Source organism: Acinetobacter sp. LCT-H3 (genome assembly GCF_001866125.1).
Classification (GTDB): Bacteria; Pseudomonadota; Gammaproteobacteria; order Pseudomonadales; family Moraxellaceae; genus Acinetobacter; species Acinetobacter schindleri.
On sequence record NZ_MODX01000012.1, the window covers coordinates 1 to 57,671 of the forward strand.

Below are 57,671 nucleotides of genomic sequence, written 5' to 3' on the forward strand. Positions count from 1 at the left end.
TGCTAATTCAGCACATATCAGTAGATGATGAAAGAGTACATAAGAAATTTAATCAACTATGTTATGCATTAAAACTGTTACTGCAGAACCAATTTAAAGACCGTGGGGAAAAAAAAATACCATGTGACAAAATTACCAATGAAATTAAAAAAATCGATGAATTTAACACCAGCAATTTTAAAGAATTTTTAACTGGTAAAGAGATGCAAAAGCACTCCATCTCATTAGATTTAGACCGTTACATTGAGCAATTTTGTATTGTCTGTAATGAGCTTAACAACAGGGAATTAAATTCATCGAAGAAACTTAGTATCAAGGATTTGATAAAAAGAATAAAAAAGGAGATTGATGTAACAAACCACTCAGGGCCATCTCCTATTCATATAGAAAATGATGACACAGAAGTCGAGATAGATGAAAAATCAGCAACTATTCTTGATCCTACACATGATGATATCAGTAAGCGTGCAAGTTCTATGATATCCGATGAAAAGCTCAAAAAAATTATTCAGAGACGTGAAGTCCCATTTGTAAGTAATCCACTTTATCTAGCACCCAGTTTATTACATCAGGTATACAACGTATTGCACGATTGTTATCAGGATAAAATGCTCAAAGAAAATAGTACAATCTTTTATGATCAATCTTCTTTGGCATTATGTGGCATGATGTCACTGCTGACTGGTCTGAGTCCTACTATCTTTAAAGATATTAATAATTTGATTGAAAAAGGAAAAATATTAGAAAAAACAAAAGTAAAAAGAATAAAAAAAACAAAAGTAGCAGAAGAAACAGAAGTAATCGAAGTAATCGAAGTAATCGAAGTAATCGAAGTAATCGAAGTAATCGAAGTAATCGAAGTAATCGAAGTATCTTATTATTGGGTGATTGATCCAAAGTTGAATGTAAATCATTCGGGCATTATGAGTGATAAATTACAGCGCTATAACAGAGCATCCACTTATAAATGGCATATTCCTAGTGCTTGGATTATTCAATTAAAAAAAAATGTTATTCAAGAACTATCTGTTCCTGAATACAATCGTTTTTTAAGGCAGCTTTTCAAACCGTATAATTTGGACAAGATTTCATGTGGAATTTTAGAAAAGCAAATATATTTCCATCTGAATATGCAGACAGGTGATGATCTCGTAGCACACTTAATGGCAAATCACGATACGAATCATGTGGTTAATTGGTCCTATGAAGGGCGTAATATTGAAGAGATAAATAGACATTTTAAAAGATACATTGATTGTTTAATAAACCGAAAAAAAGGTGATCTATGGAAAAAAGAGCAGCATCCGGGTTATATCTTTGACCGAGAACAACGTATAGGTAGTCAGCGTTGCTGGACTATCAAAGCAGCAACTCAATTTTTTAAAAATCTTTATGCTTATGTACAGACTACTTTAACGAATGATGAAGCCAATCGGATTGAGAAATTAAATGCTTATAGCATTTGGATGTGGCATCTGTCTTTAATTTGCCTCACTGTACGACCCACGATGGGTATGCCAGGTTTGATCAAAAATTATGATTCAAAATCAAAATTTATCTATATTCATGACAAAAAAATTGGTTCACGACAAGAAGGTCGTTTAGTGCCTGTAGTAGGTTATTGGCAAAAGCATTTTGATGCATACAGAGAGTATATAGATAAGACAATCACTGCATTAGGCATGAAATATCTGCAGGAGCAGTGGAAAAAAAATGAATTCATGCTGTGTATTCTTATCCATCCTCAACTGACTTCCAAAAAGCATAGCGTTGACTTTATAGAAATAGCAGACAATCTTACTTTGGCACCAATGTCAGCAGCTTTTGTGACGCATTACTTGAAAGAAACAGTTCAGATTTATAAAAACTGGCCAAGGCATTTTAGCAAAAACCATCTTGAACTCAGCAGTGATATTCATAATACCCTTTATGCACATGATGGTATTGCCATGGGGTTTGGCCATACTTCATCCTTAAGTCCTTTTCATTACAAAACAGAAATTCAACAACAGGTTGAAGCGTTACTGAAAAAATTAGAAATTTTGGAGCTAGACTTGTTTACCCAGGAAAAATCGCGTGATTAACAAAGAACTAAATCAAGAGATTCTAGAGCAATTACAAAATGCGATTGAAACAGAAACAAAAGCAATTTTTAATCAAATTTCTGAGCTGATTGATCATAAATATACTCAGAAAAAGGTGAATGGTGTCGAGATTGATTTTAAACTTCTTGATCAACGAATTGCTGATAAATTTACAAACTATCAGCAAGTTTTAATAAAAGTTTGTGAGCATTCCCAGCTCAAAAAATATTTCCGCTCTTACCTCAAGGAGTGTTTTAAACACTTTAAAATTATTTGTGAACAAGAGTATCAGGAGTGGCAAAAAAAAAATCCAGATCATGCAAAAATTTACGATATTAAATTACCAGATTGGAAAATAGCAACATTACCGCGCCGCGATAATACTTTAACAGAGGACAAGTTGTGTAATGGAGCTATTCTTGCTGATTTTAAAGAAAAATTTTATGAAAAGTGGAGCTATTCTCTTAATAAAAAGACTCAAAATATAAGTTTACAATCTACAGTTGAAGCTCAGCAAAACTTAGTAAACATATTATTTGAATGTCTATGTATATCATTAATTTTCGATCAAGGATGTATTCATCCTGAACGGCTTATTGCAATTCATGATGCAATTTTTGAAATGAATCTAGACAGTGGACTACTGCCAATTTACTCTGGTTCAAAGAATCATGCCTACGTTTTCTCATACACTCTATCATCTCAAAAATATGGCAATTTCTACCGTTATGATAGCCAAGGAGATGTGGAATTATGGCAAACACAGCAAATATATTTTAACGCAATCTCAATGCTTTGTTATTTGCGTATCCGAGAGCATCTTCATGGTAACCAAGGTTATGCATTACAGTTTACATCGCCTCTTAGTATTTGGCAGCAAACACACGATGATCAAGATCAAAAAGTTAAGCGGGAAGATTTACTTTATAAGCGGCTAAAAGCACATTTTAAAGATGTTGTTCCTGATCATCAATTTATCAAAGAGTTTGGGCGACGTCGTTTTTCTGCTTTCAAGCATATTGATTATGTTCTTTGGCAGGAGATTCCAAATTTAGATCTATTGAGTACAAGTGTACTTAATAACAAAATTATCACTACGCCTTTGATATATGAACAGCATATAGCTATTTATCATCAGCTTGATACCTGGAAAACGATTCAAGAAAGAATTGAAAATACTCATCACACTGTGGAGCTTTCTGTTTCTACTAGTGGTCAGAACGTTAAAGTTTATAATGATAAACGGATGGGTAAACGTAATGATATAAAATCATTGCTTTTATCATTTAGTGAAGATGGTAAAGAGTTGACACTAGCCAAGTTTAATGAAGCTTTGAACGCAAGTATTAATAAATCAGAGGGCGATATACGTTCCTATGAAGCTGGAGAGGGGGAATATATTGATTATGTGGTGGCAATCGCACATTTACGGATATGCCAATGGTTAAAGTATGAGCTAGGTTACAATTCTGGCTCTGGTAAAGCATCACTTCAGGTGGCATCGATAAAACGTTATTATCACAGCTTCGTTTCTGACTTTTTAATTTACATTTTAGAATACCAAATAAATTTGAATAATGCCATCGAAGAACAATTTGAAGAAATGTATGAGTACCTTATTTTAGAAAAATCAATGAAAGATCAGGAAAAGCAGGAAACAATCGCTGAGAAAAATGATAATAAAAAGCACGACACCTCTGGCTATTCTTTCGCGAGGTTAAAAACATTTCATCAGTATTTGGTCAACAAGCATGATGCACCAGTAGTAGCGTACTTGTATGAACATCAGAGAGACAGCGGGAAATTTTTAAAAACACGGACCATTAGTCCGCAGATGTTTGAATTAATGATGAAAATTGTGAAAAATTATCCACACATTTTAGGCATTTCAGGGAATGACATAGTTGCATTGCAATGGGTCTATCGACTCGCATTTAGACTAGGTTTGCGTATTGATGAAGTGACAGGCATCCGTCTCAATGATTTTGACTCTGCACAGCTTCGAAGTCATCTTAAAAATAATCGTTTATATTACGAAGCAAAGTCAGATCCTAAAGATACGACTTCAAATGAATCATCCAATTCAGATATTGAAAATCTGGTTTTAAAAATTCATTCCAACTCTCACCGTAATGTTAAAAACGAAAATGCAAATCGTCAGTTTGATTTATCCTATTTTTTAAATCCAAATGAATTTAAAGAGTTCTGTGATTTTTATAAAAAATATTTAGCTGCTTCTTTGAGCGAAGCGGAATTACAAGTACAGAATACATTACTCTTCACCTTTGAAAATCAACAATTATCAAAAATCACTAGGAGCTTGTTTAATCTGGTATTAGGGACAAGTGATCATTCATATACATTTCACGCATTTAGGCATAGTGCTGCATCACACTTAGCAATTTTATTGAAAGGCAGCCACCAGCTTATCTGTAGTTTTACTGACTATGACTCTAGGTTTGTAGGTAGGCTTAAAAAGCATATATTGCAAAATATCGATCATGCATCATTACATAGCGCAGATGTATGGCAACGTTTAGCACATCTAATGGGGCATGAAGACTTTAACGTGACCGCAAGTAGCTATATACATCATCTTAATATTTTAATTGCAGACATGTTTTATACAGCAAAACGTGAATATCAGCCTGAATTGATTGGTGCATTACTAAAAAATAGCAAAATTATTAATGCTCAATTTAAATCCTTAAAGATATCTGAGGATGAATCAGCTTTTAACATTCTTCAAAAATCTAAGTTTTTTTTAAAGGTTTTTGAAAAACATAATGATCCAAAGCAATTCTTAAAAAAAGATGAAATTGAAAAAAAACAAATGAGTTTTTTATATCCAAAAAGATTTCTAGAATCATATCAGGAATGGAAAGCAAATGACCGGATCATAAATCCTGAAGACCAGCTTGTTAACTTAATAAAGTCAATTAGTAGACAATTTTATATTTATAAAGATAAAGAAATAGCTAGAAGTGAGGAGCGTGATCTGCAAGAAATGGATTTAAATTGGGAGCGAATGATTAATTGGTCGTATTTATATGGAATATGCCATCCATTCATAATTGACAAAGAAATTACCCAAAAAGAAATTAAAAATTTTTATTATATTTTGGAAAATAAAATTTCATTGAAAAATGATCGATCAGTTTTAGTTTTTGAAGCAGTCTGTCAAAAAGATTTAAAATTGTACGATTCATTTGTAGAGTTTATTACCAAAATATATTCGGACGTAGAATCCTACTTAGATATAGAAAAATCAAGTTCAAGTGATTTTGATAAAAAAATAGGGACTGAAGTTAAAATAAAATATTATAAAATTAGTAATAAAAAAGCAGATTCAAAGCATCATCTGATACAAAAAATTGTACTACAAAGTATCTTTTTTAAGATGAAATGCCTTGGAGTACCTTCCCTGGGTCAAAAGAAAATGGTCTAAAATGTTTTACCGGAGAAGTAGGGGGCTACAGTTTTTTTATATTAAAAAAATATATAAAAAACATCGGTATATAACTTTAGGTAATTCATGTTTGATTATTTTTTCATTATTTATGTAAGGTTCCTCTTTTTTTTTGGTCAAAAAAAGGGACACTAAGCGCGAGGTGTGCACTCTGTGAGGTTGATTTTTGATAATTTTTTTCTTGAGAATAGCCTGGATAGGCTAGATGAGAGATTATCAAAAAAAATACTCAATAAACAAAAAGATTTTGTATGACTCGCAGGAGAAAATAAGATTAAATTTAATTGTATTTTTTTATTATTATTGTAAATTTATTCGGATATTATTTTTTAAATTTAATCTATAAAATATAAAATTATATATAAGGTAAATTTTATAGACTAGGGAGTTAGTATAAATTATTTACCCTATAAATTCATTTGTTTTATTATGTAAAATAGGGAAATTAGTTTTTATTTTTATAAATAAAAAAATTAATTTTGCTAGATTTATAATATTAAATACAGCATAGAAAAATGGGTTGTGTTTTTGGTTTGATTTTATAAGCTAATTTTAAATAGCCTAAGCAAATATATTTCAGAAAAATAGCCCAAGCCTTTGCTTTTTAAAACTGCTGTTTTACAAAGCAAAGGCTTGGGAGTCCACCAATATGATTATTTTTAGATTTTAATGAGATACCAAAAAATGGAGAAGATAAATTAATTAGCTTAGGTAAACCTTCTATAAGTATGCAGCATAGATTTTGAGCTAAACACGCATCCTTGTATGTAGGTAAAATACAGGGATTTTTCGGCTAAAATTTTGAAAAAATTAAGCCAGCATTCAATTTTAAAATATCACTAAAAAATGAATAAAAAATTCTAATTTGGTTTGACCAAAGAAAAAGATACCCATATGATAATTACGTTACAGCAAAATCTGTAATCGGGCGTGGAAACCTGAAAATTACTACAGAAGCATTAAAACCGCTTTAGCGGTTTTTTGTGCTTATTATGCTTAGTTTGCCATTATGGTAGGCCAGGCAGGGCAGTCTATGACTGGCCGTCTTCTGTAGTGCGGTATTTCCACCCCTGTTTGGTCTACCTCCATCTCGTGGAAAAGATGGTTGTAGATAGTTAACTCTAAACTACAGGTACTAAACATGAAGATTTTATTATCTAATCCCCCCATTTCTCTTAGGTCTCTTTTGTTAGCGCTGACTGAATATTGACGGTCATTTAATTCATCGCTTTAACCAAATCGAACTATTTACACTTTCAAATTTCGTACTTGAGTGAAAGTAGGAAAGTGTTGCCTGGAGAAATAAGAAATGGGTTCTACACGACTATTGACCAATATTATTCAGCGTAAAGTCATGTTGCCAGAAGAAATGTCACCTTCAATGCAGCGTGACAATTTTGAAGTTGCACTGACTGATTTTGAAAAGCATCCAATCATCAAATGTTTATTTAAGGCGGATAACCAGCGTTCTACGGAATGTTGGAGCGTGCAAGAAATTGCAAACTTTATTGAGGATTGCACAGAAGATCAAAACATCAATTTATGCATTTTGTATTGGAAAGATATACACGGCAATATTTACATTATTGATGGAGCACATCGTCTTTCCTGTATCTATGCGTGGATTAATAGATATTTTGCGGATGAGCAAGTCAATCAAGCACCTAATTTCAATGATCCACAAAAACAAGATATTCGTTACCTCCGCAATTATTTAGGAGATCTCGCTGATTTTCAAAGAATTTGCACTGATGCTGAATTTGCAGAAAAAAAGTCGAAGTTAGAAGATATTAAAATCAGTTTCAGGCAGGTACTGGGGACTCCGGAAGATGCGCGACGGGTATTTCAATCGATTAACTCAGATACTAAACGTTTAGATAAATATGAGGAATATCACCTAAGAAATCGCGGTAGTGACGCGTATTATGCGATCTATGCCTGTTGTTATATCAATGACAATAAATCTAACCTAGAAGAGCTCCAATATACACGTTTAAATGAGTTGATTGAGTTAGGGGAGAGGATCCACCAGCTACTTTTTTCGACCATTTTATTAGACAATGAAATGAGTCATGGCAAAAAAATTGGCTTGGTCAATGAGCTGATGAATATCATTGCGGGTGATCAGATTCATAATATTATGAGTCTGAATCAGGGGGAGCGCGTTGAAAACCTAATGTCGCATCTGTTGACCATTCTTTGCAGAATAGCGACGCCTGTAAAAAATGCTGGGGTTCCGAGTTTGGGCTTACATCCATACTTATATTTTTATAAGGATCAGCGTTTTCAGATTACTTCTTTTCTTGCATGGTTTTCAATTGTGTATGAAATTCATGAAAGCCGCATGCAGATTCATCATCGAACGATTAGTTTCAAGGACTTCACCCGGGTACGCCGTAGTATTGAGTTCTTGATCGCCAATTTCCCCGTGGCGACCACCGAAACGGTCGGCAAGTTCGGCAGTGGTATCAAGGGCTATGATCGGCTACAAATTGTCTATAAAGCCTTTATTTGCTTAAGCTTGGAAATGGATGTTGATTTTGATGATGAGAAATGCCTGAATACCTTTATTCTGTCCATGTCTAAGGCCTTCAAGTACATAAACTTTAACGAGTTCTATATCGAAAGGTTTTTGGGTGGTTATGATGATGCAGTAGTCAAGAATGTGGTGGGATATGTGGAGTCGATTAGTCCAATTTCTCGGTCAAAGCCAAAGGCCTTTTCGGCATTAACCAAGAGTCTGCTTAAGCACAATTTTGTGGTGGGTAATCATAACTTTTGCCTCATTTGTGATGGATTGATCTATCTTGATTCTACTGAATCGGATCATAGGATTGCCAAAGCCGTAGGTGGGCAAGGCGTTCTAGAGAATGGTCTGCTGGTTCATCCCATCTGTAATAGAATGAAATCAGATCTGAGTCTGGAAGAGATTAGAGCGGATTTGTTTGGTGAATTACTGTATTGAGCAGCAGAGGGGGTAAATTAATTTTCTAAAATTTATCAATGATTTAACTTTTGATATATTCAGCCAATGTGGTTGTTTTTAATTCACTTTAGAATCACAACCAGAAACTAGCTGTAGTTTCTGAATGACCGTCAAGGTCCTTAGTTTTGCCTATAGATTCCCCCTATGGGCATTTTTTTTGATCAAAAACATGTATAGGTGACTTTAAAATAAACCTTTTAGCAATTCATACGCAATAAGGCTGATACCATTAGCACAATAAAAATGAGTTCCACTCTAGTTAACATCTTAGTTCCATTTACTTTTCACTTAATTTATATAGCAGTTAACTCGTAGCATCAATGAAATAACATAACATGGAAAATAATCAAAAAGACAGAATTTGGATTTTGATCAGATCTGCTGTTTACATGCTTCTACAGTAGCTTTGAATGTTTCACTTAACCTTTAAACTTTTTCTAAAATTAAATATATTTACATATGTGTTCTAAAATTTGATAGAATTTATTAAAACTTTAGATTCTAAGTGTAAATAATGAGAAGCGCTAATATTCGACGTGATGGCTACTTAAAATTTCTGAATACATGGCAAGACCGTGATGTCATTAAAGTACTTTCAGGTGTGCGTCGCTCTGGAAAATCCACCTTATTGGCGATGTTTCAACAAGACCTAAAAGCACAGGGTGTACAAGCCGAAAACATCATTGCTATCAATTTCGAATTTATGGAATTTGAAGAACTCACCGATTACCGTAAACTACATGATTATGTACTGTCTAAAGTTGATAAAAGCAAAAAAAACTATGTTTTTTTAGATGAAATACAACATGTTACAAATTTTGAGAAAGTAGTCGATTCTTTATATGTTCGGGATTATATCGATTTATATATTACAGGCTCAAATGCATTCTTTCTAAGTGGAGAACTTGCGACTTTACTTACAGGACGCTATATCGAGCAACACGTTCTACCTCTGTCATTCCAAGAATTTAAACAGTGGCATATTGAAAATAATCCGATCATCCAACAATTATCCAATCGTGATTTGTATGCCATGTATACGCGCAGTAGTTTCCCTTATACGCTTGCCATGACTAGCCAGCAGGAAACTTATGATTACTTGCAAGCGGTCTATGCCAGTGTAATGTTTAAAGATGTTATTCCCCGTTTGAATACTGCCGATATTAATTCTCTCGAGCGTGTCGCAAGATATTTGGCAAGCGTGACAGGCTCACCTATTTCCATCAATAAAATTAAAAATACCTTTGTTTCAAGTGGGGTTAAGATTTCATTTGAAACAGTGAAACGCTATATTCAGGGCTTACAGGACAGTTTGTTATTTTATAGTGCCGCACAATTTAAAGTACGCGGGCGTGAGTTATTACAATCCTCTGAAAAATACTATTTAGTTGATGTCGGATTGCGCCGGATTATGTTGCCTGATGCTAATGCTGATCAAGGTCATATCTTAGAAAATGTGATTTATCTTGAGCTTGTCAGACGAGGTTATACGGTCTATGTAGGGCGGGTTGATGAATATGAAATTGATTTTGTTGCTGTCGATACTTTACAGAATTTAACTTATTATCAGGTGGCATTAGAAACGCTCAATGAGGAGACACTCAGCCGAGAGTTACGTCCATTACAGAAAATTTCTGATTCATATCCCAAGTATTTACTTACCTTAGACACCATAGGGACTGAAGCGAATTATAATGGTATTGTAAAAATGAACGCTCTTGATTGGTTGCTGTCTGAAAATAAATAAAGTGGAGTGTAGGCATCGACAATCTAATTTCTCGATCAAAGCCCAAGGCCTTTTCAGCATTAACCAAAAATTTGCTTAAGCATAATTTTCTAGTGGGTAATCATAACTTTTGCCCCATTTGTGATGGATTAATCTATCTCGATTCTACTGAATCGGATCATAGGATTACCAAAGCCGCAGGTGGGCAAGGTGTGCTAGAAAATGGTCTGCTGGTTCATCTGCTCTGTAATAGAAGAAAATCAGATATCAGCTTAGAGGAGACTAGAGCGGATTTGTTTGACGAGCTTTTGTACTAATTTGTCAGCAAGATATGGCTTTGGTCTGGCTGATTTACCCTAACCAGCCTTGCAAGTCATGGTTAGTCAATACTCTTGTTCTTAACCTGAACATAACGCCTAAACGATCCGATTCTATAAAGTTGGATCGTTGATTAAGCCGTTTTTAAGGACTGATTTCTATATATACAGGGGGCAGTCCTTTTAATATCACTTTGATTCATCGTATTGAAATATTGATGTTACAAAATAGTACTATTCATGTGATTGATTTAAATCAAATAGGGGATTGCAAAATGAAAAGTTTACTAACAACATTACAAGGCTTATTAGTACGTGAGCCGTCAGATTTAACCTCACAAACAATTGCTAAAATGGATTTAACCATTCATCGCCAATACCAAGATCAACAGGTGATACTATTACGTACTGACTATTTAGAATAGTCTGAATAATTAAAAAAACACACAAAATAATGAAGCTATAAAAAAGCTCCTTTAAAAAACCGCAATTCATTAAAACTACAACAAAACTTACTTTTAAGCTGTGCGATCATCAATATACTGTGAGCCACAGTCGCTGATTTAAATATAGAGTAGTAGCGAGAATTGCGCTGGAGTTTCTGAAGGATATTAATTCCTTAGTTTGCCCATTCATCCATCTGGGCATTTTTTTTGATTAAAATACAATGCTGTTCTTGCTAAAAAATGACGGCACCCACCATAAAACACAATATTCCAAAAATAATCCAAGGCCAGATCTTTGTCTTCGGTTGTTCTAAATTCTGAGGATTATATTCCGTGTGTTCTAGCGATGTCGGTTGTGGAACACGGGTCTTTTTAGAGTAAGGCTGGTGTTTAGAGTAAGATAGTCCCGTACCTGGAATACCGACACTGGTTCGCGTACCTTTTTTCCCAATATTTAGAGAAGCACCAGGTTTGCCAATGCTGGCACTGCTGATGCCTTTATGGGTCAGATTAATTTTAAAACCCGGGAATAATTTAATACTTTTACGAAATCTAAAACCCATATTGCTCTCATTCTAAAACTTAGCTCAATTCACGCGCTATACTAGGATCCATGATCTGCTAGAGATCGTACTTTGACGGCTATCATCAGGATACTAGTATATTTTTTATCTGGTGATTGCAATACTACCTTTAAATACCGTCAAAAATGTTTACTGTATATTTGCTGTAGGGTAATCTTAAAGCTGCTATTTATTGACTGATTGGTATATGACGACAGATAAGCATGAAGTCCTGCTACGAATGCGAGCGATCGAGCTGCTTGCTTACTGGGAAGGTCGTTTGGTTACCAATCGTTTAATGAGCTGGTTTGGGCTCAGTCGACAGCAGGCTTCTGCGGATATCAAGCGTTACAATACGCTGTATAACCCAGATGCCTTGGTCCATGATCCCTCCGTAAAAGGCTATGTGCCTAAAGCCACGTTTCAACCGGTGCTGACTACCGTACATATCAATGAATATCTCAATATGCTGTCAGGTTTGGTTAGTGAATCGCATACCCTGATTGCGACACCAGAACCGAATCTTGCAGCAGTTCAATTACCTGATCGCAGTGTACGTCCTGAAGTGATTCGGGAAGTTTTGCGTGCCTGCCGCAACCAAAGTACTTTAAAAATGATTTATGCCTCGATGCAGAATCCGCAGTGGCATGAACGCATCATTTCCCCACACACCCTGGTGTATACCGGTTTTCGCTGGCATGTCCGTGCCTATTGCCATCAGAGCAAGCAGTTTAAGGACTTTTTACTCTCCAGAATTGATCGCACACCTGTTGTGGTGGCGATTGAGTCAGTAGACCCTGCTCAGGATCAGCAATGGCATGAAGAAATTGTACTGACGCTGATCCCTAATCCAAAATTGAACTCATCACAACAAGCGCTGGTCGAAAAAGACTTCGGCATGCCTGATGGCAGATTACAGATTCCGGTGAAAAAAGCCCTGGCTCACTATACCTTGCAGCGATATCAGGCCGCGATCACGCTGGCTGAGGCGGATGATGCCTTGAAATATCCCTTGGTACTACAACGCTCAGATATCGAAAAGCTGTCGTCTTACCTGTTTGATCAGGCCTCATAGGAGATTGGCCATGTTAGAACAATTTCATTATGACAGTGACCTGATTGGTGGCTCCCTGATGGTGCGTGAAAGCCGGCTGATCGCGGATCTGTTATTACGAGAAGCGATTCCAGAACAATGGCATCAGGCAATTCAGATTGACAATATTCTGCAAAAAAGAACGCCTGCTTCAGCCCAACGTAACGCCACTGCCATTCGTAAGCGTCTTGAGCGCTTAGAGCCTGATTTCTGGAAAGCTTTGCGTGATGGGGATGATGAGCTGGCGACCCAGGTGGCTTTTTGTGGCGCACTGGAACGCAACCTGTTGCTGCTTGAGTTTATGGAAACGGTGATGAGGGATGCCTATATCTCTCAGGCGCAACACTTGGACAGTTATATCTGGTCAGATTTTTTGGATGAACGCTCACAACGTGATCCGGATATCTGTGATTGGAAAGAGTCCAGCAAGAAAAAAATGGGGCAGGTGGTCTTTCGCATGTTGGCAGAAGCCGGTTACTTAAAAAGTACCCGTAAGCTGGAGTTGCAGCGCGTGATCGTCAGAGCAGAGCTGCGTAGCCTGTTGGAAGAACATTATAAACAACGCATTAAAAGATCTATGGAAGTGTCGGTATGGACGCGTTAGTTGTAGAGGGGCAGCAATGAGTCAAGCAATACATGAGCGTCTGAATCAGATTCCAGAGCGAATTCTTTCAACCGAGTTTTTAACCGGTCAGGGGCTAGGCAATGAAATTGGATTCTGGATTTTTGATTATGCGCCTGAAGATGAGCTGAAAGTCCGCGAATATATTCATTTTCTGGAAGGGATGCTGGAGAAAAAACACAGTCAGCTGAAGGTGGTGAATATCAACCTGCTGCAAGCAGTGGTGGATTATCTGGATGAGCGTAACTTCATCGATAAAGCCATTCAAATGCAAAAAGCCAAAGGCGATGAAGCGCTGCTCAAAGCCTTAAAGGGTCCACTGCATATGGATAAGTTCGCGCCTTATCTGGTGAGTAAATATGCCACCAATGCGCAAGATATTGTGTTGATGACTGGGGTAGGGACGGTTTGGCCACTGTTACGTGCCCATCACTTATTGAATAGTTTGCATTCGTTACTGGGGCATAAGCCAGTGGTGCTGTTTTACCCAGGCTATTACGACGGTCAAGCGATGAGTTTATTTGGAAAAATTCCAAGCAACAATTACTACAGAGCATTCAGATTAGTGCCTTAAACACGGCAAATAGAAATAAGAATTCGGGGGAATGGATTGAGATGAACATTAAAGAACTTTTTTACAAGCCATTAGATCGTGCGATTAACGGGGTGGTCAAGGCAGATCAGAATGACAATACCACGGTATATCAGGAACTCGATGAATACGTGGTCACCAATGAGCTGGAAAAGCATTTTCGTGACTTTTTCCAGTCTTATGGCACAGATCTAAGCGATCCTTCCATTGCCAACCGAGTCGGTGTGTGGATTTCAGGCTTCTTTGGTTCAGGTAAATCACATTTCCTGAAAACCTTGTCGTATATTCTGGCCAATAAAGTGGCACGTGACGCGGAAGGTAACGAACGCAGTGCTGCAGAATTCTTTGATGAAAGCAAAATCCGTGATGCGTTTATCCGTGCAGATATTGGCAAGGCCGTTAGCCATCATGCCGATGTCATCCTATTTAACATCGACAGTAAAGCCAGCTCCAATGATGACGGCAATCCGATTCTGAATGTGTTTTTACGCGTGTTTAACGAGTATCAGGGTTTTAGTGCTGACCATCCACATATTGCCCATATGGAACGTCACCTGAGCCAGAAAGGGGTGTATGAGCGCTTTAAACAGGCGTTTGAGGAATCCAGCGGCATGTCCTGGCTAGAGGAGCGTGACGGCTATCAGTTCTATCAGGATGATGTCGAAACCGCGATTTCCCAAGCCCTCAACTTATCTGCTGAAGCTGCGCATAAATGGTTTGAGGATTCTGAGCAGACCTTTAGTGTTTCGGTTGAAAACTTCTGTCAGTGGGTGAAAGAATACCTAGACAGCAAAGGACCCCAGCAACGCATGTTGTTCTTGGTCGATGAGGTGGGGCAGTTTATTGGCAGTGATACCCGCTTGATGCTGACACTGCAAACCATTACTGAAAACCTGGGTACGATCTGTAAAGGCCGCGCTTGGATTATCGTCACCTCACAGGCAGACATCGATGCTGTTTTAGGTGAGATGTCTTCTTCCAAAGCCAATGACTTCTCCAAGATTGCTGGGCGTTTTAAAACCCGTTTATCACTGTCCAGTTCCAATACAGATGAAGTCATCCAGAAACGTTTATTACGCAAAACCCCAGAAGCAGAAGCATTGCTCAGATCGGTGTTTGAGCAAAAGGGCGATATCTTAAAAAATCAGATTACCTTTGACCGTTCAGGCCCAACCCTCAAGAACTATGAGGGGCCAGACAGTTTTATTCATAACTATCCTTTTGCGCCGTATCATTTTCAACTGGTGCAGAAAGTTTTTGAAGAAATCCGTAAAGTCGGTGCGACCGGTGCACATCTGGCCTATGGTGAGCGATCTATGCTGGATGCGTTCCAGATGGCCGCTAAAGCCATTGGAACGGATGAGGTGGGGGCTTTGGTTCCATTCCACCGATTCTACAGCTCAGTAGAAGGATTCCTGGATACAGCGGTTAAACGTACTATCGACCAGGCCGGTGAGAATAAGACTCTGGATGGTTTTGATGTACAGATGCTGCGTACCCTGTTCATGATCCGCTATGTCGATATCATTAAAGGCACACTGGATAATCTGGTGACCTTGTCGATTGAGAAAATTGACGAAGACAAGCTGGCATTACGCAAGCGGATTGAAGAAAGCCTGCTGCGTCTGGAAAAGGAAAGCCTGATTACCCGCAATGGCGATGAGTTCCTGTTCCTGACCAATGAAGAACGCGATATCACCCGAAAAATTAAAGCCACTGACTTAGCTGCTTCAGAAGAAAATAAAGAGTTAGCCAATCTCATTTTTAAAGATTTGCTCCGGGATCAGAACAAGTACCGCCATCAGGCCAATAAAATGGACTATGTGGTGGGTCGTTTTCTGGATGGTCATAGCCTGGATGGCAAGTATGAGAGTGATTTGAAAGTTGAAATCATTTCTCCTTTAGATACTGAATACAACCTTTACAGCGAAGCCTTTTGTATTGGTAAAAGTGCTGAAGGACAGGTGCTGTTTAAACTCGGTGATGACAAGCAATTCTTTAATGAGCTCAGAACTTGGCTGAAAACCAATAAATTCATTCGTTTAAATGATGATGGCACCCAGTCCGATATCACCCGTATTCTGACAGACCGTGGCCGTGAGAACCAGGAACGTAAAAAACGTCTGCGTGCCCGGGTCGAGGAAATGCTGCTGGACGCGGAAAGTTATGCCTTGGGTCAACATCTGCAGCTTTCATCTTCTAGCCCTTCCAGCAAGCTGGATGAGGCGTGTCGTTATCTGCTGGAAAACACCTATACCAAACTGAGCTATCTGCAGGTCTATCAGCAGGATGCCTGGCGTGAACTGAACGCCGTATTGACTGTAGATGATATGGCACAGCTGGGATTATCCCTAGATGGTGGGCAGACCAATCCGAAAGCCCTACAGGAAGTGGAACAGTATATTTCGCTGCGTGCAACCGGTACAGAACGTATTCTGGTGTCTGACGTGGTCGAGCGTTTTGCTAAACGTCCTTATGGTTGGCCGGATGCCGAGATTTTACTACTGGCAGGTCAATTGGCTGCGATGGGACGAATTTCGCTGCAGTTAAATGGGGGAACCTTGCAGCTGAAAGATGCGCTGGAACCTTTACAGAACAGCCGCCGTCGCCGTGAAGTTGCCATCATTAAAAAGCGTCAGACTGATGATCAGATATTGAAACAGGCGCGTCAACTGACTCAAGACTTGTTCTCTGCAATGGGACCATCGACAGAAAAAGAGCTGTTTGAGTTCTATACCCAAAACTTTAAGACCTGGTTAGCCAACTTTAAGTCGTATAAGAGCAAAACCGATGTCGGGCAATTCCCTGGCAAGAAAGTCATTGAACGGTCTATCTTAAGCTTGGATCGCTTGCTGGCCAATAGCGACAGCTTCGATTTCTTTAAGGCCGTGGTTGATAACAAGGATGACTATCTGGATCTGGAAGAAGATTATCGTGATATTCATGAGTTCTTCAGTAACCAGATGCCAAGCTGGCAGCAACTGCAGCAGGCCCTACGTCATTTTGAGAAAAATAAACAGGCATTGGGCAGTGATGAGGTGGCGAAAAAAGCCTTATCAGAATTACATCGTATTTCGACCACTGAATCTCCCTACGGCCTGTTAAATAAAGTGGCTGATTTGGTTCGTACAGTGGAAAGCGTCAATGAGCAATTGCTGACTGAGAAGCGCAATCAGGCGATAGAACACATTGATGACAAGATCAAGCAGTTAGAAGCCGAGATTAAAAACAGTGGCATCGCTAGCGCTGAGCTGAGTAACAAGCTATTACGCCCACTACAACTGCTGAAAACGGATATTGAAGTGGAAACTAGCCTGTCCACCATCTATATGCTGCAAACCCAAACCGCCGTCGAGCGTTTTGATGAAGCCTTGTATGAGTTGGAAAGCGAAGTTGAGGCGGAAATCCAGCGTCAGGCCAAAGCGGCACAACTGGCTCAGAGCAAAGCAGAGAGTGTAACCAACACTGCAACCACCTCCAGCCCAGCTACATCAGCACCTGCTGCGAGTCCGGTACAGCCTGTGACAGCCGTAGTGCCACCGAAACCTGTTGTCGAAGTCGATGTCGCCAGCATTTACAGCAAAAGCTCAAGTAGTGTCTATCTGGAAACAGAAGAGTCAGTAGATCAGTTTGTAGACGCACTCAAAGCTGAATTGAAAAAAATTGTGGGTGATAAAAAGCGTGTGCGTATTCGCTAACTTGGGTTAGGGATATCGGCATCAGTCATTAATTAAAGGTTTTAACATGAATACCAGTAATATTAAAAAATACGCACCGCAAGCCCGGAATGATTTTATCGCAGCCATGCGCAAGCAGGCTGCCAAATACGGCATCACCGCAGACCGCATTTTACCGGCAGAACAGAAAGGTGACTTGCTGCTGATTGGCGATCAGGTTTTTCCGCTATCCGTCATGAAATCTCGTGACAAGCTGATCAAACGCATTCAAGCCAGCAGTTTTGAGCAGAGCATCGATTATATTGCCTACAGCTGGTTTAATCGTCTCTGTGCCATTCGCTATATGGAATGCAAAGGGTTGCTGGATCATGGCCGCCGTGTACTGAGCAGTGCCGATGGCAGTGCCGGCTTGCCACAGATTCTGGAAGAATGTCTGGATATTGAGTTACCGGGTTTAAATACCAGCCGTGTGGCTGAGTTAAAGCTAGATGGCAATAAAGACGAAGAATTGTACCGTGAGCTGTTACTGGCTCAATGTCATGCGTTGAATCAGGTGATGCCATTACTGTTTGAGCAGGTCTCTGATGAGTCAGAACTGTTATTACCGGATAACCTGACCAAAACCGATTCGTTGATCCGTGATCTGGTCAGCAGCATTCCGGAAGAAGACTGGTCGGATGTGCAGATTATTGGTTGGCTGTATCAGTTCTATATTTCTGAAAAGAAAGATCAGGTGATTGGTAAAGTCGTCAAGAGTGAGGACATTCCTGCAGCGACACAGTTATTCACCCCAAACTGGATTGTGAAGTATTTGGTGCAAAACAGTGTTGGTCGTCTATGGATGATGGCACAGCCGGACAGTACGCTAGCGAGTAGTTGGGAATACTATATTCAGCCAGCGGAACAGACCGATGAAGTCAATGCACAGCTAAAACAGCTGATTGATGCGCGGATCAGTGAAGATGGCGATAGCTTAAACCCAGAAAGTATTACGGTGTTGGATCCGGCCTGTGGTTCGGGGCATATTTTGGTGGAAGCCTATGATTGCCTCAAAGCGATTTATTTAGAACGTGGCTACCGTAGCCGTGATATTCCACGTTTGATTCTGGAAAATAACCTGTACGGCATTGATATTGATACCCGTGCCGCACAATTGGCGAGTTTTGCGCTATTGATGAAAGCGCGTGAGGATGACCGCCGTTTATTTAGTAATCCACCAAAGTTAAATATTATTGCGTTGCAAGATAGCCAACCTGAGCGTTTAGAAGCATTCAGTCAGGACTTGGCAAGTACTGGTATTGCTCAGACCGATTTAAAAGAATTATTAGACCTATTTGAACACTCTTCGACCTTTGGTTCTTTGATTCAAATCCCTGAGGCATTCGCTAAAAAACTGTCTGATTTAGAAAGCAAGCTGAATACAGCAGCAGAGTCAGGCGATATCTTTAGTCAGCAGTCGGCACAAGAGTTGTTACCTCTAGTACAACAGGCTAAATTACTGGCTAAACAATATGATGCTGTGATTGCTAACCCGCCGTATATGGGGGGTAAAGGTATGAATACAGCACTTAAAGATTTTGCTAAAAAGAAATTCCCCGACAGTAAGTCAGATATGTTTGCCATGTTTATTGAACGCTGTCAAAAGTTAGCAAAAGAAATAGGTGAAACAGCATTTGTGACACCTTATGTTTGGATGTTTATTTCTTCTTATGAAGAGTTACGAAAAAAACTGATTTCTCAGAATACGATTAAGTCATTAATTCAGCTTGAATATAATGCATTTGAACCTGCATGTATTCCTGTTTGTGCATACACAATATCAAAGGCACACGTACAAAATTATGTCGGTAGTTATATTAAGCTGTCTGATTTTAAAGGTCATGAAAACCAAGCGCCTAAAACATTAGAAGCCATTCAAAACCCAAATTGTGGTTGGTTCTTTAATTCTAAGCCTGATGATTTTATGAAAATTTCGGGTAGTCCTCTTGCATATTGGGTGGGTAAAAATTTACTAAAAATTTATACGAATAACCCTGCTATGTCAGATATTTTAGAGGTAAAACAAGGATTAGCAACAGCGGATAACAATCGTTTTTTGAGATATTGGTATGAAATAAATATCGATATGATAGGTTTCAAGAAAAAGAGTATTCAAGAAGCAAAAAATTCATGTAAAAAATGGTTCCCACATAATAAAGGTGGTGATTTTAAAAAATGGTATGGAAATCATGAAGCTGTAGTTAATTGGGAAAAAGATGGATATGAAATAAAGAATTTTGTTGATGACAAAGGGAAACAGCGATCTAGACCTCAAAATACAAGCTACTATTACAGAGAGGCTATTAGCTGGTCTGAGATAACTTCATCAGATATTTCCTTTAGATTCTATCCACAGGGTTTTATACCAAACAATAAAGGGATGTGTGCTTATCTAAATGATAGTTCAGATATTTATAAAATTTTAGGGTGGTGTAATTCTAAGGTATTTAATATTCTAAGTAAGATTATTAATCCTACTATTAGTTTTGGTGTTGGTGATTTTTCAAATATGCCTTTTTCAGAGGTCGAAAATAACAGTTTAGTAAAAAAATTAATAAATATCTCAATAAATAACTGGAATGCATATGAAACATCATGGGATTTTACTGAAAACCCAATTATTGGTATTCAACAGCCTAATTTAGAACAAGTGTTTAATACCTGGCAACAGCAAAATGCTGACGCCGTCGCTGAAATGAAACGTCTGGAAGAAGAAAACAATAAGCTGTTTATTGACGCTTATGGTTTACAGGATGAACTCACCCCAGACGTGCCTGATGCGCAAATCACTCTCACTCGAGCTGACCGTGAAAAAGACAGCCAGCGTTTAGTCTCTTATGCTCTTGGCTGTATGATGGGACGTTATAGCTTGGACGAACCAGGTTTGATCTATGCCCATGCAGGCAATCAAGACTTCGATGCCAGCCGTTATCAAACATTCCCAGCCGATGCAGACGGCATTATTCCACTGACCGAAATGCACTGGTTTGAAGATGATGCTACGCGCCGTATTCAAGAGTTCCTAACTGCTGTTTGGGGTAAAGACACACTGGATACCAATATGCAGTGGCTGGCAGAAAGCTTGGATAAAAAAGCCAATGAAACCGCTGAAGATACCATTCGCCGTTACCTCGCCAGCAAGTTCTATAAAGACCACATGCAGACCTATAAAAAGCGTCCGATCTACTGGTTATTCAGCAGTGGTAAACAGGGGGCTTTCCAGGCATTGGTGTACTTGCACCGCTATAACGAAAGCACCTTGGCACGTATGCGTACCGAATACGTGATGCCATTGATTTCTAAAATGGCGGCTATGGTGAATTCTTTGCAAAGTGAAATCGAAAACAGTGATTCCGCTGCTGAAATTAAACGTAAAGAGAAAGAACTACAAAATCTGCATAAGCAACAGGCTGAACTGAGTAGCTTTGAGGAAAAACTGCGCCACTATGCCGATCAGCGTATTTCACTGGATCTAGATGATGGGGTGAAAGTGAACTACGGCAAGTTTGGGGACTTGTTGGCTGAAGTCAAAGCAGTGACGGGGGAAAAGTGATGAATAGCTTTTCTTCCACACTAGATCATGCAGAGGTGGTTGCATGAACTTAAGTCAACTACAGCAAGGCCTGGAACAAGCCTTTTATATTGAACAGCATCGAATAGTCTTTTGGTACGATGCGGAACAGTCCTTTAGCGAAGAAGTAAAGGCGTTAAAACTGAAGGATGTCCAGATTCTGAATATGGCAGAAGAATCCAGCCTTGCGATTAAGCTTAAACTGGAACTTGAGGATCAGCAGGGTAAATACTTGCTGTATTTTCCAAGTCCTGAGCCTGAAACTGAAAAAGACTGGTTACTGGACATCAAGCTGTATTCACGCAGCTTCTATGCCGATCGTTTCTCGATTATTTTTAATGAGCTGGGTTTACAGCAGCAGAGTCTAAGAGAACATCTGGCCAAACGTGAAGAATTCCTTAAAGCCAAAGCCCGTCTGAGTACATTGAAACGCTATATCCAGCCTGATGCAGATGCACAGGATCTGGATATGGCGATGATTGCGGCCGTGGTCAAGGCTGACAGTGCCGAGCTGATGCATATTGTTCTGGCACTGGCAGATGAAATGGTACAGCAGAACCTGGCTCTGGAAGTCAATCCAGAATCCTTTGCTGAACTGGAAAAATTCCAACTGGTGCCAGCTTTAGTCACAGCATTACAGGCGGAAATTGGTTATCCAGCATCGGTTGAAGAGTTGAATGGGGAAGCACCATTCAAGCTCGGTACGTTCTTTATCCGTTTGATGAGCACAGGTTTCTGTGAAAGCCTGGGCGATATACCGCTATGGGCTCAGGAACTGGTGATGTCATCCGTCAGCTCCCGTGCAACAGCTAGAGTCTTTTTGTCGCGCTGGAGAGACAGTTCCAAATACTACCCAACCTTCGATACACTCTCCCAGACCGTGGCGAATGCACTGCGGATCCAAGAAAAGGTCGGGGCTTTTGATCTGGAGCAGCTGCTCGATGTCATGACCTTTGAAGTGATTGAACAAAAGATCATTGTTGATTTGGCCAGCCAGATCCCTGCAGCAACCAAAGCTGAACTGGAACATTTCAGAACGGTTATTTCTACCCGTCTGGATGGCTATTGGGCGTCCAAACATAAGGACGATGCAACCCGCCGTAAATACCGTACCGTCTATACAGCGTTGCAGGCAGCGATTGAGCTGTTCAGCCTGCGACTGCAGTTTGATTCTGGGTTCTATTTCGACTCCAGTGAAGCCTTGTATAAAGCCTACGAGCAGGAGTTGTATCGCTTTGATATGGCCTATCGCCACTACAGTGCTGCTTCTCAACGCGCTCATGTCGATATCTTGAAAAAACTCGATGAAGAAGTCGAAAATTGCTATTCCTACTGGTTTATTGACCACTTGGCACGAAACTGGGGCGAGCGTGTAGAAGCTGAGCAACGCTTGAATGTCTGGAAAGTGGCAGATATCCCAAATCAGCAGAACTTCTACGATACCCACGTCAGACCCTTACTCAATTCTGCAACGAAACGCCGTATTGTGGTAATTATCAGTGATGCTTTCCGTTATGAAGCTGCGGTAGAGCTGCGTGATCGTATTAATGAAAAGCGTTATTCTGAAGCGACCTTGTCTTCACAGCTGGGCGTTGTCCCAAGTTACACCACACTTGGCATGGCCTCGTTATTGCCGCATCAGACTTTGGAGTACAAAGAGGCCGCAGGGGATGATGTTTTAGTAGATGGGCAGTGCAGCAAAGGGACTGCAGCACGATCCAAAATTCTGGCGGCCTATAATGGTCTGGCAGTCACCGCTGAAACGGTAAAAGGCTGGTCACGTGATGAAGGTCGTGAAGCGCTGAAAGACCATGAGCTGATTTACGTTTATCACAACGTGATTGATGCACGCGGTGACAGTGCCTCGACAGAATCTGAGACCTTTATGGCGGTGGAACATGCTATTGAAGAGCTGACTGAACTCAGCCGTAAAATTTTAATGCACTTCAATATTTCTACCCTGTTGATTACAGCCGACCATGGCTTCTTGTTCCAGCAAAGTAAACTGGAATCTGCGGATCGTTCAAGCTTGACTGAAAAACCAGCCAATACATTGAAGAGCAAAAAACGCTATGTGATTGGGCATGGTTTACCAGAGAGCAAGGAAGCCTGGAAAGGCTCAACCCAAGCTACGGCAGGCACACTATCTGCGACTGATTTCTGGATTCCAAAAGGGGCGAACCGTTTCCATTTTGTAGGAGGCTCACGTTTCGTGCATGGCGGCATCATGCCTCAGGAAATTGTGGTGCCGGTACTGATGGTAAAACAGCTACGTGGTGAAAAGGCTGGACAGCGGACCAAGCGTAAAGTTGAGGTCATTTCTACCAAATCCACGCTGAAGATGGTCAATAACATCCAGAAGTTTGATTTGATGCAAACCGAAGCTGTCAGTGAGCTGGTCATGCCAGTGACTTTATCCATTGCCATTTATGATGGGGATCTTAAAGTTTCCAGTGAAGAAACTTTGACTTTTGATAGCGCTACCGATTCTGTTGCCGATCGGGTCAAACAGGTCAGACTGTCATTGTCTGGCACTGATTTTGACCGTAAGAAAGATTACTTCCTGGTACTGAAGGACAAAGACCTGAATATCGAGATGCAACGCTATAAGGTCACCATTGATTTGGCATTTACCGATGACTTCTTCTGATAACGAATTAACGATAGAGCGTAGCCTACATGGAATCTGCTAACGATAAAGAACTGGATCAGCTGCTGAATGAACACTTTGCTGGGCGGGTGGTACGTAAGGATCTGACTAAACTGATCAAAGAAGGGGCCAATGTCCCGGTCTATGTACTCGAATACCTGCTAGGGATGTACTGTGCCTCGGATGATCCAGAGATCATTGAACAGGGACTACGTAACGTAAAGACCGTACTGGCTGAGAATTATGTCCGTCCTGATGAAGCTGAGAAGGTGAAATCCCTGGTTCGTGAACGGGGCAGTTATAAGGTCATTGATCGGGTGACCGTAAAGCTGAATGAGCGTAAGGACAAATACGAAGCCTCCTTTAGTAATCTGGGTATCAAAGATGCCGAAATCTCGGCAGGCATCGTTAAAGAGTATGAAAAATTACTTGTTGGTGGTATCTGGGTCATTGCTACGCTCAGTTATTATTTTGAAGAAGGACAGACTAGTTCTCCATTTGGCGTGAGCTTACTCAAGCCGATTCAAATGCCGAATATGAATATGGATGAACTTTTCAGTGGCAGAGCAGCATTAAGCACTGATCAGTGGCGCGAGAGTTTAATCCGTTCGATCGGCATGGAACCGGCTTCGTTAAAAGAGGATGTGCAATGGCACCTATTAGCGCGTATGGTTCCGTTCGTTGAAAATAACTATAACGTTTGTGAACTGGGACCACGCGGTACCGGGAAAAGCCATATTTACAAAGAGTGTTCACCGAATAGTATTTTAGTCTCTGGTGGGCAAACGACTGTCGCCAACCTGTTCTATAACATGAGTAGCCGCCGTATTGGTCTGGTAGGCTTATGGGATGTGGTAGCTTTTGATGAAGTCGCCGGTATTTCCTTTAAGGACAAAGATGGCGTACAGATCATGAAAGACTACATGGCCTCAGGATCTTTTGCCCGTGGTCGTGAACAGATGGAAGCCTCAGCTTCGATGGTTTTTGTGGGTAATATTAACCAAAGTGTTGAATCCTTGGTGAAGACTAGCCACTTATTGGCTCCTTTTCCTGAAGCCATGATCGATTCAGCATTCTTTGATCGCTTTCATGCCTATATCCCGGGTTGGGAAATTCCGAAAATGCGCCCGGAATTCTTTACCAACCGTTATGGCTTGATCGTTGATTATCTGGCTGAGTTCTTCCGGGAAATGCGTAAGCGTAGTTTTGCGGATGCCATTGAGAAGTACTTTAAGCTAGGGAATAACCTGAATCAGCGTGATGTGATTGCCGTTCGCAAGACGGTTTCTGGATTGATGAAGCTGCTCTACCCACATGGTCAATTTAACAAAGAAGATGTACGGCAATGCCTGGAATATGCGCTGCAGGTGCGCCGTCGGGTCAAAGAACAGCTGAAAAAAATTGGGGGGATGGAATTCTATGATGTGCATTTTAGCTATATCGACAATGACACCCTAGAAGAGCATTTTGTTTCGGTAAAAGAGCAGGGTGGAGGTGGACTTATTCCCGAAGGTCCTGCTAAACCAGGCTTCCTGTATACCATTGGCCTCAGTAATAAGGGCATGCCAGGCTTATACCGCTTAGAACTTCAAGTCACTAAAGGTTCAGGAAAATTGGCGACATCTGGCTTATGGAATTCAAGTAGTGCCAAAGAACAGGTCAAGATTGCTTTTGATTACTTCAAGGCCAATGCATCCCGGATCTCGGGGGGGAGTAAGGTGCTGGAACATGATTTCCATTTACATGTGGTGGAATTACAGAATACCGGCCCGCTCAGCCATCTTGCTCTGCCAAGTTTAGTGGCTTTCGCTTCTGGCCTCTTAGGACGATCGGTTCAAAGTCAGATGGTGGTACTGGGTGATATGAGCTTGGGTGGTTCAGTGACACCGGTGGAAAGTATTGCCGAATGTCTGCAAGTTGCTTTTGATGCGGGTGCCAAGAAGGTTGCTTTGCCAATGAGTAGTGCGGCAGATATCCCAACGATTCCTGTGGAACTGTTTACCAAGTTCCAGACCAGCTTTTATGCAGATCCGGTAGATGCTGTGTTTAAGGGGCTAGGGGTGGATTAATTTCATATCTGTCTGGAAGAGTTACAGTAGATTGTTTTAAATTCAGTTTCTCAAGTTAAACACCATGTTGTAAAAGCATAATACTGCCTCTTTTAAAGAGCTAGTATTTTAGGGGGGATTACCCTTCATTTTTTCTTGATCAGATATCTGTTGTACTTTGACAGGATTTTGTTGATCTAAATATTTTTGATACCAAACACGCAATGTTTCAGGAGTACAACCGATTTTAGGATCAATAGCTGTGATTGCTGCCCAAGTAGAAGGATAATCTTTTTCAGATTCAATTAGTAATTGAACCGCTCTTTCTCTGATTTCAGGGGGCAATTTTACTTTGCCATTTGTAAGGTAAAAGGGGTCAATTTTAGAATGCCGTTGACAATGTATCGCCTTTTGAGTTTGAAGCAATGTACAATGATAAGATTAACCCGTTAGGTCAGGTGGCCTAACTTAAATAAAAAGTCTCCGACAAACCCGGTACGGTTCACTATCTATTGTTATTCTTACCTGAAATTGATGTGAGCTTATAGAGACAAGGTAAATTTGCAAAAGTGCCGGCTATTCAGTGTTCATTGAATGTTTAATTTAATTTATTAAGCTTGACCTTGGAGTGGCTCTAAGCCTTATACTTGGTACAAATTTTTCGATTGTTATGATGATGCGTTCTACTACATGGATTACAGTCTTGGTTGGATTGTTCATGTTCCAAAGCTTTTGGAATGTGGCGGCGGCCTTTTGTGTCCATGAACAACAGCCTCAATCACAGCAGAGTTATCATTTTGGTCATCACCAAAATACCTTGTGTGCCAGCGATAGTCGTCAACACGATCATAATGGACAGTCAGAAAACATAAAAACATTCAGTAGCGATTTAGAAATCGGTGAAGATCATCAAGATCATCTACCATCGATGACGCATTTGATTGTACAAAATGAAAAAGTAGATGTGTTTCATCCAAGCTCTGAAGTTAAAGTGAATCCACAATTTCATTGGAAAAACAGCTATCAGGCTCCTGACCTGTTTCAACAAAGCCCACCTCCCAAATTTTCCCCGCTCATGGTGGGGTAGCCTAAAACATTCCCACCACTTTTATTATTTAAATAAGTGGGAAAAATCATGTCTTCACAATCAATTATACTCTTGCGTCATAGCTTGGTTGCTTGTATATGTGCAGCGGCTATGCAATATAGCTATGCTGAAAACGTTACCAGCTTTGAATCCGCTTTAGCAAAAGTACAAAGTTACCAGACTCAAGACAAGCTGTGGCAACAAGTTCAGCAAATATCTGAATTGAATATTCAGCAAAGTCGGTTATGGCAGAATCCAAGTATAAGTTTAGAACAGTCTGGCTTTGGCTCAGGTCAAGAACAGGAATTCAATGTTGGCGTTAGTCAACCTCTAGATCTATTTGGTCAGCGTAAGCTGAACCGGGTGATTGCCAATACCTCGAATCAACAAATCCAATTGCAACAGCAATTATGGAAGGCACAAAGCCAACTGATTGTTAAATTTGCATGGTCGCAATTTGCACTTGCTGAGGTTGAGCAGTCTGCTTATTCAGTACAGTTAAAAACAAGTAAAGCCAATCTGGACAGTGCCCAGAAACGCTATCAGGCAGGCAGTATTGCCCTGGTTGATTTTGAGCGTACCCAAATTGAAGCGCTAGAAATCCAACGACTTTATCAGCAAGCGATGCTGAATAAACAAGCTGCCGGTCGTCAGCTGTCTAATTTGTGGGGGGGAGAAACATCTTCACATCTTCAATTGAATAAAACCGCTATCCCTTGGCCAGAGCAAAGTCTCCAAACTGTGCAACGGTATATTGCTGAAGGGTGGCTAGAAAAATTCTATGCCTTGAACATTCAGCAATCGGATCATCAAATTGAAAATTTAAGAATTCAGGCACGTCCCAATCCGACTTTAAATGTAGGCATGAAACGTAGCAAAACCCCTAATGAAAGCAACGATACGACTTTGGCAATCGGCGTGGCTATTCCACTGAATATTTTCAACCGCCAGCAATATGCGATCCCGATGGTCCAGCAACAGCAAATATTGCTGAACCAACAGCAGCAGCGTGAGCTGAAGCAACAAATACTCAATATTGCCAACAGCATGCATCAGCTCAAAGGTTTACGTAGCCAGTTCGATGCCACAACAGCACAAGTTACTTTGGCGACCAAAGTTCAGAGCCGTACTTTACAAGGGTTTCAGGCAGGGAAACTGTCCATTACCGACGTTCAGCAAGCAACCACCCAACTGCAGAATCTTCGATTGGGTCAATTACAAATTCTACGTCAAGCTTGGCAAACTGCCCTCGCAGCTGAGGCACTCAGTATTGGCACAAGTTATGAAGAAATTAGCCGTTCGGATGCCTATACACAACTGAATAAAAAGGCAGTCGAAGCATCGCAAAATTTAATCAATGGGGGAGCACGATAAAATGAACGCCAAGCAAAACGGAAAAATATCCCAGTCTCTCATGATTGCAATTTTGATTCTGATTACGGTCTTGGTCAGTCTGGTTATTTGGTTAAGTTCAAAAAAAACTGAATCTGAGGGGCATGGTCATGATGAGGGAAATGCCGAACATTCTGATGAAGATAGTTCTGAAGAAGGACATGCTGAAGAAGGCGAAATACAACTGACCAGCCAACAAATGGTTGAACAAGGTTTAAAAGTTGCTGTTGCATCCACAGGATTGGTTGAAAAGCTGACAACCCTGCCAGGTAAATTGGTGGTGAATACCGATCAACAAGCGCATATATCGCCTAATTTTAGTGGTCATGTCGAGCAGGTCAATGTGGCTTTAGGACAGAGCGTGCAAAAAGGACAAACGCTGGCTGTACTAATCGTGCCTGAACTGATCGACCAACAGGCAAATCTGCGTATGGCACAGGTGAATCTGGATTTGGCCCGTAAAGATTACCAGCGCGAACAGCAACTCTGGTCACAGGGGATTTCTGCCAAACAGGATTACCAGCGTGCCGAAAATGCCTACCGTCAAGCGCAGATTACTGTCCAGTCCTCACAAGCACGTTTAAATGCATTAGGTGCAAGTGGCAATAACAATGGGCGTTTTCTGATTAAAGCACCGATCTCTGGGGTGATCAGTCAAAAAGATATTGTGGTCGGTGAAAATGTGCAACTGGCTAATCAGCTCTTTGTCATTGAACAGCTGAAAGATTTATGGCTTGAGTTTAATTTGCCGAATCAATTCTCAGGTCAACTGCAAGCCGGGCAAAAAATTGACTTTAAAGTGAATGATTCAGATCAAATCTATAAAGCTACTGTACAAAGCTTAACCTCTCAGGCAGATGTACAAACAGGGCGTCTGGTGGTGCGCGCAAAACTCGATGCGCAAGCTACTGAGTTGCGTTCTAATGTGTTAGTGAGAGTGTTGATTCCGGAAGCTACAGCAAAATCAGCCCTTCGGATTCAAAAGTCTGCGCTGCAAAGTATTGAAGGTGAAGACAGTATTTTCATCGTAGATTCAGAACAAAAAGGTCAAGTCCACTTAAAAGCACAGAAAGTGCAATTGGGGCAGGCTTCAAGTGATGGACAATGGCTTGAAGTGATTTCTGGGCTGACTGAAGGGCAGAAGTATATCGCTCAAGGCAGTTTCTTGTTGAAATCTGAATTAGAAAAAGACGAGGCAGGCCATGAACATTAATTCTGATCTGCCAAAACCAGAAGGTTTATTCGAACGAATCATTCAGTTTTCCATACAAAATGCGATTTGGGTGTTGCTCTTTGTCTGTACCTGGATTGCGGTCGGGGTGTATAGCTATCAGAAACTCCCGATTGATGCTGTACCCGATATTACCAATACCCAAGTCCAGATTAATACTCAAGCCAAGGGTTTTACTGCGCTTGAAGTCGAACAGCGGATTACCTATCCCATTGAAAATGCCATGGCTGGCATTCCGGATCTGGAGCTTACCCGTTCCATATCCCGTTATGGACTCTCTCAAGTCACCATTGTCTTTAAAGATGGGACTGATATTTATTGGGCCCGTCAGCAGATTAACCAACGGATACAGGAGGCGCAATCTGAGTTGCCTGCACAAATCGCACCGACGATGTCCCCCGTTTCTACGGGTCTCGGTGAGATTTATCAATGGGTACTGAAGGCAGATCCGAATGCGAAAAAGCCGGATGGAACTGCATACACGCCGATGGATTTGCGTGAGATTCAGGACTGGATTGTGCGTCCTCAACTGCAACGTGTTAAGGGAGTTGCAGAGGTCAACAGTATTGGTGGTTTTGAAAAAACCTATGTGGTCTCTCCCGATTTAAACCGGATGCAGCAACTGAATATCTCATTAGAACAACTGCAACAGGCTTTAGCGCAAAATAATGAGAACCGAGGTGCAGGTTATATTGAAGACAATGGTCAGCAACTGACGGTACGTGTACCGGGTACATTCAATGGGCTTTCTGATATTGAGAACACCATGCTGGGTAGCCCAAATGGCAGCCCAATTCGGGTTGGTGATATTGCGCAAGTCTCTATTGGGCATGATTTAAGAACCGGTGGGGCAACCTATAACGGCAAAGAAACCGTTTTAGGGATTGCCATGATGGCGATGGGTGGAAATAGCCGGACTGTTTCTAAAGCTGTGGATGCCAAGCTTCAAGATATTCAGAATAGTTTGCCTAAAGGGGTAGTGATTGAACCGGTGTACGACCGTACTACCTTGGTTGAGAAGGCGATTAAAACCGTTCAGAAAAACTTGGTAGAGGGAGCAATCCTGGTCATCATCATTCTGTTCCTGTTTTTAGGGAATATCCGTGCTGCCTTGATTACTGCCTGTGTCATTCCACTCTCTATGCTGTTTACCTTAACCGGGATGGCACAGAAAAATATCAGTGCCAATCTGATGAGTTTAGGTGCACTCGATTTCGGCATCATTGTCGATGGTGCTGTGGTGATTGTCGAAAACTGTATCCGGCGTTTAGCCCATACACAGCAACTGTTAAAACGACCTCTCACACAAAGTGAACGCTTTAAGGAAGTTTTTCTGGCTGCCCGCCAAGCACGTCGTCCTCTTATTTTTGGTCAGCTTATTATTTTGGTGGTGTATTTGCCGATTTTTGCTTTAAGTGGTGTAGAAGCAAAACTATTTCATCCGATGGCTTTAACCGTTGTTCTCGCACTGGTGGCAGCTATTATTTTATCGATCACCTTTGTGCCCGCTGCAGTTGCTTTATGGGTTAAAGGGGAGATCAAAGAAACGGAAAGCCGTTGGATGATCTGGCTCAAAACCCGATATCAACAGATATTGGATGGAGCCTATCATTACAAAGCGGTGGTTTTAACTTTTGCCATTTGTCTCCTGGTCATTACGGGTCTGCTCAGCACGAAGATTGGCAGTGAGTTTGCACCCCAGCTGAGTGAAGGTGATTTTGCGGTACAGCAATTACGTTCTCCAAGCACAGGCTTGGAAGAGTCTTTACGTATTCAGGAAAATACCGAAAAGCTTTTACTGAAAAACTTTCCCGAAATTAAAGCTATATTTGCCCGTACCGGGACTGCTGAAGTGGCGACAGATGTGATGCCACCGAATATTTCCGATGGTTATATCATGCTGAAACCACGTGAGGAATGGCCAGATTCAAAAGAAAGCCTAGATGCACTTCGAACCCGAATGGAAGCTTATCTTGCGACAATTCCCGGCAATAACAGTGAGTTTTCTCAGCCTATTGAGCTACGTTTTAATGAACTGATTTCAGGTATACGCAGTGATGTGGGGGTGAAGGTTTTTGGTGATGACATGCAGGTTTTGAATACTGAGGCTGCAAAAATCGCGAAAATCATTCAGCAAGTCGCAGGTAGCAGTGCGGTGAAAGTTGAACAAACTTCGGGTCTGCCTTTACTCAATGTAGAGATTGATAAAGCTTTAGCTGCCCAGTATGGCTTGAGTGTGAAATCTATTCAGGATGTGGTGGCTGCAAGTATTGGTGGACAAAGCGTGGGAGAGATTTTAGAAGGCGATCGTCGTTTTGATTTTGTTATCCGTCTTGGAGAGCAAGACCGTAGTGTCGCATCTGTTTCCCAGTTACCTATTCAGCTTCCAAATGGTGGCAGTATTTTATTGTCGGATGTCGCGCAAGTCTCGACCATTGAAGGAATCAACCAAGTCAGTCGAGAAAATGGTAAACGCCGAGTTGTGGTTACAACGAATGTTGAAGGGCGTGATTTAGGGTCTTTTGTTTCTGATGTACAGACACAGCTCAAAGCATACACTTTGCCAAGTGGTTATTGGATAGAATATGGCGGTCAGTTTGAAAATTTGGCTTCAGCCAAAGCACGGATGCAAATCGTGATTCCACTGGCTTTAATCACTATCTTTATTTTACTGATGGCGGTCTTTCACAATGTCAAAGAAAGTCTATTGGTCTTTACCGGGGTACCCTTTGCCTTGACCGGTGGTGTGCTGTTCCTTTGGCTAAGGGATATTCCATTATCGATGTCAGCTGGAATTGGCTTTATTGCCTTATCTGGTGTTGCAGTCCTCAATGGACTGGTAATGCTGACCTTTATTAAGGAATTAAGGGACAAATATCCAGTGCATAAAGCCGTGTGGCAAGGGGCTATTTTGCGCTTAAGACCAGTGTTGATGACAGCTTGTGTGGCTTCACTGGGTTTTGTACCAATGGCGCTGGCAACCGGAACAGGGGCTGAGGTTCAACGGCCACTGGCAACCGTAGTGATTGGCGGGATTATCTCTTCAACATTACTAACTTTGGTGCTGTTACCCGTGCTTTATCGTTGGATAAATGAAAAGAAAGTTTCTTAATCCAATAGATTAGTCGATTTACAGCAGAGATATTGGCTGTTATCCAATATCTCTGCTCATCATAAATAGAATAAGGAAAATATTTTATGTCAGAACATCATGATCATAGCCATGCGGTTGTTACTGAAGAAAATAGTAAGAAGTTAATGGTTGCCTTAGGTTTAACGACCACTTTTTTAATAGTAGAAGTTGTCGCTGCTTTTATTACCCAAAGTTTGGCTTTGTTATCTGATGCAGCTCATATGTTTACTGATGTAGCCGCTTTAGCTATTGCTCTTGCCGCTATCAAAATTGGTAAAAAAGCCGCAGATGATAAAAGAACTTTTGGCTATCAGCGATTTGAAATTTTAGCGGCTCTGTTTAATGCGGTGATGCTTTTTGTGGTAGCAATATATATTGTATATGAAGCTTATCAACGTTTTACGAATCCTGCTGAAATTCAAAGTGTTGGAATGATGATTGTCGCGGTCATTGGTTTGGTCATAAATTTGATTTCAATGAAAATCCTTTCTGCTAGTGCTGAAGGAAGTCTAAATATAAAAGGTGCATATTTAGAAGTTCTTAGTGATGCTCTAGGATCGATAGGCGTGATTATCGGAGGAATAGTTATTTATTTTACCCAGTGGATGTGGGTTGATACCGTAATCGCTGTGTTAATTGGCTTCTGGGTCTTACCTCGAACTTGGATTTTATTAAAACAAAGTATTCATATTCTGCTTGAAGGAGTTCCTGATGAGATTGATATTGAGTCGTTAAGAAATGATTTATTGAAGCTAGAGGGCGTTGAAGGGATTCATCAGTTGAAAGTCTGGGCTATATCCTCAAGAAATATTCATTTAACTGCTCATTTGGTTGCTCCGAATAGCAATACAGATCAACTCTATCAAAAGGCCTTAGAAGTTCTAAAACATAATCATAATATTACTGAAATTACGTTACAAATAGAAAATACGAAATGTAATACATTGAACCAACATAAACACTAATTTGGACTTTAGTCTTCATATAGATGTTTTGTGTAACTTTAAAGTATGCTCTAAAGTTACACTAAAGTGTTGATCTAAGAAAAAGTATCAATTTTTATCTACCCTTTGTAAAATTTATATCACTTAAGCGCAATCCCAATAAAATAAGCATGTACAAAATAAAAGTAGCTGTCTTTAACTGCTATTTTTGATGGTTGTTCAAATCCATTTCTTCAAGGGAACATCATTGACTCAAATTTTTATTTGCAGAAGTGTCCTATATTTTCTTTCAAATTGCGGCTAGGGTGGATATAAAAGGACCTAGCTGCTATCATTGCCCCCGAAATCCTCCAAAATAGATATCTTTCTTAATATGACACTTACGCCACCATAAGTTTATTTACCTCTTAATTCAGTAAATAACTCATCACTGTCTAGTGATGTGGTGTAGTAGCTTGTGTGTCATATATCACATCACTAGCCTTTCCTAAAATTTAAAAAAATAGGCTATTTTCATGTTATCCACTATTCGAGAACAATGGTTCTCCAATATTCGCGGGGATGTTCTTGCGGGTATTGTTGTTGCTTTGGCTCTAATTCCTGAAGCAATTGCCTTCTCCATCATTGCAGGTGTCGATCCTAAAGTCGGGCTATATGCTTCATTCTGTATTGCAGTTGTGATTGCTTTCGTAGGTGGTCGCCCTGGTATGATTTCTGCTGCAACTGGTGCAATGGCTTTATTAATGGTCACACTGGTTAAAGACCATGGTCTGCAATACTTATTAGCAGCCACAATTTTGACAGGATTTATTCAAATCCTAGCAGGTTATCTAAAATTAGGTGCTCTGATGCGGTTTGTATCAAAGTCAGTCGTGATTGGCTTTGTGAATGCCTTAGCTATTCTAATTTTTATGGCTCAATTGCCTGAACTCACCAATGTGACATGGCATGTCTATGCGATGACAGTTGGAGGTTTAGCTATTATTTATCTATTCCCTTATATCCCAGTGATAGGGAAGCTTTTACCCTCTCCTCTCATTTGTATTGTCCTCCTTACGCTCTTTGCCTTGTTCATTGGTTTAGATGTAAGAACCGTAGGCGATATGGGGCAATTACCAGATACGCTACCAATTTTCTTACTTCCTGATATTCCTTTAAATCTTGAAACTTTAGCTATTATTTTGCCTTATTCACTGGGATTAGCAGCCGTCGGTTTGCTTGAATCTATGATGACCGCAACAATTGTGGATGATTTAACCGATACCAATAGTGATAAAAACCGTGAGTGTAAAGGACAAGGTGTTGCCAATGTCGCATCTGGCTTTTTAGGCGGAATGGCAGGCTGTGCCATGATTGGTCAATCCATTATTAATGTGAAATCTGGTGGACGTACCCGTTTATCATCATTTAGTGCTGGGGTCTTCCTGTTAATTATGGTGGTGTTTATCAGTGACTGGCTCAAAGTCATTCCAATGGCTGCACTGGTTGCGGTCATGATCATGGTAGCAATCGGAACATTTAACTGGGATTCATTACGAAATATTCGCCAATATCCAGTTTCTAGCAATATCGTGATGATCGTTACAGTCGTCGTGGTCGTTGCAACACATAACTTGGCTTATGGCGTATTAGTCGGTGTACTTCTTTCTGCATTATTTTTTGCCAATAAAATTGAACGCTACATGGCAATTCAGTCCGAATTTAATGAACCTGAAAATACCCGTATTTATACGGTAACAGGTCAAGTGTTCTTCAGCTCAGCAGATAAATTTACTTCTGCATTTGATTTCAAAGAAGCACTTTCAAAAGTTGTGATTGATGTTAGCCAGGCTCACTTCTGGGATGTGTCTGCGGTCGCTGCCGTAGATAAAGTGGTCATTAAGTTTAGACGTGAAGGAACAGAAGTCGAACTTATTGGAATGAATGAAGCCAGCAAAACCTTAGTCGATAAGTTTGGTATCCATGATAAGCCAGATGCTTTAGATCGCTTAAATAGCCACTAAGAGGGATGAATTATGTCAAAAATTATTGCATGTATTGATGGATCATTAGCAACAAATACCGTTTGTGATTATGCAGCTTGGTTTAGCGATAAACTTAGTTCACCGCTTAAGTTATTACATGTTATTGATAAGCCAAAAGCGAAAGCACCACAAGATTTAAGCGGTGCAATCGGCTTGGGAAGTCGAGAAACATTGCTAAATGAGTTGGTTGAACTTGAAGAGCGTAAGGGGAAGATTGAGCTAGAGCATGGCCAAATTCTTCTTCGGGAAGCAAAGAATTATCTATTGGAGAAGTTCTCTATTGATGCTCAAAGTTTTCAACGTCACGGCAGTCTTTTAGAAACAATTATGGGAATGGAAGAAGACATTCGAGTTCTTATTATGGGGAAGCATGGAACTGAAACCGAGCATGATTCCAGTAAAGTTGGAACCCATATTGAAAATGTTGTTCGTGCCCTTCATAAACCCGTATTAATAACATCTGCACCCTTTAGTCCACCTAAGTCTTTTTTAATTGCTTTTGATGGAAGTCCTACTGCACGTATTTGTGTAGACAAAATTGCAAATAGTCCTTTATTAAAAACCCTGACAGCTCATGTGGTATATGTTGGTAAGCCAAATAGTGATATGACATCTCAAGTTACTTGGGCAAAAGAGCTGCTTGCAAATAATGGTTTTAATGTAATTGATATCGTACTTGAAGGTGATGTCGATAAATCAATATTAGATTACCAAGAGAAAAACGCTATTGATATGATGGTGGTTGGTGCATATGGTCACTCAAAGATACGCCAGTTTTTTATTGGGAGTACGACGACCAAATTGTTGTCAAGCTCAATAAAACCTGTACTTTTATTGAGATGACACTAAAGCCTTGAATAGATTTTTTATCTATTCAAGGCTTGGTATTTATAATTAGGTAGGGCGACTAAAATTATGAAAATGGAATTACTTTAACTCACCTGATATAGCTGAAGCATGAAAGTAAAAGAATTGGCTTTAAAATCATCTAAGGGAGTAGATAGCTTATTTTTCTAAAGAATTTTTAGTATCAACTTCGTGTAGATAAGCAACGATTTCATCCACTGTGGCTCTCGCTGCCCTTGAAACACCCACCAGTGTCGCTGAACCAGGTCCGGTCCATTCACCATATCCTACTAACCATAGGTTAGATTGTTTGACTGATCTGCTTCCTTCAACCAGTATCGTATTATTTTCCTCTACTATTCCAAGTGGCTTTAAATGGTCTAAAGTCGCTTTAAATCCAGTACACCAAATCACTGCATCAACCTGTTGAAAAGATCCATCTTCCCAAATCACGCCATTTTCCGTAAAAACCGAAAATGGGCGCTCACTATGTAAAACGCCTCGTGCACGTGCATCTTTGACTGAATCAATCATGACAATATCACCCAGACCGCCAACAGGCTGATCTATTGTACGGCCTTCTAATTGTGCCTTTAAACGCTCTGTCGCACGTAAAAACAGTACACGGCCATCAACATCATCTGCTAAAAATTGAGGAGGTGTTGGCGTGATCCAAAGAGTGTCTGCCACTTGGGAAACTTCAGCCAAAATTTGTGCTCCAGAATTTCCACCACCGACTATCATGACGTGCTTATCTTTAAAAAGTTCTGCATTTTGATAATGGGCGGAGTGTAATTGCAGACCTTTGAAATTTTCTTGGCCAGGGTAAGATGGGATATAAGGATGACTCCAGGTGCCCGTTGCACTGATTACAGCCTTGGCTCTCCATGTCTGTTCACCTGCATGCACACTCAATACTTCTCCTTCGCTTTTGACGTGATCAACATATACAGGACGAATAATCGGAAAGTGGTAACGCTGCTCATATTGCTGCAAGTATTCAATAACTTCTTTCTTGGTCGGATACGTTTGTTCTGTATTCGGCATAACCCAACCTGGTAAGGAACTCCAGCTATTCGGTGAAAACAGACGCAAAGAATTCCAAGCATGTAACCAGGCTCCACCTGCTTGATTTTGATCATCTAAAATAATAAATGGTATTTTTTTTCGCTTTAAAAAATAAGCTGTAGATAAAGCTGCCTGTCCACCACCGATAATGATGACATCAGTTTCCGTCTGTTTCTGATTCAAAGCCTTGTCCCCTTTTATTTTTTCTTTAATATAAAAACCCAATCCTGAAGACTGGGCTTTTACAATATTCACTATATTTTTATGACAACATCAAAATCAACTTAAACTATCAAGATATTTTTCAGCATCTAATGCAGCCATACAACCGGAGCCTGCTGAAGTAATCGCTTGGCGATAAACTGAATCAGCCACATCACCGGCAGCGAATACACCTGGCACTGAAGTAGCAGTGGCATTCCCCGCTGTTCCGCTTTGGATCTGAATATAGCCATCACGTAACTCAAGTTGCGCTGAAAACATCTCAGTATTTGGTTTGTGACCAATTGCCACGAATAAACCCTGTACCTCAATATCTTGCTTTGATCCATCTACAGTGGATTTTAAACGCACTCCAGTTACTCCGGTGTTATCGCCTAACACTTCATCCACTTGATTGTTCCAAAGAATGCTAATTTTGCCTTCTTTCTGTTTTGCAAAAAGATGGTCTTGTAGAATTTTTTCAGAACGCAATGAATCTCGGCGATGTACTAAAGTCACGTGAGCTGCAATATTAGACAGGTAAAGCGCCTCTTCAACCGCAGTGTTACCACCGCCTACAACCATCACCTTCTGGTTCTTATAGAAGAAACCGTCACAAGTTGCACAGGCACTTACACCTTGCCCCATGAATTTGGCTTCAGACTCAAGACCTAAGTATTGTGCCGTTGCACCTGTGGCAATAATCAGGGCATCACAGGTGAGTTCTTCCATATCGCCTTTCAGCACGAATGGACGAACGCTTAAATCCACTTTACTGATATGGTCATAGACGATTTCGGTGCCAAAACGTTCCGCATGCGCTTGCATACGTTCCATGAGTGCGGGGCCTGTTAAACCTTCTGGATCACCCGGCCAGTTATCGACTTCAGTGGTCGTGGTTAATTGACCACCGAGTTGTAAGCCTGCAACTAAAGTGGGTTTAAGATTAGCCCGTGCTGCATATACCGCAGCGCTGTAACCCGCAGGACCTGAGCCAAGAATGATTAATTTAGAATGTCTCTTTTGCATTTAAGATCACCTGGCAGCTTACAAACTGCGCTGATTGACACGTTTAGATAATTCTTCAGCTGATTCCTTACGTTCTGAATAACGATCTGTCAGGTATTTGCTTTGTCCACGAGTCAGTAGGGTGAACTTAAATAACTCTTCCATCACATCCACAATCCGGTCATAGAAAGCCGAAGGTTTCATTCGTCCATCTTCTTCAAACTCCAAAAAAGCTTTTGGAACTGAAGACTGATTTGGAATGGTGATCATCCGCATCCACCGCCCCAAAATACGCATCTGGTTCAGGCTGTTAAAGGACTGTGATCCGCCACTGACTTGCATCAAGGCAAGAGTTTTACCTTGGGTTGCACGGATTGCCCCTCCTGCCAGTGGAATCCAGTCGATTTGAGATTTAAAGATGGAACTCATAGAACCATGGCGTTCAGGTGAACACCAGACCATGCCTTCTGACCATGCTAAAAGCTCATGCAACTCTTTTACTTTTGGATGCTCAGTATCCGCATCTTCTGGTAAAGGAAGCCCTTTAGGATGAAAGATTTTTATTTCCGCCCCAAAATGCTCAAGGATTCGACCGGCTTCAAGAACTGCAAGGCGACTGTAAGAACGTTCTCGATTAGAGCCATACAGCAGCAAAATTCGCGGAGGATGAGCAAGTTCTTTGGCTTGAACTTTTTCAAAGGTGGGTTGCTCAAGAAGATTTAGATCTACATTTGGGAGATTCATAGAGTTAGGCCTCTTTAAAAACTTTCTTTCTCAGCCAGAGTGAAACACTCACCAAGGCAATCAACACAGGAACTTCGACCAGTGGGCCAATAATCGTGGTAAAAGCAACAGGCGAAGCGATACCAAAAGTTGCAATCGCTACTGCAAGTGATAATTCAAAATTATTCCCCGCTGCGGTAAATGCAATTGCTGTGGTCTTAGGATAGTCATTGCCCATCCATTTACTCATAAAGAAGCTGATGAAGAACATTAAAACGAAGTAAATGGTTAAAGGAATCGCGATGCGTAAAACTTCAAGCGGAAGACTCACGACATCACCGCCTTTTAGGCTAAACATGGCCAGAATGGTGAACAGCAAAGCCATTAAACTCAGCGGACTGATTTTCGGAATGAACTTGGTTTCATACCATTCCACGCCTTTCTGTTTCACCAAAATCCATCGCGTTAAGAAACCTAATAAGAACGGAATACCAAGATAAACCAGAACAGCATGGGTGATGGTCCAGAAATCGACATTAATGACCTGCGAAGCGACACCAAAATAGGGTGGAAGGAAGGTCAGGAATAACCAGGCATAGGTACTGAAAAATAGAATCTGGAAGATGCTGTTAAAGGCAACTAATGCTGCAACATATTGATTATCACCACAGGCCAAGCCATTCCACACCAGAACCATGGCAATACATCGAGCAAGACCAATCAGGATGACACCGGTCATATATTCTGGATAACTATGTAAAAATATGATTGCCAGGGCAAACATGAGTACTGGCGCGATCAGCCAGTTTTGTACTAAGGATAAAGTAAGGGTTTTCTTATCCTTAAACACTTGTGGCAAAGTCGCATAGTTCACTTTTGCCAGTGGTGGATACATCATTAGAATAAGACCAATCGCGATTGGAATATTCACTGAATCAATGCTTAATTTATCGAGTGCGACAGAAGCCTGAGGAAAGAAGTTTCCGATGGCAATGCCTAAGGCCATGGCAATAAAAATCCATAGCGTCAGGTTGCGATCTAAAAAAGATAAGCGTTTTTCAGACATTTCACTTACTCAACGTTCGAAATTTGATTAATTGCTGCAATCAATTCTGAGCGAGATAGTTTATCTACATTAAGTTTAAATAAAGCATCTAAGCGACGATTGATATGTTCAACAGTGCTCATAAAGGCTTTCATTTTTTCTTCTTTATTCACGTCTAAGTGTGAAGGATCAGCCAAGCCCCAATGTGCCTTGATTGCTCCACCCAAATAAAGTGGACATGCTTCTTGAGCAGCAGAATCACATACTGTGATCACAACATCAGGTTGATATTGTTCACAATCATTAATCGTTTTACTCCATAAACCTTCGGTAGATAATCCTAAGTTTTCAAGGGTTTCTAAAGTTAGCGGGTGAACTTGACCTGAAGGCTTACTCCCAGCGCTATAGGCTTTCCAACCTTCTGGTGCTCGGCTATTAAACAAAACTTCAGACAAAATGCTACGGCAGCTATTTCCAGTACATAAAAATAAAAATTTCATTGAATTACTCACAATAACTATTTACAGAAAGGGGGTGTTGATCATCCAGCTTTGATTGAGATTGAACCGTCTTCAAAATATCTAAAATTTCATAACACCAGTTGGCCAATTTTGGATTGATACTGTAGTAAACCCATTGGCCTTGTCTGCGATCTTGAAGTAGCCCTGAAGCACGTAAAAGGGCTAAATGTCTTGAAATTTTCGGTTGACTGAGTTGTAGTTTTTCAGTCAAATCACATACACATAGTTCTTTATTTTCAACAATTAATGTCACTATATTGAGACGTGTTTCATCTGATAAGCATTTAAAAAAATTAACTTGATCCATATAAATCTCCTTCACATTCTTTCCATTCAAGAGATGAGAAAGTGCTATTTAATTCTTTGGCCATTTTCATCAATAATTTTTTCACCATCTTCTTTGCTAAATGCGCCTTTCTGAGGAAACGGGAGAATATCCAAAACAACTTCAGAAGGACGACACAAACGTGTACCTAAATCCGTAACAACGAATGGGCGGTTAATCAAAATAGGATGTTGAAGCATAAAATTTAAAAGCTGTTCATCAGACCAATCTTCCCGAACAATTTCTAAATCAGAATATGGAGGTACATTTTTACGAATTGCTTCTCTAACACTTAAACCAGCACTACGAATAAGTTCAATTAATTCTGCTTTCGAAGGTGGGGTAATTAGATATTCAATAACGATTGGTTCAATTCCTGCATTTTGAATTAAAGCTAAGGTATTCCTTGATGTACCACACTCAGGATTGTGATAAATCTTTATGGTAGAGAACATTTTGACTGACTCTGCTATTAGAAACTCAGATATACTTATATACGTATTTCCACATATATGCAAATACGTATATTGATTTTATTTAAATTACTTAATGTCAATAAATGTATATATATTCTTGCAAATTCTTATGAGTGAGAAAAAACTCGTTATTTAAATATGTAAATTTAGAGTAAACCCTAAAGTTACAATATAAAAGTTTTTAAAACTATGTAACATTTAAATGATTTTTAACCATATATAACATGTAACTTTGATATTTATGATTTATAATTTACGAAATTGTTCATTTTTATCTAATTGGGGCGTGAAAGAGTGAAAGGCCAAAAAGTAGGGTATGTGCGAGTGAGTTCGGTCGAGCAAAATACAGGGCGTCAACTTGAGGGAATTGAAGTCGACCGGATTTTTGTTGACCGTGCTTCGGGTAAAAATACCGACCGACCGAAATTTCAAGAAATGTTGAACTATGTCCGGGAAGGGGATAGGGTGATTGTACATTCCATGGATCGTTTTGCACGAAGTCTAAAAGATTTGGTCACTGAAGTAGATAAACTGGTCAAAAGAGGGATCGCCATCCAGTTTGTAAAAGAGAATATTACTTTTACTGCCCAATCCACGCCGATGGATAATTTGATGCTGCAACTGATGGGTGCTTTTGCTCAATTCGAGCGGGAAATTATCTTAGAACGTCAGAAAGAAGGGATTAAGATCGCAGCAGCTCAGGGCAAATATAAAGGTCGTGTCCATAAATTGAATCCAGATCAAGCTAAAGCATTACTGCAAGCCTGGAAAGAAGGGAAGTATTCATCAAAAGTTGATCTGGCAAAAGCGTTTGGTATCAGTAGACAGGCTGTCTATCGGTATTTAAAACAAATTAATTAGTCACTAGATGGACTGAAAGGTGCCTACAAAATCAGTGGCTATTCAGATATTACAATTAGCTACCAAAAAAGTAGAGATGGTCTGCATCTACTCGTGGACTCTACTGGCTTGAAGTTTCTAGGTGAAGGTGAATGGAAATGCAAGAAACATGGATCTGAATATCGTCGCCAATGGCGTAAGCTCCATATTGCTATAGAAGCTGAAACCCTTCAAATACGTGCAGTACAACTCACGACAAATAATGTCAGCGATTCACAAGTGCTCGAAGATTTACTTTCTCAAGTTCCCTTGGATGAACGAATTGATTCAGTCTATACAGATGGTGCTTATGACACAAAGCACTGCCGACAAGTCATTTTAAATCGTGATGCACATGCGGTCATTCCACCCAGGAAGAATGCAAAGCCTTGGAAAGATCAGCAAGTCAGGTCTATAGAACGAAATGAGTTATTGAAAACAGTCAAACTGCTAGGAAGGTCACTTTGGAAAAAGTGGTCTGGTTATCATCGTCGAAGTTTGGTGGAAACCAAGATGCATTGCATCAAATTATTAGGCGATAAATTAACAGCAAGGAGTTTTCCTAGTCAGGTGAATGAGATTCATGCACGCGTAGCCGTCTTGAACAAATTCACAGAATTGGGGCGCCCTCACACCCAAGTTGTCACTTGAATTTGGCTCAATTAGGATCGCTCTATCTTTCAAACCTTTATGCAACAAAGCCAGTCCCTATGTTAATTTGAAGAATGCTTCAATCTGACGGCTGCGAACCGCCAGGGACAGGCGCAATGTCAGATTCTGTCGCGGCCTTGGCGCGTGCCTGGAAGCGTTCATAGCAATCCAGCCCGCAGAAATGTTCGACGTATTCCGCGCCTTCCGGGGTGAAGGCGGCATCGAGCGGAATTTCTTTGCAGCATACGCAGCAGGTGGTGCAACTGGCAGTGTTCGGGGCGTTTGCGTTCATGGTGGTACTCCTCCAGATTGGTAGCGAAGCTCAAAGCTGCCCACTCTCGGCTGGCTGGGAAGCGGTCATGATCTTCCCTTGAAGGCCCGCAGCAGCCGCGTCACAGACAGGACAAACAAGCCGGTCAGCGTGAGGGCTGCAATACCCCAGTGCTCCCCGATGAACGCGCCGGCCGTCGTGCCGGCTAGCACAATGGCGAGAATCGGCAAATGGCAGGGACAGGTGAGCACGGCCAGCGCGCCCCACAAGTAGCCGGTGATCGGTTTGTGCGTCTCAGACGGCAAGTGCTCTGGGCTGTTCATGGCAGACTCTCCGCGTGCTGTGCCGGTTCGGTTGGCATGGCGGCCAGTTGCATTTCGAGGCTGGCCAGGGCCTCGCGCCGACGCTCGACGAGTTGCCGCAACACGGCAAGCTGCGCAGACGCACCGTCACCGTCCGCAGCATCCAGCGCCCGGCACAGCCGCGCCAGTGCGTCCAGGCCGATACCCGCTTCGAAGGCAGCCCATACAAAGCGCAGCCGTTGCAACGCGGTGTCATCGAACAAGCCGTAGCCGCCCGTGGTGCACGCGACCGGCCGTAGCAATCCGCGCAGCAGGTAGTCGCGCACGATATGCACGCTCACCCCGGCATCAAGGGCCAGCCGGGACACTGTGTAGGCGCTCATTGAACACCTCCTTTTCCTCATCCGGCGCAGCACGAAAGCTGCTTCACGTCCTTGCTGAAGGTCTGCGCCGCGAGCTTCAGCCCTTCGACCATGGTCAGGTAGGGGAACAATTGGTCGGCCAGTTCCTGCACGGTCATACGGTTGCGAATGGCGAGCACCGCCGTCTGGATCAGTTCACCCGCTTCCGGGGCCACCGCTTGCACGCCGATGAGCCGTCCGCTACCTTCCTCGATGACCAGCTTGATGAAGCCGCGTGTGTCGAAGTTGGCAAGCGCACGCGGCACGTTGTCCAAGGTCAAGGTGCGACTGTCGGTCTCGATCCCGTCGTGATGTGCTTCCGCCTCGCTGTAGCCCACGGTGGCGACCTGCGGGTCGGTGAACACCACGGCCGGCATTGCGGTCAGGTCCAGGGCCGCATCGCCGCCAGTCATGTTGATCGCAGCACGGGTGCCGGCCGCTGCCGCCACATAGACGAACTGAGGCTGGTCGGTGCAGTCGCCAGCCGCATAAATGTGTGGCGTACTGGTGCGCATGCCCTTGTCGATGACGATGGCCCCCTGCGCATTGGCAGCGACTCCCGCCGCTTCCAATGCCAGGCTGCGCGTGTTCGGTGCCCTGCCAGTGGCGACCAGCAGCTGGTCGGCGCGTATTTCACCGTACCCGGTGGTCAGCACGAATTCGCCGTCCACATGCGCGACCTGGCTGGCTTGCGTGTGTTCCAATACCTTGATCCCTTCGGCACGGAACGCGGCTGTAACGGCCTCGCCGATGGCCGGGTCGTCGCGGAAGAACAGCGTGTTGCGAGCTAGGATCGTGACCTGGCTGCCCAGCCGGGCGAAGGCTTGCGCCAGTTCCAGCGCGACCACCGACGAGCCGATCACGGCTAGGCGTTCGGGAAGGGTGTCGCTGACCAGGGCCTCGGTCGAAGTCCAGTAGGGTGACTCTTTCAGGCCCGGAATCGGCGGCACGGCCGGGCTGGCACCCGTGGCGACTAAGCAGCGGTCGAAAGCTACCACGCGCTCGCCACCATCGTTTAAACGGACGACCAGGCTCTGCTCATCCTTGAAACGCGCCTCACCATGTACAACGGTGATGGCCGGGTTGCCGTCCAGAATGCCTTCGTACTTGGCATGGCGCAGTTCTTCGACGCGCGCCTGCTGCTGGGCCAGTAGTTTGCTGCGGTCAATCGCAGGCACAGTCGCCGCGATACCGCCGTCGAACGGACTTTCCCGACGTAAATGGGCGATGTGGGCGGCGCGAATCATGATCTTGGACGGCACGCAGCCGACGTTGACGCAGGTGCCGCCGATGGTGCCGCGCTCGATCAGCGAGACGTGCGCGCCTTGCTCGACGGCCTTCAGTGCTGCCGCCATTGCCGCGCCACCGCTACCAATGACGACGACCTGCAACGGGCGTTCGTTGCCACTGGGCTTATCAGCGGCCCCTATCCAGCCGCGCATCTTGTCGAGCAGGCCGGCGCGGTTGTCCGTCGGTGGCGCATCGGCAAGCGTTGCCTCGTAGCCCAGTCCGGCCACGGCGGTAGTCAGCGCATCCGATGACGTGCCCGCCTCAATGGCGAGTTGCGCTGTGCCCTTCGGATAGGACACCAGCGCCGATTGCACGCCGGGCACTTTCTCCAAGGCTTCCTTGACGTGAGCCGCGCACGAGTCGCAGGTCATCCCGGTGATTTTCAGGGTGGTCATGTATTTTTCCTTTTCTGTGGTGGCTACGGCTGTTGCCGTCAGCCACGTTGTTCTGGCAATTCACAGCTGTCCGGCCCGCAGCGGCGATGTGCTGGCGAGATGAAATCCCAGACCGACACCCCAACCATCAAGGCCAGGCCGACATAGAGCAGTCCACCGCTCTGCCAGCCGTAAGCCCGCATTAAAAACACCGCTGCCAGCACCAAGATCGGGCCTATCGTGCCGAGCGCCGTGCGTCGCCACTGTCGATGATTGAGCCAAGCGATAGCATTGGCGAGTAACGCGATGCCGGCGAACATCGGCAGCAGGATGCCAATGAATAGCCCCTCGTACTGGCTCAAGAAGCCCAGTCCGATGGCCGCGCCAAAGCTGGCGATGGCAGGAAAACAGGCGGCGCAGCCCATCGCGGAAACGACGCTGCCGAGCGCGCCGGTTTTGCCAGCGATGCGCGTGATGAGTCCCATGTGTCGCTCCCGAGTTCGGTTAACGGATCAGCGTTTGAGGCTGGACGGATAGCCCGCGTCCTCGGTCGCCTTGGTCAACTTCTGGACGTTGGTCTTGGCATCGTCGAAGGTGACGGCGGCCTGGCGCTTGTCGAAACTTACGTCGGTCTTGCTCACGCCCTCAACCTTGGAAAGCGCGTGCTTGACAGTGATCGGGCAAGAGGCGCAGGTCATGCCAGGCACGGACAGCGTTACGGTCTGAGTGGCGGCGAACACGGGGGCAACGAAAGCGGCGAGAGCGAGGGAGGCAAACAGCTTTTTCATGATGAACTCCTGATTAGTAGAAAAATGGCATGACGTAGGGAAAACCAAGCGCGACCAAGACCAACACGGCGACGAACCAGAAAATGAGCTTGTAGGTGGTGCGCACTTGCGGAATCGCGCACACCTCGCCCGGCTTGCAGGCTGCGGTCGGTCGGACGATGCGCCGCCAGGCAAAGAACAGTGCAACCAGCGCCGCGCCGATGAAGATCGGCCGATACGGCTCCAATACCGTCAGGTTGCCGATCCATGCCCCGCTGAACCCCAAGGCGATCAAAACCAGCGGCCCCAGGCAGCAGGCCGACGCAAGAATGGCGGCCAGCCCACCGGCGAAGAGCGCGCCGCGCCCGTTTTGTGGTTCAGACATACGCTTGTCCTTTCAAATTTGGTTTGGATAGCTTAAGCTTACTTCCGTAGTTATGTACGGAGTCAAGCGATATGCAAATTAATTTTGAGAATCTGACCATTGGCGTTTTTGCCAAGGCGGCCGGGGTCAATGTGGAGACCATCCGGTTCTACCAGCGCAAGGGCCTGCTGCCGGAGCCAGACAAGCCCTATGGCAGCATTCGCCGCTATGGCGAGGCGGATGTAACACGAGTGCGGTTCGTGAAATCGGCCCAGCGGCTGGGCTTTAGCCTGGACGAAATCGCCGAGCTACTGCGGCTGGAGGATGGCACCCATTGCGAGGAAGCCAGCGGCCTGGCCGAGCACAAGCTCAAGGATGTGCGCGAGAAGATGGCCGACTTGGCACGCATGGAGGCCGTGCTGTCTGAACTGATGTGCGCCTGCCATGCGCGGAAAGGGAACGTTTCCTGCCCGCTGATTGCGTCACTGCAAGACGGAACGAAGCTCGCTGCATCGGCGCGGGGGAGTCACGGGGTGACTACGCCTTAGCGTGCTTTATTTTCCGAATTCTGAGACGACCCCTAGATGCCTGGTCAAGACTGCATACTTGCAGTTTTGACCAAGCATCGGAATATAATTTTAAGCAATAAAAAAGCCAGTATAGAGCTGGCTTTTTTATTCAATGATCTTAAAAACAATATTATGTAGCAACTTCACAAAAAGATAATAATCAGCAGGTTACAGTGAGAAACCTAGATTAACTCGGCATCCTATTGTGAAAATCAATAGCAAAATCTGATTCAGATCGTGGTTCGGTATTGTAGAATTTGAAGCCTAAACATTTAACTTCCTTATAACCATGCTCTTTAACTTCATTTAAGAACTCAACATAGTTTTGTGAATCATCTTGATCTGCATCAAAAACAATTTGGCTTTCATCATCCAAACTAATCAATACTTCCTCTTTCCAAGTATCCTTTTCAAGCAAATGACCACCTTTAGGCTCAATTAAGCATTGATAGTACATTTCACTATTTTCAGCATCATTAATGATCAGCATGTAGTCAGGGCTGAATCTACGACCATCTTTAGGGCTAAACAACCAATAATCGAGTTCATTCCGTATCAGGTAAATCTCTGCACCCTTGTAGCGTGATTTAAGCTCGTCAATTTGAGTTGCAACAAACTTAACAAAGCGTTTTTCTTCACTTGTGCCATAGTTTTCACTGTAGGCGTACCAATCGGCAGTTTCAACATCAAACTGTAGATCGGGGTTGTCATGGCTTGACTGTGGTTTTGCACGTTCATCAGGTGCATGATCACTCGTTTCACCATCTGAATCTTGGATAGGGAACGAAACCAAGTAGATGTTCTTTTCTTGCTGAAAGATAGAGGATAGTGATTTAGGTCTAAAAATATGACTTCCTGTAATCTGTGGCATGTGCCGATCTATGGCTTTACGCACTTCGGGTAAAATCACACCGACCAATAATTGCAGTTTTTCATGCGCTTCAAGTTGGTTAATGTCCTTACCTTCTGAATACGAATATTTAATTTCATATAAAGGTAGATACTTTTCGATCAATTCATCAATACTTTTTATCCCAACAATGTGATTTTTCAGATGATTAAATCGAAAGAAATTGTTTTCTGCTGACATTAATGCCTTGCGGATAATTAACGGGGAAAAGTATTCATCGGTTAAATGAATGGTTTTATACTGAATCCCTGCCTGAATATTATTTTGCTCTTTATCCGTTAAACTTCTTGTATAAAGTCGGTAGGTACTGGCTTTGATTGGCACTGTTGCAAATAACCACGAATGGTAAGCTGAAGACTGTTTTAGCTAAAGGTGCAGCATATGAATCCTTTCCATGGTCGGCATTTTCAGGGCGAAATCATTCTTTGGGCTGTGCGCTGGTATTGTAAATATGGCATTAGCTATCGTGAACTGCAGGAAATGCTGGCCGAACGGGGTGTGAATGTTGATCACACGACTATTTACCGTTGGGTTCAACGTTATGCTCCTGAAATAGAAAAACGTTTACGCTGGTATTGGCGTAATCCTACAGATCTGAGCTCGTGGCATATTGATGAAACCTATGTAAAAGTGAATGGACGATGGTCTTATCTGTATCGTGCAGTCGATCAACGTGGCGATACCATTGATTTTTATCTTTCTTCTAGACGTAATACCAAATCAGCATATTGTTTTCTTGGAAAAATTTTAAATAATGTGAAGAAGTGGCAAATTCCACAAGTGATCAACACGGATAAAGCACCCACATATGGACGTGCTTTATCACGGTTAAAACGGGAAGGTAAATGTCCACCAGACCTTGAGCACAGGCAGATTAAGTATAAAAATAACGTGATTGAATGTGATCATGGCAAGCTAAAGCGGATCATCAGGGCCACATTAGGATTCAAATCTATGAAGACGGCTTATGCCACAATTAAAGGTATTGAAGTCATGCGTGCACTACGTAAAGGACAAGCATCGTCATTTTATTATGGTCAGCCTCAGGGTGAAGTGTGTCTAATCAACAGGGTTTTCGGTCTCTAAGTACTTTTTAAAGGGAACATCATCGACTCAAATCTCTATTTGCAACAGTGCCTAATTAAATCCCTTACAATTCAAATTTTTCAGCAACGACTTATCTTTGTTAAAATAGTATTAATTTATTTTTTTTAGGACAAACCTTAACAAAATTACAAATTTGTAATTTGGTTGTCATTTAGGTGTATATATCTAGGAATTAGTATATGAAGAAATTATTTTTTGGTCCAAGATATGATTAGATTCAATAATATATATATGAAGATTGTTTTAGTTATTTTTACTATAGTTTTTTCAACCAGTAGTTTTGCTGATGGGGGACTTCGTTTCTTAGAGAAAAATTTAGAAATAATTAACAATGAAAAAAGCAAAGGGTGTGAAGAGAATTAATTCAAAATTATAATGAAGCACATATAACTAGGAAAACTAAAAATTAGTTATTTTTAGTATGGTGTAACTAAGATTAATTAATTTTTTTAAATCGAATGATAAATATATTTATTGTTTTTAATTTATTCTTTACCATTTTCAAATTTTTAAATAGTCCGAAAAGACTATTTTAAACTTTAGGGTTACATATGCTCCTATACATAGGCAGGAATAAATATGCAACTTAGTATATTTGCAACAATAGTACTGGAAAGATTCATGTAATAATGCTTAAAATAACACTAAATATAAAAAAAATGGAAGAATAATTTACTAAGTTATTGTTTTTAATTTGATCCTTGTTTTATATGGGGGTGATAATAACTTCTGATTACTAGTTTTTACCTTAAATATACCGATTGAAAGATTCATTTAAAGGCTATGAATACATGAGTTTTACAGTTTGGCTAGGTCAGCATGAGTACTTTTCACAAGATTTAAGATCGACCATGAACGTGATTAAGTTATAGGGGATTGATGAAATAGTTTTTATGAATTTCTGGCTTTCTGGGCTGATTTTATCAAATTCATGTCTATGCAAAATTGCGACATATTTCTCGTGCTGGTAGTTATCCAGAGTTTGGTCTGCATCTATCCATAGTGCAGACCTTTTTTTGGTGACAGTTTTTTCTTAGTGATTTTCGATCTGGATGTAGTGATTTCACGTTTGCAGAATATATCTTAGCGGTGATCCATCTAATATTCGTGATTATAAAGAGAGCTAATTCACAGGTTCTACAGATTATGTAGCGACTAACTATATCAAAGTCTATTTGCAGTTGATGGTTGGCGCTTAGTTTATATTTACGCTTAGGTTTCAGTTAAAAAATCAATATTCTGTTGAATCCGTGATTGAATCATCTGTAGGGTAGATTCTCGAATTTGATGGGGATACAGGCGCTGCGCAATTTGACTAAATTGAAGTGCAATTTCACGCATGGTCAAGATGATCTCATCGACTTCTAGAGTAGTCAGATTAGCTTCTGAAGTACCGAGTTTATGTATGTCATTTCGGGAAATATTGAGCGCTTCTCCCATAATGTCCATTTGATGATAACCACCTGGACCCTCGCAGAAGGTCACATCATAGGCTGGAGCCAATTTCCATTGACCATTTTTCTCCATGAGAAATGAAAAGTTCTTAGTATGGTCATCCCGATTATTGAAAAGCACATTAAACACAGCACGTTTAAAAGCATGCAATCTTTCTCGTACATCTTGCGTACACATCAAGGTTGCCCGGAGAAAATTGCGATAGTCTAGGCTACCTGGAACTTTATAGTCTGCTCCTGTATATGCAGCCAAACTCTGCATTGGAATCCGCATACCATTTTGACGATCGAATCGTTTAGAAGCAAAAGCCGTTAAACCATTGGGCAAATTAAAGAAATGGGTATCTGGAGTCTCAATTGCACAAAGTCGCAAACATTCTGCATAGACGGCTTCAATGGCGCAGACTTCAGGATGCTCTTGCTGAGCAGGAAACTTAATCAGCCAGGCTTCATGTTGATCAGAATCTTGAGTCGAAAACTCTAAATTGACAGGATCTCGGTAAACCAACGCTTTTGGTCTGGCACCTTGAGGGGAGCCACCCATGACCAATAAATGCTGTAGAAATTCACCACCTTCACCTTTGAGTACTTCTTGAACTTCCTGGGCCAGTTGTTGTAAAGGGATATTTTCTGAGGTTTGCATGTCAGCAACACAAGGTTCAAAGGAGAGGGCACCCATTGCGTGACTACTAATATAGGTCAGACGCTCCAAAGGTCCAATTCGTGCTGAATTTAAGCCAATTTTTTTGAAATATCGATCCATCAACATCATGCCCCAACCATCTGGTAAAGCGTCATAGACTGGACCTGGGAGTCCCATTTGATGAGTAGGAAAACCTTGTCTGAATGGTAGACCTTTTAAAGGCAGCAAGTAAGAAGAGAGCTCAACACCTTGCTGTATTGCTTCTGGACTATATTCAAAAGCAATGGTGGGTCTACCTGTCGTGGCTGTTGAACTAATCAGCGTTCCCCATAACCATGATTCGCCCCAACCGTTGTAATAAACATTAAGTCTATTGAGCATTATCCCTTCCTCTTAATACGGTGGCGCTTACTTTGACTCTCATAGCGAAGAATGTCATTCACACTGTTAAGCTGAGGTTTAAATAGTTCCTGAAGTTCGTTTAATCGACCCAAGACCATTGCAATACGGACTAAATTTTCAACAGATACATTTCGTCCCGCTTCAAGATTCGAAACTGTATTCACGCCGACACCAGCGCGTGCTGCTACCTCAGCTTGAGACATCTCCAGAAAGAGTCGTTGCTTACGTAAACGCTCACCTAAAAGAGTCACAACTTCTTCTGGTTTAGTGAAATATAAATCCATTAAATTGGGTCTTAAGAATGAATAATTTAATTAAATCACAAAATAATGGAATTAATCTATAGCTATAGTGTGGCTAAGGAGGGCTTTGTTGCACAGCACATCAGAAGGGTAGGTATAGTCCTTGGGTATCGGTTACAGAAAATCATCAGGATGTACTTTGACTGATTGTTGATACGGAGATTTCAGTATTTTCATTTTTCCTAATAGGTCACATTACTTAGAAAGGGTTCTTCGAAAATTAGTTCATACTTTAAAAATCCTATAAATATTGAGGATATTTTCTTAATGCTTTCAATATAGCATGCGGCTATATGTAACTCGAACGGGCTTAATCTGCCTTTCAGTATAAATTTTTTGGGCGTGAGAGGGGAGAGGTGTGAGGGCAAGCAATTTATATCGTGGATACTTCTAAATTACTTATGTAATAGAAGGTGGTAAACATGGATTTAGAGGTAATAACACTAAATATAAAAAAATTGGAAGAATAATTTATTAAATTATTGTTTTTATGTGGTTATTGGTGATGTTATGAATAATAATAACTTTTTTCTTGATGAATTTTACCTAAAAAAATTGATCAGATAATTTTCTTTAAATGTCATGCATACATAAATTTGACAGTTTGAAGGGATCGGTATGTGCATTTTTCACAAGGTTAAAGATCGACCATAAATGTGATAAACGGCAGAGGATCATTGAAAAATGAATGGATTTAAACACTACATGTATGCACGAAAAAAAGTATCGCTGCGGTTCTGCTGACAGGCTGTATTGAGCATTGAATGCAAATGATGTAGTAATTGTCTACAGGCTATAGGACCAGCATGAAGAAGAATGAAATGTAGTTGCCAATTTATAACCTTGGTTGAAAAGCATAGCATTGTTATTCGGAGAAGTGAGGTAAGCCATCCTTCTCTTATTCATTTAAAATGATTCTTACTCAACTGATCTCGACTCATGGGCTGGTTCCAATTAGACGGATAATAACTTCCATCCCCTATCTTTTTCTTACCACATTTCTTGCATTTAATCCCTTCTTTGGAGATTTGATTCAGCATCACTGTTGTCGGTTGAATCAAATCAATGACATAGTTCGTTGGTTCAGGAAAAGTAAGCGTCCGCTGAACCCCATGCCTATTTTTTAATTTTGGTCGGATTTCCAGCGGTGTGGCAGTAATTCTTCTATTTGGGTCACTTTATGTGTCGGCAGCCTTTTCAGCACATCACTGAGATAGGCATACGGATCCAGGCCATTCAGCTTTGCTGACTGGATTAAAGTCATGATATTTGCCGCTCGCTGACCACTACGCAGTGACCCAGCAAACAGCCAGTTCTTGCGCCCCAAGGCCCAAGGACGCATCTGGTTTTCCAACCAGTTATTGTCAATTGGCAAATTGCCATCATCCAGATAGCGGCTTAAGGCTGGCCAACGCTTCAGAGTGTAATTGATGGCCTTGGCGGTGGCAGAACTCGATGGCACCGTCAGATGATGTTGGTTGAGCCATTCATACAGTTGTTGCATGACCGGTTGACTATGCTGTTGCCGGTATTCGCGGCGGTGTTCTGCTGTACCGTCGGTCTTTTTCCTGAGTTCTGCTTCTATGGCATACAGTTTCTGAATCAGCACTAAGGCCTGTTCAGCGACCTGACTTTTCCCGGTCACATGCAGTTCATGGAATTTACGACGCGCATGTGCCATGCAGCCCACTTCAATGACCTGGCCTGATCTAAAGCGTGCTTTATAACCACTGTAATCATCACAGACCAGATGACCCTGCCAGCCTTTCAGGAACTCTTCAGCATGCTGACCAGAACGGCTATCTTGAAATTCATAGATCACCGCCTGAACTGGATTGTACTGTGTGGTGGCATAGGCCCAGACATAACCTTTCTTCGGTTTTTTCTCATCATCACCCATCTGCATGATGGTGACCGGTGTTTCATCTGCATGCATCACCTGCTGTTGCAGCACCACCTGTTTTAAGGCATTGGCCAGAGGTTCAAGTTCCACACCACAGCGACCAATCCAGTCAGATAATGTGGATCTGGACAGATCAACACCTGCGCGTAGAAAGATCAGGCGCTGACGGTACAGCGGCAAATGATCGGCATACTTCGATACCAGCACATGGCTGAGCAATTCAGGTGAAGCAATGCCTTTATCAATCACATAGGCGGGCATCGCTTGCTGAGTCAGGGTGTCGCACTGATCACAGACCCATTTGCCACGGACATGCTGTTCCTTGTAGAATTGTGCCGGTCTGAAATGCAGTTTTTCACTGATATCTTCGCCGATACGACGTAACTGGCAGCCACAACTGCATTGGGTTGATGCAGGTTCATGCTCAATACGGATGGTGTGTAGATGATCGGGCAGCAGTCGACGTTTAGGTTTGTTGACTGTGGCTTTCTGTGTCGCTGCATCGGTTTTATCTGCATTTAATCGTTCTAATTCCAGATCAACGGCTGCGATATCTTCTTCGACCGCTTCGTCCCATAGATGGATTTGTTTTGCGGTGAGATGTTCGTTTTTACTGCCGAATTTATGCTTTTTAAACAGCGCCAGTTCATGCTCGTATTTTTGATTGAGAATAGAAAGATGCTGAACTTTGGCATCCAATTGCTGGTTTGATTTTTCTAATTCTTGATTTGATTGTGCCAGAGACTGATGCTGCAGCGCCAACTGTCTGGTGAATTCCAGCAGTTGTTCATGGGTCAGTTGGCTTAAGTCAGGCAGCGTATTCATGACCGCAGTATGCCTGAGGTCATGAGAAGAATGAAATAGAACGTTTGGAGAATAGCAGAATGGAACAGTCTGGTTTAAAGCATCGTCACCACCTGCTGTCGTCCAATGCGCTGCCAAGGTAAACCCTGGATCAGTGCCTGTAACTGTTCCGGACTGATCGCCATGCTTTCACCCTGGTGAACCTGCGCCCAGTGGAATTTTCCCTGTTCCAGCCGCCGGGCACACAGCCAGATGCCCAGTCCATCATGTACCAGCACTTTCATGCGATGGCCACGTTTATTACAGAACAGGTAAGCACAATGCGGTTTAATGTAGCCAAAGGCTCTCACCACCTGAGCCATGATAGTATCCATCCCTGCTCGCATATCCAGAGGTTGGGTAGAAAGCCAGATTTCATCAATGCGGATCATGTTGCAAGTGCCTTGAGTAATTCTGCTAAAGCAGATATTTCTGATACTTGCCATTTCAAGCCAATTTCTACTTTTGAGTGGGGTAAAGTAATTTGAACCTTTAACATGTTAGTAGGAGTAGGATCTAATGGTGCAGAGCAAGATAAGGCAATAAATGCAGGTTTATTCGGTAGTGGTGAGCGATCATTCCCTGGCTTAGCATCAATTAAGCGAATCCATTTGGATACAAGATTTGTATTCAATCCATGTTGCAAAGCGACCGAAGCAATTGAAACGTCCGGTGCTTTACAAGCCTGAACGATCTGCTGTTTAAATTCAGCACTGTATGTTCTTCGTTTTTTCGCAAGAGATGCGATGGATGTCTGGTGATTTGTAGTCATAAATTTTAGTCCCCACTTGTTTTTAAGTGGGGACTAAATTAAGGCTTATAGGATGAATTCAGAAGGTGTGTTCAGCGGACGCTTACCAGGAAAAGCAGAAGAGGCTGCTTTATTGCAAAAGAGAACATTCGGATCAAATGGATTGGATTGCACAAAAGCCATGATACAGCCACAGAGTAATTCACCTGCATGTAATCTGTAACATCCATTCAGGTCATCAGACGAAGATTAATCTGAAATTTAAGCACTAAACGCCATAAATCTATGTATGGGCAGACTTTTTTGAGACATATGTTGATAAACATGCGGCAAGTTACATTGCTTAAAAGTCTATCTAAGTTAACGATCTATTCAATTCTGGATAAGTAATCTGAATATTACGATCCTAAATTACCCGAAGAGTATTAAGATTTCTAAGAATCGTGATTGTTGGTTCATTTGGGAAATTAATCAGTGGATTGAAGCAAAGATGATGGCTCATTAAGGATTGTGGGCTTCGACTACTTAAATTTTAGGTATTTTGAATAAAGCATATTTCAAAAATCTTAATTAATGGATTTAAATTACCATAAAAACCTTCAATATTGGCTTGAATCCATTGTTGTTGAGAGTCAATGCGAGACCAATCAATACCATAACCACAATGAGCAATCAGATGCTCAAAGAAAATCCGTTGTGTACGTCCATTACCTTCACGGAATGGGTGTATGACATTAAGCTCACAATACAAGTCGGCAAGTTGAGGAATCAGTTGTTGTGGTGCTAAGCCTTGAAAGTATTTTTTTTCTTGAAGCGGTTTGAGTAGTTTATTGGTTTCAATTTCAATACGGGAAAAATTACAAAAACGGGTGTCACCTTTGGAAATATCGATTTGTCTTAACTTTCCTGCCCAGTCGTATAAGTCGCCAAAGAGCTGCGCATGAATTGATTTTAAGTATTGTAAGTCGTAAGGTGGTTCAGCATATTCAATTAAGTTACTTGCCAATCCAGACAGTTCTAGTTCAGCTTGTTCTAAAATTTGTTCATCATGAATATTGAGTTTGTTCTTTAGGATATTTGTGCCAGGGTAACAATACAGGCTGTCACCCATTTCCCCATATTTATCCATACATGCACCTGACTAAGTTTCGGGTTGCGAATACTTCTTATATTTTTGCAAGATTTCAGCTTTACTTTGTTGAGTTGTTTGAGCTGTCGTTGTAATGCCTTCAAGCTTTAGGCTGGCTTGATAGTTTTGCGCACGTGTCGCTTGAATATATTTTTTTTTCTGTTCAGTGGTTCTGAGCATTTCGAAACTCCATTGATGCTACACGTGAAGTAAGTATAGCAGAGAATCTTTTTGATCAATGCTGCATACACAGCATTTCAAAATGTAATACAACGGTATTGTTTCATGTAATAACAGAAAACTAAAAAAAATTGGAAGAATATTTGAAATTTAGATCAACTTTAATAAGAAAAACCTATGTAGTTGTTGATAATTGTAATTTTAAGAAGATTTGATTGATTAATTAAATGAATTTTCATATACAAAGATATGCTCATTTTTTATATCGATAA

Annotated in this window: 45 protein-coding genes and 4 pseudogenes; 24 read left to right on the forward strand and 25 right to left on the reverse strand. The window is 41.7% G+C overall.

What is annotated here, in order from left to right; translation table 11 throughout:
• From BK820_RS08035 to BK820_RS08055, 6 genes and pseudogenes are all read left to right on the forward strand, one after another.
• Positions 1–2,084: hypothetical protein (locus tag BK820_RS08035; RefSeq protein ID WP_249449724.1), on the forward strand; the 2,084-nt coding region annotated here is incomplete at its 5' end.
• Entirely contained in the window at positions 2,077–5,532 is a 3,456-nt protein-coding gene (locus tag BK820_RS08040; protein ID WP_071320609.1) for an integrase, read from the forward strand. The genes BK820_RS08035 and BK820_RS08040, both read left to right, overlap by 8 nt.
• 1,330 nt (positions 5,533–6,862) lie before the next feature.
• Complete coding sequence (locus BK820_RS08045) at positions 6,863–8,518, forward strand: HNH endonuclease signature motif containing protein (protein ID WP_071320610.1); 1,656 nt, start codon at positions 6,863–6,865, stop codon at positions 8,516–8,518.
• Between the two features lie 535 nt (positions 8,519–9,053).
• The gene (locus BK820_RS08050; RefSeq protein WP_071320611.1) at positions 9,054–10,286 is read left to right on the forward strand and encodes an ATP-binding protein; all 1,233 of its coding nucleotides are present in this window, start codon (positions 9,054–9,056) and stop codon (positions 10,284–10,286) included.
• 26 nt (positions 10,287–10,312) lie between these two features.
• A pseudogene (locus BK820_RS15100) lies at positions 10,313–10,582 on the forward strand (HNH endonuclease signature motif containing protein); the annotation flags it as partial.
• A 275-nt stretch (positions 10,583–10,857) separates the two neighbouring features.
• On the forward strand, positions 10,858–11,007 hold the full coding sequence (locus tag BK820_RS08055; protein WP_225554346.1) for a hypothetical protein: 150 nt from the start codon (positions 10,858–10,860) through the stop codon (positions 11,005–11,007).
• A 254-nt stretch (positions 11,008–11,261) separates the two neighbouring features.
• On the opposite strand, the gene BK820_RS08060 is transcribed toward BK820_RS08055, so the two are convergent.
• On the reverse strand, positions 11,262–11,591 hold the full coding sequence (locus tag BK820_RS08060; protein WP_000506885.1) for a DUF4236 domain-containing protein: 330 nt from the start codon (positions 11,589–11,591) through the stop codon (positions 11,262–11,264).
• A gap of 208 nt (positions 11,592–11,799) precedes the next feature.
• Between BK820_RS08060 and BK820_RS08065 the strand changes: the two genes are divergently transcribed.
• From BK820_RS08065 to brxL, 7 genes are read left to right on the forward strand one after another with little or no spacing between them, the layout of a single operon-like run.
• Positions 11,800–12,666, forward strand: a complete 867-nt coding sequence (locus BK820_RS08065; RefSeq protein WP_071320612.1) for a BrxR family helix-turn-helix transcriptional regulator — start codon at positions 11,800–11,802, stop codon at positions 12,664–12,666.
• A gap of 10 nt (positions 12,667–12,676) precedes the next feature.
• Positions 12,677–13,288, forward strand: a complete 612-nt coding sequence (locus BK820_RS08070) for a DUF1819 family protein (protein WP_005253591.1) — start codon at positions 12,677–12,679, stop codon at positions 13,286–13,288.
• Between the two features lie 16 nt (positions 13,289–13,304).
• Complete coding sequence (locus BK820_RS08075) at positions 13,305–13,880, forward strand: DUF1788 domain-containing protein (protein ID WP_071320613.1); 576 nt, start codon at positions 13,305–13,307, stop codon at positions 13,878–13,880.
• Between the two features lie 41 nt (positions 13,881–13,921).
• Complete coding sequence (gene brxC / locus BK820_RS08080) at positions 13,922–17,596, forward strand: BREX system P-loop protein BrxC (RefSeq protein ID WP_071320614.1); 3,675 nt, start codon at positions 13,922–13,924, stop codon at positions 17,594–17,596.
• 46 nt (positions 17,597–17,642) lie between these two features.
• On the forward strand, positions 17,643–21,167 hold the full coding sequence (gene pglX / locus BK820_RS08085) for a BREX-1 system adenine-specific DNA-methyltransferase PglX (RefSeq protein ID WP_071320615.1): 3,525 nt from the start codon (positions 17,643–17,645) through the stop codon (positions 21,165–21,167).
• A gap of 43 nt (positions 21,168–21,210) precedes the next feature.
• Complete coding sequence (gene pglZ, locus BK820_RS08090) at positions 21,211–23,835, forward strand: BREX-1 system phosphatase PglZ type A (RefSeq protein WP_071320616.1); 2,625 nt, start codon at positions 21,211–21,213, stop codon at positions 23,833–23,835.
• 29 nt (positions 23,836–23,864) lie between these two features.
• Positions 23,865–25,904: a protease Lon-related BREX system protein BrxL gene (brxL, locus tag BK820_RS08095; RefSeq protein ID WP_005021615.1), complete on the forward strand. Its 2,040-nt coding sequence runs from the start codon at positions 23,865–23,867 to the stop codon at positions 25,902–25,904.
• A gap of 123 nt (positions 25,905–26,027) precedes the next feature.
• Here the strand turns inward: brxL and BK820_RS08100 are convergent.
• Positions 26,028–26,264: pseudogene (locus BK820_RS08100) on the reverse strand (hypothetical protein); the annotation flags it as partial.
• A gap of 295 nt (positions 26,265–26,559) precedes the next feature.
• Here BK820_RS08100 and BK820_RS08105 point away from each other — a divergent pair.
• The 7 genes from BK820_RS08105 to BK820_RS08135 all read left to right on the forward strand — a co-directional run bounded on the left by BK820_RS08105 (position 26,560) and on the right by BK820_RS08135 (position 36,537).
• Positions 26,560–26,970 carry a cation efflux protein, CzcI-like gene (locus BK820_RS08105; protein WP_211100789.1) on the forward strand — a complete coding sequence of 137 codons (411 nt, stop codon included), beginning with the start codon at positions 26,560–26,562 and terminating at the stop codon, positions 26,968–26,970.
• Between the two features lie 48 nt (positions 26,971–27,018).
• A complete protein-coding gene (locus BK820_RS08110) occupies positions 27,019–28,344 on the forward strand; it encodes a TolC family protein (RefSeq protein ID WP_035269736.1) in 1,326 nt (441 codons plus the stop codon).
• Between the two features lies 1 nt (position 28,345).
• Positions 28,346–29,575, forward strand: coding sequence for an efflux RND transporter periplasmic adaptor subunit (locus BK820_RS08115; RefSeq protein ID WP_016658777.1), 1,230 nt, complete (start codon positions 28,346–28,348; stop codon positions 29,573–29,575).
• The gene (locus tag BK820_RS08120; protein ID WP_005028604.1) at positions 29,565–32,705 is read left to right on the forward strand and encodes an efflux RND transporter permease subunit; all 3,141 of its coding nucleotides are present in this window, start codon (positions 29,565–29,567) and stop codon (positions 32,703–32,705) included. The genes BK820_RS08115 and BK820_RS08120 overlap by 11 nt, the downstream gene beginning before the upstream one ends.
• Before the next feature lie 86 nt (positions 32,706–32,791).
• Positions 32,792–33,691, forward strand: coding sequence for a cation diffusion facilitator family transporter (locus BK820_RS08125; RefSeq protein WP_005028603.1), 900 nt, complete (start codon positions 32,792–32,794; stop codon positions 33,689–33,691).
• A 494-nt stretch (positions 33,692–34,185) separates the two neighbouring features.
• Positions 34,186–35,673, forward strand: a complete 1,488-nt coding sequence (locus BK820_RS08130; RefSeq protein WP_004726783.1) for a SulP family inorganic anion transporter — start codon at positions 34,186–34,188, stop codon at positions 35,671–35,673.
• A 12-nt stretch (positions 35,674–35,685) separates the two neighbouring features.
• On the forward strand, positions 35,686–36,537 hold the full coding sequence (locus BK820_RS08135; protein ID WP_004726781.1) for a universal stress protein: 852 nt from the start codon (positions 35,686–35,688) through the stop codon (positions 36,535–36,537).
• A gap of 162 nt (positions 36,538–36,699) precedes the next feature.
• On the opposite strand, the gene BK820_RS08140 is transcribed toward BK820_RS08135, so the two are convergent.
• From BK820_RS08140 to arsC, 7 genes are all read right to left on the reverse strand, one after another.
• Positions 36,700–37,791, reverse strand: a complete 1,092-nt coding sequence (locus BK820_RS08140) for an ArsO family NAD(P)H-dependent flavin-containing monooxygenase (RefSeq protein ID WP_425265714.1) — start codon at positions 37,789–37,791, stop codon at positions 36,700–36,702.
• 96 nt (positions 37,792–37,887) lie between these two features.
• A complete protein-coding gene (trxB, locus tag BK820_RS08145) occupies positions 37,888–38,838 on the reverse strand; it encodes a thioredoxin-disulfide reductase (RefSeq protein ID WP_031380726.1) in 951 nt (316 codons plus the stop codon).
• Between the two features lie 18 nt (positions 38,839–38,856).
• Positions 38,857–39,561 (reverse strand): arsenical resistance protein ArsH, encoded by a 705-nt coding sequence (gene arsH, locus BK820_RS08150; protein ID WP_004644739.1) that lies wholly within the window; start codon positions 39,559–39,561, stop codon positions 38,857–38,859.
• Positions 39,562–39,565: 4 nt separating this feature from the next.
• Entirely contained in the window at positions 39,566–40,606 is a 1,041-nt protein-coding gene (gene arsB, locus BK820_RS08155) for an ACR3 family arsenite efflux transporter (protein ID WP_004644740.1), read from the reverse strand.
• A gap of 5 nt (positions 40,607–40,611) precedes the next feature.
• Entirely contained in the window at positions 40,612–41,085 is a 474-nt protein-coding gene (locus BK820_RS08160) for an arsenate reductase ArsC (protein WP_004781073.1), read from the reverse strand.
• Between the two features lie 4 nt (positions 41,086–41,089).
• The gene (locus tag BK820_RS08165; protein ID WP_004644742.1) at positions 41,090–41,413 is read right to left on the reverse strand and encodes a metalloregulator ArsR/SmtB family transcription factor; all 324 of its coding nucleotides are present in this window, start codon (positions 41,411–41,413) and stop codon (positions 41,090–41,092) included.
• Between the two features lie 44 nt (positions 41,414–41,457).
• Positions 41,458–41,886: an arsenate reductase (glutaredoxin) gene (arsC, locus tag BK820_RS08170; protein WP_004733243.1), complete on the reverse strand. Its 429-nt coding sequence runs from the start codon at positions 41,884–41,886 to the stop codon at positions 41,458–41,460.
• A gap of 315 nt (positions 41,887–42,201) precedes the next feature.
• Here arsC and BK820_RS08175 point away from each other — a divergent pair, with 315 nt between their 5' ends.
• Together BK820_RS08175 and BK820_RS08180 are read left to right on the forward strand one after the other, a co-directional pair.
• Positions 42,202–42,768 (forward strand): recombinase family protein, encoded by a 567-nt coding sequence (locus BK820_RS08175; protein WP_032490058.1) that lies wholly within the window; start codon positions 42,202–42,204, stop codon positions 42,766–42,768.
• Positions 42,769–42,813: 45 nt separating this feature from the next.
• A pseudogene (locus BK820_RS08180) lies at positions 42,814–43,437 on the forward strand (IS5 family transposase); the annotation flags it as partial.
• Between the two features lie 79 nt (positions 43,438–43,516).
• On the opposite strand, the gene BK820_RS08185 reads toward BK820_RS08180, so the two are convergent.
• From BK820_RS08185 to merT, 7 genes are all read right to left on the reverse strand, one after another.
• Positions 43,517–43,729 carry a DUF3330 domain-containing protein gene (locus BK820_RS08185; protein WP_000993245.1) on the reverse strand — a complete coding sequence of 71 codons (213 nt, stop codon included), beginning with the start codon at positions 43,727–43,729 and terminating at the stop codon, positions 43,517–43,519.
• Between the two features lie 65 nt (positions 43,730–43,794).
• Positions 43,795–44,031, reverse strand: a complete 237-nt coding sequence (merE, locus tag BK820_RS08190) for a broad-spectrum mercury transporter MerE (RefSeq protein WP_001087807.1) — start codon at positions 44,029–44,031, stop codon at positions 43,795–43,797.
• Positions 44,028–44,393 (reverse strand): mercury resistance co-regulator MerD, encoded by a 366-nt coding sequence (gene merD, locus BK820_RS08195; RefSeq protein ID WP_071320617.1) that lies wholly within the window; start codon positions 44,391–44,393, stop codon positions 44,028–44,030. The genes merE and merD overlap by 4 nt, the downstream gene beginning before the upstream one ends.
• Before the next feature lie 17 nt (positions 44,394–44,410).
• The gene (gene merA, locus BK820_RS08200; RefSeq protein WP_004644736.1) at positions 44,411–46,096 is read right to left on the reverse strand and encodes a mercury(II) reductase; all 1,686 of its coding nucleotides are present in this window, start codon (positions 46,094–46,096) and stop codon (positions 44,411–44,413) included.
• Positions 46,097–46,134: 38 nt separating this feature from the next.
• Positions 46,135–46,560, reverse strand: coding sequence for an organomercurial transporter MerC (gene merC / locus BK820_RS15365; protein ID WP_000522996.1), 426 nt, complete (start codon positions 46,558–46,560; stop codon positions 46,135–46,137).
• Between the two features lie 27 nt (positions 46,561–46,587).
• Positions 46,588–46,863, reverse strand: a complete 276-nt coding sequence (gene merP / locus BK820_RS15370; RefSeq protein WP_143045190.1) for a mercury resistance system periplasmic binding protein MerP — start codon at positions 46,861–46,863, stop codon at positions 46,588–46,590.
• Between the two features lie 13 nt (positions 46,864–46,876).
• Positions 46,877–47,227, reverse strand: a complete 351-nt coding sequence (gene merT / locus BK820_RS08215; protein ID WP_001294659.1) for a mercuric ion transporter MerT — start codon at positions 47,225–47,227, stop codon at positions 46,877–46,879.
• A gap of 71 nt (positions 47,228–47,298) precedes the next feature.
• Here merT and merR point away from each other — a divergent pair, with 71 nt between their 5' ends.
• A complete protein-coding gene (gene merR / locus BK820_RS08220; protein WP_001166626.1) occupies positions 47,299–47,754 on the forward strand; it encodes a mercury resistance transcriptional regulator MerR in 456 nt (151 codons plus the stop codon).
• A 208-nt stretch (positions 47,755–47,962) separates the two neighbouring features.
• On the opposite strand, the gene BK820_RS15485 is transcribed toward merR, so the two are convergent.
• On the reverse strand, positions 47,963–49,009 hold the full coding sequence (locus tag BK820_RS15485; protein ID WP_228277112.1) for an HI_1054 family type III restriction endonuclease: 1,047 nt from the start codon (positions 49,007–49,009) through the stop codon (positions 47,963–47,965).
• Positions 49,010–49,066: 57 nt separating this feature from the next.
• On the opposite strand from BK820_RS15485, the gene BK820_RS08230 reads away from it, so the two are divergent.
• Positions 49,067–49,771, forward strand: coding sequence for an IS6-like element IS1006 family transposase (locus BK820_RS08230; RefSeq protein ID WP_001067784.1), 705 nt, complete (start codon positions 49,067–49,069; stop codon positions 49,769–49,771).
• A 1,233-nt stretch (positions 49,772–51,004) separates the two neighbouring features.
• Here BK820_RS08230 and BK820_RS08235 read toward each other — a convergent pair.
• The 8 genes and pseudogenes from BK820_RS08235 to BK820_RS08265 all read right to left on the reverse strand — a co-directional run bounded on the left by BK820_RS08235 (position 51,005) and on the right by BK820_RS08265 (position 57,399).
• A complete protein-coding gene (locus BK820_RS08235) occupies positions 51,005–52,270 on the reverse strand; it encodes a type II toxin-antitoxin system HipA family toxin (RefSeq protein ID WP_000934717.1) in 1,266 nt (421 codons plus the stop codon).
• Positions 52,270–52,575 carry a helix-turn-helix domain-containing protein gene (locus tag BK820_RS08240; RefSeq protein ID WP_000366814.1) on the reverse strand — a complete coding sequence of 102 codons (306 nt, stop codon included), beginning with the start codon at positions 52,573–52,575 and terminating at the stop codon, positions 52,270–52,272. The genes BK820_RS08235 and BK820_RS08240 overlap by 1 nt, the downstream gene beginning before the upstream one ends.
• Positions 52,576–53,495: 920 nt before the next feature.
• Positions 53,496–53,684: pseudogene (locus BK820_RS15820) on the reverse strand (hypothetical protein); the annotation flags it as partial.
• Between the two features lie 32 nt (positions 53,685–53,716).
• Positions 53,717–55,321, reverse strand: coding sequence for an IS66 family transposase (gene tnpC, locus BK820_RS08245; RefSeq protein ID WP_071320619.1), 1,605 nt, complete (start codon positions 55,319–55,321; stop codon positions 53,717–53,719).
• Positions 55,322–55,395: 74 nt separating this feature from the next.
• On the reverse strand, positions 55,396–55,731 hold the full coding sequence (tnpB, locus tag BK820_RS08250) for an IS66 family insertion sequence element accessory protein TnpB (RefSeq protein ID WP_004691519.1): 336 nt from the start codon (positions 55,729–55,731) through the stop codon (positions 55,396–55,398).
• Positions 55,728–56,111, reverse strand: a complete 384-nt coding sequence (gene tnpA, locus BK820_RS08255; protein ID WP_071320620.1) for an IS66-like element accessory protein TnpA — start codon at positions 56,109–56,111, stop codon at positions 55,728–55,730. Before tnpA ends, tnpB begins: the two co-directional genes overlap by 4 nt.
• 511 nt (positions 56,112–56,622) lie before the next feature.
• Entirely contained in the window at positions 56,623–57,219 is a 597-nt protein-coding gene (locus tag BK820_RS08260; RefSeq protein ID WP_004658347.1) for a putative adenosine monophosphate-protein transferase Fic, read from the reverse strand.
• Between the two features lie 12 nt (positions 57,220–57,231).
• Positions 57,232–57,399, reverse strand: coding sequence for a YhfG family protein (locus BK820_RS08265; RefSeq protein ID WP_002125865.1), 168 nt, complete (start codon positions 57,397–57,399; stop codon positions 57,232–57,234).
• Between the last annotated feature and the right edge of the window lie 272 nt (positions 57,400–57,671).

Coding starts and splice junctions, on each gene's coding strand:
- BK820_RS08115 (WP_016658777.1), top strand. CDS start 28,346: ATGAACGCCAAGCAAAACGGAAAAATATCCCAGTCTCTCATGATTGCA.
- BK820_RS08045 (WP_071320610.1), top strand. CDS start 6,863: ATGGGTTCTACACGACTATTGACCAATATTATTCAGCGTAAAGTCATG.
- BK820_RS08240 (WP_000366814.1), bottom strand. CDS start 52,575: ATGGATTTATATTTCACTAAACCAGAAGAAGTTGTGACTCTTTTAGGT.
- BK820_RS08165 (WP_004644742.1), bottom strand. CDS start 41,413: ATGGATCAAGTTAATTTTTTTAAATGCTTATCAGATGAAACACGTCTC.
- BK820_RS08060 (WP_000506885.1), bottom strand. CDS start 11,591: ATGGGTTTTAGATTTCGTAAAAGTATTAAATTATTCCCGGGTTTTAAA.
- merT (WP_001294659.1), bottom strand. CDS start 47,227: ATGTCTGAACCACAAAACGGGCGCGGCGCGCTCTTCGCCGGTGGGCTG.
- BK820_RS08110 (WP_035269736.1), top strand. CDS start 27,019: ATGTCTTCACAATCAATTATACTCTTGCGTCATAGCTTGGTTGCTTGT.
- arsC (WP_004733243.1), bottom strand. CDS start 41,886: ATGTTCTCTACCATAAAGATTTATCACAATCCTGAGTGTGGTACATCA.
- BK820_RS08235 (WP_000934717.1), bottom strand. CDS start 52,270: ATGCTCAATAGACTTAATGTTTATTACAACGGTTGGGGCGAATCATGG.
- BK820_RS08120 (WP_005028604.1), top strand. CDS start 29,565: ATGAACATTAATTCTGATCTGCCAAAACCAGAAGGTTTATTCGAACGA.
- merD (WP_071320617.1), bottom strand. CDS start 44,393: ATGAGCGCCTACACAGTGTCCCGGCTGGCCCTTGATGCCGGGGTGAGC.
- pglZ (WP_071320616.1), top strand. CDS start 21,211: ATGAACTTAAGTCAACTACAGCAAGGCCTGGAACAAGCCTTTTATATT.
- tnpA (WP_071320620.1), bottom strand. CDS start 56,111: ATGACTACAAATCACCAGACATCCATCGCATCTCTTGCGAAAAAACGA.
- merC (WP_000522996.1), bottom strand. CDS start 46,560: ATGGGACTCATCACGCGCATCGCTGGCAAAACCGGCGCGCTCGGCAGC.
- merR (WP_001166626.1), top strand. CDS start 47,299: ATGCAAATTAATTTTGAGAATCTGACCATTGGCGTTTTTGCCAAGGCG.
- BK820_RS08135 (WP_004726781.1), top strand. CDS start 35,686: ATGTCAAAAATTATTGCATGTATTGATGGATCATTAGCAACAAATACC.
- brxL (WP_005021615.1), top strand. CDS start 23,865: ATGGAATCTGCTAACGATAAAGAACTGGATCAGCTGCTGAATGAACAC.
- BK820_RS08105 (WP_211100789.1), top strand. CDS start 26,560: ATGCGTTCTACTACATGGATTACAGTCTTGGTTGGATTGTTCATGTTC.
- trxB (WP_031380726.1), bottom strand. CDS start 38,838: ATGCAAAAGAGACATTCTAAATTAATCATTCTTGGCTCAGGTCCTGCG.
- arsH (WP_004644739.1), bottom strand. CDS start 39,561: ATGAATCTCCCAAATGTAGATCTAAATCTTCTTGAGCAACCCACCTTT.
- BK820_RS08185 (WP_000993245.1), bottom strand. CDS start 43,729: ATGAACGCAAACGCCCCGAACACTGCCAGTTGCACCACCTGCTGCGTA.
- tnpC (WP_071320619.1), bottom strand. CDS start 55,321: ATGAATACGCTGCCTGACTTAAGCCAACTGACCCATGAACAACTGCTG.
- BK820_RS08160 (WP_004781073.1), bottom strand. CDS start 41,085: ATGAAATTTTTATTTTTATGTACTGGAAATAGCTGCCGTAGCATTTTG.
- brxC (WP_071320614.1), top strand. CDS start 13,922: ATGAACATTAAAGAACTTTTTTACAAGCCATTAGATCGTGCGATTAAC.
- BK820_RS08065 (WP_071320612.1), top strand. CDS start 11,800: ATGACGACAGATAAGCATGAAGTCCTGCTACGAATGCGAGCGATCGAG.
- BK820_RS08265 (WP_002125865.1), bottom strand. CDS start 57,399: ATGCTCAGAACCACTGAACAGAAAAAAAAATATATTCAAGCGACACGT.
- pglX (WP_071320615.1), top strand. CDS start 17,643: ATGAATACCAGTAATATTAAAAAATACGCACCGCAAGCCCGGAATGAT.
- BK820_RS08125 (WP_005028603.1), top strand. CDS start 32,792: ATGTCAGAACATCATGATCATAGCCATGCGGTTGTTACTGAAGAAAAT.
- merE (WP_001087807.1), bottom strand. CDS start 44,031: ATGAACAGCCCAGAGCACTTGCCGTCTGAGACGCACAAACCGATCACC.
- BK820_RS08130 (WP_004726783.1), top strand. CDS start 34,186: ATGTTATCCACTATTCGAGAACAATGGTTCTCCAATATTCGCGGGGAT.
- BK820_RS08050 (WP_071320611.1), top strand. CDS start 9,054: ATGAGAAGCGCTAATATTCGACGTGATGGCTACTTAAAATTTCTGAAT.
- BK820_RS08230 (WP_001067784.1), top strand. CDS start 49,067: ATGAATCCTTTCCATGGTCGGCATTTTCAGGGCGAAATCATTCTTTGG.
- BK820_RS08070 (WP_005253591.1), top strand. CDS start 12,677: ATGTTAGAACAATTTCATTATGACAGTGACCTGATTGGTGGCTCCCTG.
- BK820_RS08075 (WP_071320613.1), top strand. CDS start 13,305: ATGAGTCAAGCAATACATGAGCGTCTGAATCAGATTCCAGAGCGAATT.
- merA (WP_004644736.1), bottom strand. CDS start 46,096: ATGACCACCCTGAAAATCACCGGGATGACCTGCGACTCGTGCGCGGCT.
- arsB (WP_004644740.1), bottom strand. CDS start 40,606: ATGTCTGAAAAACGCTTATCTTTTTTAGATCGCAACCTGACGCTATGG.
- BK820_RS08260 (WP_004658347.1), bottom strand. CDS start 57,219: ATGGATAAATATGGGGAAATGGGTGACAGCCTGTATTGTTACCCTGGC.
- tnpB (WP_004691519.1), bottom strand. CDS start 55,731: ATGATCCGCATTGATGAAATCTGGCTTTCTACCCAACCTCTGGATATG.
- BK820_RS08055 (WP_225554346.1), top strand. CDS start 10,858: ATGAAAAGTTTACTAACAACATTACAAGGCTTATTAGTACGTGAGCCG.
- merP (WP_143045190.1), bottom strand. CDS start 46,863: ATGAAAAAGCTGTTTGCCTCCCTCGCTCTCGCCGCTTTCGTTGCCCCC.